Below are 57671 nucleotides of genomic sequence, written 5' to 3' on the forward strand. Positions count from 1 at the left end.
TTGGTTTGTTTCTGTTGAAACGATAAAAAAATCCAAAACTGATCAAGCTGATGAGGCCCAAAAACCAAGATAAGTTTTCTATAGCTAGCAATAATGTAGATAGGCCAATTGCCAAGCAGAGAAAACTAATAAAGTTAAATGGTTCCCCTCTCTTATGACTTTCATATCCGATGCCATCCACACCTAAAAATAGAGATAGGACTAAAAATGGAAGCAAAAATAAAAAAATACGACGCCAGTCAAATAACGAAAGCATCAAGCCACCATATGTTGGACCAATTGCGGGCGCTAAAGAAGTGGTCATCGTTGCAATCCCCATCATTAAGCCCCGTTTACTTTTTGGTGCGTAATTCAAAATGATATCAAACATTAGTGGCAGAGCTATCCCCGTTCCGACTCCTTGAATGATCCTTCCAAGCACAAGAACTAATAAACTTGGAGAAAGAAAATCCAGGAGTACGCCTAAAGCAAATAATAAATTGGCAGTGATAAATAGTGTTTTAATTGAAAAATTACGAACTAAAAAAGTTGAAAGTGGAATAACGATTGCTAGTGCTAACAAGTAGCTAGTCGTTACCCATTGAATTGTTGCACTAGTGGTGTTGAACTCAGCCATTAGAGTTGGAAAAGTAACATTCATGGATGTTTCAATCAAGACTCCTGCAAAGCTCATAATCGCTGTCGCAATGATTGCTGGTACGACTCGCCATCTTTTATGATTCATAATCGACTGCCTCCAAATTATTCAATGCAAATTTTTCTTTGCAAATTCATCATAACTTGGATATTTTGAAAATAGAAGTGGGCACTTTTTTGTTCGATAGTTTCCAAAAAGTAGCAACTAACCAAAAAGTGCGTCCTTTACGAGGCTGCTAATTTAAGTGGCTGCCCGCTACAATATTAACCAGCAATCTGTTTTTGGCCTTTTCAAGATTAACGGCCAAGAAACGTTTTGGCGTGAGACGCATTAGGTTAGCGAGCTTTCCATGAAACTTTATTTTAACGCCCTAGTCTTACGTACAAAAGCGACAAACTTAACACCAATGGCAAACAAAACGCGTCATCGCATCCCACAAAAAAAGTGTAAAAAAACAGGCCACCACAAAAATGTGATGACCTGTCCTCACCATTAGCCCAGCCTAAGCTGCAACCAATGATTGTTGACGTTGTGATTTAGCCACGACGACGTTCTGGGATACGAGCAGCCTTACCATGTAAGTTACGCAAGTAGTATAACTTGGCACGACGTACGCGACCTTGACGAACGACATCAATTGCGGCAACCCGTGGTGTGTGTAATGGGAATGTCCGTTCCACACCAACACCGTTACTGATCTTACGAACAGTATAGGTTTCGCTGATACCGGAACCATGGCGCTTGATAACAACACCTTCGAATAATTGGATCCGTTCGCGAGTACCTTCGACAACTCGTGCATGAACACGAACTGTATCACCGGCACGGAAATCAGGGATATCCGTACGAAGTTGTTCGCTGGTGATCTTTTCGATTAATTGATTTTGACGCATAATGTATTTCTTCCTTTCGCCGACATTCGTGACAACCTGGTCAGCGGAACATCGTTAATGGGCACAATAGCCAATAGATAGAATACCACATCCGCGACCGGACGTGCAAGTTTTTCTTAACTTTTTCATCGAACTGGTGTGCACACGCTATGCTTGTTCCGCGTCCGCTTTGATTTCAGCTAGCATCTGCCGCGCCTTGCCAGACAACGACAAACCCGCTAACATATCGGGCCGCCGTTCATAGGTGCGTTTAAGCGCCTGTTCTAAGCGCCAGTCATCGATTTTACCGTGATCCCCACTCAGTAAGATGTCAGGGACTTTCATACCCCGGAAATCAGCTGGGCGTGTGTATTGGGGATATTCCAACAAGCCACTCGAGAACGAATCCCCTGGTGCGGAGTCCTCATTCCCCAACACACCGGGCAACAAGCGAACAGTGGCGTCAATCATCACCATCGCACCAAGTTCGCCACCAGTTAGCACATAATCGCCTAATGAGACTTCATCCGTCACTAACGACCGAATCCGTTCATCATAGCCTTCATAATGGCCACAGATGAAGGTCAGGTGTTCTTCCTTAGCGAAGTCTTCAGCGACGTGTTGGTTGAACTGAACCCCAGCTGGATCAAGCAAAATCACGCGTCCAGGTTGCGGATGCTTCTCCTGAACACTCGCCAATGCATCAAAAATCGGTTGTGGCTGTAGCAACATGCCAGCACCACCGCCGTATGGATAGTCATCGACATGGTTATGTTTATCGGTCGTAAAATCACGGAAATTCGTCACATCCACGTTAATGACCTGCTTTTCGATGGCGTTGCCAATCATCGATTCGTGCAGCGGCCCAGCAAACATCTCTGGAAACAGGCTTAAAATATCGATTTGCATTAATCAATCAGCCCTTCCATTAATTCAACCGTCACGACCCCGGCATCCAAATCAACCTTTTTGATGACCTGCGGAATTTTTGGCAACAACACATCCGCTTGTCCGTGTGCTCGTTTAACGACCCAGACATCGTTGGCGCCTGGTGACAAGATTTCCTTAATCGTTCCCAGTGGCTCGTCATCAGTCGTCACGACGTCTAAACCGACGATTTGATGATAGTAATACTCACCAGCTGGTAATTGATGCAAGGCTTCAGCGGGCACTTTGATCGTCCATCCCTTATAACCTTCAACATCATTAATATTGTCCAAGCCCTCAAAAGTCAGAAAATATAGGCCCTTTTGTTCGCGTGCTTTTGCGACTGTGACGGTAATTCCACCAGCCGTTGCATCTGGCGACTTAAACAGGACCAGTTGTTGCCCGACTTTAAATCGTTCTTCAGGAAAATCAGTCACAACGACGACCTTCACTTCACCACGAATGCCGTGGGTATTAACTAGGGTTCCAACACGATAGTAATCCATGCGTTACCTGCCTCCTCATTTCATCTCAATGACTAAGTAAATTATTCTAACACATCTGATGCCAATCAAGCACCCACTCTGACCATCCGGCGACAAACCCTATTTAGACTATCCCGGTCTCGGACTAGCTTGGCAATTGCTCCGAGGATAATAAAAAACTCTTAAACAAAACATCACTGCTTCGCTCAAGAGTTTTTTTGTTGTCCGTCTTCGATCGTAAGCCGGACACGTTTTGGTCCTGAAACTCGGACACTATACACAATCGTCCGAATTGCGGAAGCAACCCGTCCCTGCCGGCCAATGACCCGACCAATATCTTCGGTGTTAACCGTCAAGTTGTATTCAAGGTACCGTGTGGTTTCCTTGAAATCGACTTGAATATCGTCCGGGTATTGAACTAACGGGGTAACAACTGTGATGATTAAAGCTTTAATATCTGCCATGATCTATTACCGCTTTATTATTTAGTGAACTTAGCTTCGTGGTACTTCTTCATGATACCGGCCTTGGATAAGATATTCTTAACCGTATCTGAAGGTTGGGCACCATTGTTCAACCAACCGAGGATATCTTCCTCTTCAAGCTTAACTTGGGCTGGTTCAGTAAGTGGGTTGTATGTGCCGACTTGGGCGATAAAACGACCATCACGTGGTGAACGTGAATCTGCGACAACAATCCGGTAAAATGGATTTTTCTTTGAACCCATCCGCTTTAGACGAATCTTGACTGACATTTAAACACCTCCCGAATTCTTTAACAGGTAATAATATACCAGTAAATCAATAGCTTGTAAAGGACTTTTTCTTGACAGGCTAAAAATTCTTACTGATTAGCGTTTGCGACGGCGCATGGCCTTGGCTAAACGCTTTTGTTTTTTCTTCTTCGTCTGACGAACCATGCGCTTCATCGCCATTTGCTGCATCTTACCACCGATGCCGCCACCGCCATTTGCGCCGCCCATGAGGCCTTCCATACCGGAGAAGTTCCCCTTGGACATTTGATTCATCATTTTCTTGGTCTGATTAAATTGTTTGATCATCCGGTTGACTTCATGAATCGGACGTCCAGAACCGGCCGCGATTCGCCGCCGACGAGACGGATTCAGTAGGTCTGGATCAGCCTTTTCAGCTTTGGTCATTGAATAGACGATCGCACGAATATGCGCAATATCCTTGGGATCCATGTTCAGGTTCTTCATGGCCGGGTTGTTGGCCATGCCGGGAATCATCTTCATGATGTCTTCCATGTTCCCCATCTTGTCGACTTGGTCCAATTGGTCAATGAAATCGTTGAAGTCAAAGGTATTCTCCTGAATCTTCAGGTTCATTTCTTCGGCTTGTTTTTCATCGTATTGCTGTTGCGCTTTTTCGATCAGCGTCAGCATATCACCCATACCAAGGATTCGGTCTGCCATCCGGTCTGGGTGGAAGACGTCCAAGTCGGTCATTTTTTCACCTTGACCAACGAACTTGATGGGTTTACCAGTCACGGCGCGAATTGATAAGGCCGCCCCACCACGGGTGTCACCATCTAACTTGGTCAAAACGACCCCGGTGACGTCGAGCTTATCGTTAAACCCTTCGGCAGTATTAACGGCGTTTTGCCCAGTCATCGCATCGATAACTAACAAAATTTCATCTGGATGAACTAAATCTTTGATGTTGGCCAATTCATTCATCAGCTGTTCATCGATTTGTAGCCGCCCAGCCGTATCGATGAAGACGTAATCGTTATGATTTTCTTGGGCTTGCGCCATCCCTTGACGAACGATTTCCACGGGATCGACATCGGTTCCTAATTGGAAGACTGGCACATCGATCTGCTGACCAACCTGTTGCAATTGTTCAATCGCAGCGGGCCGGTAAACGTCAGCCGCAATCATTAACGGCCGTGCGTTTTGTTCGTTCTTCAACTTCAGGGCTAATTTACCGACCGTCGTCGTTTTCCCGGCCCCTTGAAGCCCAGCCATCATGATAACGGTTGGAATTTTAGGTGATTTATTCAGTGGAACTGCTTTTTCACCCATCGTTTTCGTTAATTCTTCATCAACGATCTTCACAATTTGTTGTGCTGGATTTAACCCTTCCAGCACCTTTGCGCCGAGCGCGCGTTCGCGAACCGTTTTAACAAAATCCTTAACCACCGTAAAGTTAACGTCGGCTTCCAGTAAGGCTAACCGAATTTCACGCATCGTGGCTCGTAAATCGCTTTCCGAGATCTTCCCTTTGCGCCGTAAATTGGTCATTGCTTTTTGTAAACGTTCCGTTAGGCCTTCAAATGCCATTGGTGTCACCTAACCTTTATTTTTATTCTGAGTCAGCTTCTAAGTTGACTAGTTGTTGAATCATCTTAATTAACTGGGTATCCCCATGATAATGTTGCTTAATATAGTCAGAGATCGCGTCGACTTCATGATTACGTTCCACGAAGTCCTTGTAGAGGTGCAGCTTAGCTTCGTAACCTTCTAAGATCTTTTCCGTCCGTTTGATATTGTCATACACGGCCTGCCGTGAAACGGAGAATTCCGCTGCAATCTCGCCTAAGGAATAGTCGTCAGCGTAGTACAGTTGAATATATTCTTTTTGCTTGTTCGTTAACAAGGGCTCGTAGAACTCAAATAACGAATTGATTCGATAATTTTTTTCAATTTCCATGCGGGACTCCTCACGCTCATAATCACAGACTACACACTAAATAAGAGTACCGATTTTATCGGCATTCGTCAACTATCAGTCGCGATTTCAATTAAAAATAAATGGCAATCGTTCCCGACCGGAACAATTACCATTTATGGTCAGCTAGATACGCTTCAACAGCGATTAGCCAGTAATAATATCCTTGAACAAGCCATAAACAAAGTCGTTGGCATTAAACGGTCGTAAATCAGTGACCTTTTCGCCTAATCCCACGTACTTGACAGCGAGATGTAGCTCATTGCGAATTGCCAGCACGATCCCACCACGAGCCGTCCCATCGAGTTTCGTCAGGACGATTCCGCTGACATCCGTAGATTGTTTAAACAACTTGGCTTGATTGAGGGCATTTTGCCCGGTGGTTGCGTCTAAGACCAGTAACACCTCATGGGGCGCGTCCGGGATCTCACGGGTGATGACTCGTTTGATTTTTTCCAACTCATTCATCAAGTTGACTTTGTTTTGCAACCGACCGGCAGTATCGACGAATAGCACGTCGTAATCTTCGGCCTTAGCCTTTTTGACGGCATCGAAGCAGACCGAGGCTGGATCACTCTTCTCGGCCTTAGCGACGACGTCAACCCCATCGCGTTGCCCCCAGACTTGTAACTGCTGGATGGCCCCAGCTCTAAAGGTATCGCAAGCCGCCAACAAGACTTTCTTGCCCTGTTGCTTATACATATTGGCCATTTTACCGATGGTGGTCGTCTTACCGGCCCCGTTGACCCCAACGAATAAAATCACGGTTGGGCCACTGGCAGCCATGTGAATCGAATTATCTTCGCCTTCACCGGCTTCACCGTACATATCAACCAGCTTTTCAACGATGACGCTTGAAATTTCTTTCTTGCTCTTCGCATTCTTGAGTTTGACCTCATCGCGTAGTTCATCACTGATACGCATCGCCGTTTCGTAACCTACATCGGATTCGATCAAGGTATCTTCCAAGTCGTCAAAGAACGCTTCATCGACGTGCCGGAAGTTTGCTAAAAACGCATTGATGCGGTCCCCGAACGTCTTCCGTGACTTCTTCAAGCCGCGGTCATACCGTTCTGCTTCGGTCGGTTCGTCGTTGGCTTCAGCTTCTGTCGTCGCTGGCGTTTCAGATTCTGCCGACGTATCTTTGTTTTCAGCTGCTGGTGTGTTTTCAACCGTAGACTGCTGGTCAGTCACGGTCTCTTCCGATTGGGTCGCTGCTTGAGAGGCCACGGACTCAACTGGTGCCGACTGACTGGCTACCGAAGTGTCGTTGGAAACTGGTGCTTCACTGGTTTTGGCCGTTTCTGCTTGAGCGGCTGATTCACGTAAGGCCGCTAAAGACTGGGCCACCATCTCACTGGCCGTTAGTGGCGCAGCTGAAACAGTCGCATCCGTCACTTCACTGTCAGCGGTCGATTGCTCAGTTGATTCAACATTGACTTGAGATTGGACGTCTGGTTGTACCTCAACTGTTGCTTCACTAACATCGACTGGCGAGTGCTGGCTTTCAGCACTAGCACTGTCAGCGGCACTCGCATTGGCGCTACTTTCAGACGCAGTCGTCTCGTCGACCGCCGTCGTTGATTGTTGGGACGTCGTATCGCTAGCCGCAGAAGTAGGTGCCGACGCTTGACTCGCCGTTGCAGAAGCGGCACTAGCGGTCGAATTGGCCTGTGAGTCATCGGATTCAGGTAAGCTGAACGCCTTTTTTAACCGACTAAATAATCCCATCTGTAACACTTCCCTTTTATTTTAATTTTGATTATCTTTCAAGTCTGATAATGAGACCGAAACCATTTTAGAGACCCCAGATTCTTCCATCGTGACCCCATATAGCACGTCAGCGTGCATCATCGTCCCTTTACGGTGCGTGATAATCACGAATTGCGTACCCGTTTGGAAATCATTCAAGTACTGGCTGAAACGGTCGACATTGGCATCATCCAACGCTGCTTCGGCTTCATCCAAAATACTAAATGGCACGGGCCGAACTGCTAAAATGGCAAACAGTAACGTAATCGCCGTCAATGCCCGTTCACCACCAGAGAGCAGACTCAGTCGCTGGAACTTTTTACCAGGTGGCTGGGCCATGATGTCGACCCCACTGGTCAATAAGTGGTCCGGATCCGTTAAAATCAATTCAGCCTTCCCGCCGCCAAACATTTGCTCAAAAATCGTACTGAATTCGCTGGCGACTTGGTCAAAAGCGGTTTTGAAGCGAGTCGCCACCGTCGTATCCAAGTCAGTCATCGTTTGCAGCAGATGTTCCTTAGCTTCCTTCAAGTCATTGGCTTGATTGTTCAAGAAGTCAAAGCGTTCCTTGACCCGCTCAAACTCGTCAATGGCACCAAGGTTGACCGTTCCAATTTCATCCAGCCCCCGTTTGAGTAGTTTCAATTGCTCGCTAATGGCTGGTAATTCGAACGGACTGACGTCTTCTTGAGCCGCTGCAACTGTCAGTTGATACTTCTCGGCTAAATCTGCCGTCGCATGGTCGACTTCACCGGTCAGCTTCGTCTGACTAAGTTCTAAACGCCGATAGTCATCCGTCGCCGCGGCTGCTAATTGCTGCAGCCGCACTTGCTTAGTCGACAACGCTTCAACATCGTCATTGAGGGTTGCTAATTGATTTTCACAAGTAGCTTGTGCTTTTTGGACCTCCGTTTGTTGCGCTTTAGCCTTCTTTAAGACCGCATCACGCTCAGCCACGGACATCTGCTGACTGGCTAAGGTCGTTTGGATCGCAGCTAGGTCTTGTTCCGTTTGCTGCTTAGTCTGTTGTGCTTGAGCCAAATTAGTTTGACATTGCGTTAACTGTTGCTGTGTCTGCTTGACGTGCTCTTGCGCCGTAATCAGCGCTTCACGTTGCGCCTGCAGTTTAGCTGCCTGAGTCTGTTGATAGCTTTCATAGTCAGTTTGTTGTTGCTGAACGGTCGCCATCTTAGCTTGATAATCCGCTAGCTTAGCGGCGTTCTCCGCTTGGGCCTGTTGATTGCGCGCTACCAACTCATCGTAACTGTCATCGGCTTGTGCTTGCTGCTGTTCATAGGCCAAGGCCTTGACTTGCCGACTCAGCTGAGTCTGTTCGCTCTGTGCAGCCTGTAATTGTGCCTGCACTTGGCTGAGTTGGTCCTTAAGCTGGCTGAGTTGTTGACGTGAAGTTTCAACCTGAGCTGTCAGATCCTGGTTGGCTTTCTTTAAGTCGGCCAACCCTTGTTCGTAGGTCACGAGTTCGGATTGCATTTGCTGAACATTAGCTGCAATCTTTTCAGCAGATTGCTGTTGTTGTAACAGACCGTTATCGTCGTGACGCGTCGCCCCACCAGTAATCGCACCACTTGCCGCAATCGTTTCACCATCGACCGTGACCAGTTTGCACCGGAAACGGCGTGTTCGTGAAATCGCCATGGCATGATCCAGCGTATCCACAATGGCAGTTGTGCCTAATAAATAGCGCTTGATTGCCATCAGTCGCGGTTCACAATCGACTATCTCGCTGGCAACGCCTAAAACACCGGGCTGTTGTAACAGTTCGTGTTCCGTATTAACTGGCAATTGCCGTGCCGTGATTCGTTCAATCGGCAGAAACGTCGCCCGACCAGCATGATTTTGCTTTAAGAAATTAACGACCGCTTTAGCCGTTTGTTGCGTGTCACAGACCACGTTTTGCAACTGGCCACCTAACGCCACTTCGACAGCTTTCGTGTACTGCGCTGGCACGGTCAGTAATTCTGAGACCGCACCGGCGACCCCACTGAATTGCTGCCGGTGTTGTAAGACCATCCGCACACCCGCATAAAAATTGGTGTAGCGTTCCTGAACGGCTTGCAGGGCTTCTAACCGCGACTTTTCACGTTGCATCATCCCTGCCGCATCCAACCAGCGTTGTTGCTGAGTATCGATTTCTTCAGCGTTGTGCTTAACTTGCGCCTGTTGGGCCGTTAGTTTCGACTGTTGCTGATTGACTTGATTTTCTAAGTCCCGTTGGTCGCGATTATGCACGTCGACGGTTGTCTGGACCCGTTTCAAGTTCGCTTGCGCTTGAGCCAATCGTTCGGCTAATGCGCTACTCTGCGTTCCTGATTGTTGATGTTGCTTAGTTAAGTTTTTGGCTTCATTATTCAGTTCGGCCTGGATCTGCTTTTCATCAATATAAGCATTACGCAGCTTTTCCAGCTCATCCGCCAATTGTTGGCGTCCAGCAGCGCTAGTGGCCGTTGTCAGCTCAGCAACCGTCGCCTTTAAGGTTTTAACTTGGTTTTGTTGCTCAGCCAAGGTTTGCTGCAGCTGGCCTTGTTGCTCGGTCAGTTCAGCAATCTGCCGCTCAGTCGTCGTCAGCGTCGCATTCAAACGTTCCTGTTCAGATTGTTGATTTTGCCGCCGTTCTGCGTCGACTCCTTGCTGACCCTGTGTATTCTCAATGGTCTTGGTCAAATCGAGATTCTGAGCGGCTAACTCATCCTTATGCTTCAAGGTAGCCGTTTGTTGCGTTTTAAGCTCGGCCAATTTGGTCGCACCCGCATCCACATCTCGCTGGTACTTGGCAACCAGTGCCTTCGCATTAGTCAGTTTTTCGTTGACGCCTTGTAACTGGTCACGAGCAATCGTCAACTTTTTGACCAGCCGTGAGCGGTCTAGATAATCATATTTTTGCTTTTGATCCTGATAGTCGCGTGCCAAGCTGGCTTGTTCTTCTAGCGGGCCTTTTTGCTGATTTAATTCAGCGATAATATCATTCACGCGGTCTAAATAATCAGTCGTTTCGGCTAGCTTATTTTCCGTCGTGAGCTTATCTTTTTTATATTTCAATACCCCCGCGACATCTTCAATAATGCTACGGCGGTCTTCTGGTTTAGCATTAAACACGGCTTCGACTCGGCCTTGTGAAATCACTGAAAATGAATCTTTGCCCAGTCCAGTATCAATCATCAAATTAGTAATATCTTTTAAACGACAGGATTGATTATTAATTAAATAATCGCTATCCCCATTACGGAAGAGTTTCCGCGTGATACTGACCTCAGCATAGTCGAGGGGGAGAAAATGATCACTATTATCAAAAGTAATCGTGACTTTCGCCATATTTAACGGTTTGCGATTCGCCGAGCCGGCAAAAATCACATCGGTCATCTTGGTGCCACGCAGACTTTTGACCGCCTGCTCACCAAGCACCCAGCGAATAGCTTCAATAATGTTACTCTTACCACTACCGTTTGGGCCGACAATTCCCGTCATTCCGGCTTGAAAATCAATTTTGGTTTTATCAGCGAACGATTTGAATCCACTGATTTCTAATGATTTAAGTTGCATTCGACACAAACTTCCTGTAATTATTAGTCGTCTTGGGTTGGTTGACTATTTAATGGCACTGATCACCGCACACATTCGTTGCCTTAAACGAGCAGGCAACGGACGGCTCCGGGTTGCTTGACCGGTTGCTAGTTAGTCGCCCACGCACTGTCATAATCGCATCGCGAGTCACACGCAGACTAGGACCAGTACGTCTTCAACTGATGACAACCTGCAATTTTTGACCACTAAATGCCTACCCAATCGTTGATTTATTATTGTAACTGTGAATAGGCTTGCCGGGCAGCACTCTGCTCAGCTTCCTTCTTGGAATGGCCGCGACCTTCACCGATTTTTTGACCATCGGCAACGACGGCAACCTCATAAGAACGTTCGTTAGCTGGGCCTTCCTGTTCAATCAGCTGATATTCGATGGCCACATCACCGTCACGTTGGAGGTATTCCTGTAACGTGGTCTTATAATCGAACACGCCGTCAAAACGTCCTTCATCCAGCTTTGGAAAAATCACTTGGTGAACGAACTTCAAGACGGGTTCGCGACCTTGGTCTAGGTAGAGCGCACCGACAAAGGATTCAAAAATATCACATAACAGTGAATCACGTTCCCATGCGCGGGCCTTTTGTTCACCCTTACCTAGACGAATATATTGTGGAAAGTCACATTCACGAGCAAAGCTGGCGAAACTTTCTTCGCAGACCATTGCTGCCCGTAAACGAGTCAACTTGCCTTGGGGCATGTCTTTATAACGTTTGTATAAATATTCGGATACCACTAATTCCAAGACGGCATCCCCCAAAAATTCGACCCGTTCGTAATATTTTAATTGCTGATCCTGATGCTCGTTGACGTATGACGCCTGAGTAAAGGCCTCCGCTAGTAACGCAGGATCATTGAAGACGATGCCAAAGCGTTCTTTGAGCATCGCAGCTAATTCAGTTATCATTTGAAACTTCCTTTCAGATTTTGTTTGAATGCCTGTCAATCCCAGTTGTGCTGGGGGCATCAAAAATACGCTTGTCCATGGAGACACACCGGTCAAGCCATTGCGTATCATAACATTATACTATGATTTAGGGGTTAATAACAACGTTAGCGCCTAGGTGAGACGTGATTCAGGCCAATTAAAAACAGGTACGCTGCACATCGCATACCTGTTTTTAAGGCGGATCGTCTTATTTAGCTTGATGAGCAGCCACGTAATCGACCACTTCACCGACCGTTGATAGCTTTTCAGCATCTTCATCTGAAATCTCACTACCAAAGGTATCTTCTAATTCGAGTACAAACTCGACAAAATCAATGGAATCAGCATCCAAATCGGTTTGCAAGTTCATGCTGTTGGTAATCGTTGCCTTATCAACTTCGAACCGATCAGCAATGATATCCGCAATTTTATCGAAAATTTCTTCTTTCGTCATGTAAAAATCCCTCACTAACTTGAATTCACTAAAGTATTCTAATCGTTTTCAGCAGGATTGTCTACACTTGCTTGCTGATTAGCCTGTTGATTTGCAAAATATTCCGCGACACCCGGTACGATATCGGTGCTGACCATCTGCCGAATTTGCCGGATCGTATTAACGATCGTCGGCGCTTTACTAGAACCATGCGTCTTGACAACTGGCGCTTTCAAGCCCAGTAGCACGGCACCACCATATTGCGAGTAGTCCATTTGTGAGCGAATCTCGTTGAACCCGTTCTTGAGGAGTAAGCCACCCAGTTTACCACTAATCCCGGTATTGTAGACCGCATCCTTCACGAGGCCCAGCATTGAGCGCGCGGTCCCTTCGATACTTTTCAATACCGCGTTACCCGTGAACCCGTCAGTGACGACAACATCCGCCACCCCGTTCAATAAATCGCGGGATTCAACGTTACCGATAAAGTTGACCCCTTCCGTTTGCGAAAGCAGTTCAAAGGCCGCCTTGTGTACTTTATTCCCCTTGTCGTCCTCAGTCCCATTGTTTAACAGCGCGACCCGAGGATGTTTGGCCTGCATCATCCGCTCAGCGTAGTACGTCCCTAAGACACCGTATTGTTGAAGGTTCAAAGGCTTACTGTCCGCATTGGCACCGATATCCATCATGACAAAGTTAGACTGATTGGCGTTACGGACGACCGGCAAAACGGTCACGAGTCCCGGCCGGTCAATCCCTTTGATTCGTCCGACGATAAATAAGCCAGCCGCGAGCACCGCTCCCGAATTACCGGCGGAGAAGAAGGCGTCCGCTTGCCCATCTTTGACTGCTTGGGCCGCCATCACGATTGACGAGTGCTTTTTACGGCGAACCGCTCGAACTGGTTCATCTTCCATCGTAATCACTTCATCAGCGTTGATAATCTGAATCCGGTCCCGGTTTTTCAGTTGGGCGTTGATCACATCTCGTTGCCCATAGAGTAAAAAGACCGTGTCCTCAAATAAGTCCCGAGCCTGTTCAACCCCTTCAATCACTGCGTTAGGCGCGTAATCGCCACCCATAGCATCAATCGCAATTTTAATCATTGTGTCACCATTCCTCTCATCACGGTACGCGATTTGTTTGTTAATCGAGTGTTCCTACTGCTGCTAGCTTGGCGCTCAAATACGTCGCTAGCGCATGGTTCTCAGGTTCATCCTGCCAGTTTGGTCGCTGAACGATGGCGTGGGCATCCTGCTGTGCCACCTGTAAGACGGTCAAATCCGCAATCGGGTCGCCGACTTTGAAGGCTGGCATCCCGGATTGTTTGACCCCCAAGACGTCACCGGCGCCCCGCAGTTCCAAGTCCTTTTGCGCAAGCACAAAACCATTAGTCGTCTTGGTCATGATTTCCATCCGTTCGATTCCCTGCTGATTTTTCGGGTCCGCTACTAAAATACAGTAAGACGCCTTGGTTCCTCGTCCGACCCGACCACGCAATTGGTGAAGCTGGGCCAAACCAAACCGGTCGGCATCATAAATCATCATGATCGTCGCATTTTTGACATCCACCCCAACTTCAATGACTGTCGTCGAAACGAGCAATTGAATCTCGTTAGCTTTAAACGCCGCCATCACCGCTTCTTTTTCTTCCGGTTTCATGCGACCGTGTAACAATCCGACCTTGACCTGCGAGCCAAAATACTCTTGCAAGTTTGCGGATAAAGCTTCGGCGTTCTTCACGTCTAACGTTTCCGATTCTTCAATCAGTGGGGTGACCACGTAAGCTTGCGAGCCATTGTCAATTTGCTGGTGAACGAAACTCAACGCGGAATTGGCCTGGTTGCTGCGAACCCACGTCGTTTGAATCGGTTGCCGGCCAGCAGGTAGCTCGTCGATTTCGGAAACGTCCATTTCGCCGTACGCAGTGATCGCCAGGGTCCGCGGAATTGGGGTCGCCGTCATCGCAAGCGTATCTGGCTGACCACCTTTTTGACGAAAGGCCGCCCGTTGATTGACCCCAAACCGATGTTGCTCATCAGTAATGACCAGTCCAAGATTGGCATACTCGACGCCATCTTGAATCAGCGCATGCGTTCCAATCAACAGGTTGATCTCGCCAGCTGCCAGTGCTGCCAAGAGTGTCTTTCTGGCAGCCGGTTTGGTTGCACCCGTCAACAAAGCGACGTTAACGTCCGTGTCGGCGAAAACTTTTGCTAAATTATTGGCATGTTGTTCTGCCAAGATTTCGGTCGGTGCCATCAGTGCTGCTTGATATCCCGCCGTAATTGCCGCGTACATGACGATGGCCGCCACGATCGTCTTCCCGGAACCAACGTCACCTTGTAACAGCCGGTTCATATGTTTCGGCGATTTTAGGTCTAAACAAATTTCGTTGACGACTCGTTTTTGGGCACGCGTCAATTCAAACGGTAGTGTCTTAATGAACGCTTTTAGTCGTGAATTGTCATAGGCAATTGCAATGCCATCCGTCGTCGCGTCAGACTGTTTCAACGCCTGCATCTGCATTTGAAACAGCAAAAATTCTTCGTAGGTCGCTGAACGCCGGGCCGCAGTCGAATCCGCTTGGCTGGCTGGAAAATGCATGTCATGAATCATCTGCCGCCGGGGTAACAAGCGATATTTTGCACGCAATGGCTCCGGTACGATATCCGTAATGACCGGCGCATAGCTGTCATACGCCTGTTTGATTAATTTTTGAATGGTGCCCTGCTTCACTGACTTACTAGCAGGATAAATTGAGCCAAACGCCGAATCCGCATTATTGGGATTGATAATTTTCATCCCAGTCAAACTACTGCGCGTCGCATCCCACTTGCCATAAACCGCTAAGTCTTGCCCCGTTTCAATCTGTTTCATCAGATAAGGTTGATTAAAAAAGGTGACCATGTACACATCGTGGTCAATCAGCAGGCGAAAATTCAAACGGTTCTTTTTGCGACCAAACCGCGCCAAGACCGGTTCAGAAGCCACCGTGCCTTTGAGTGTGACTTTCTCCTGATCTGCAATTTCATTGACGTCTTTGACTTGGAGATCTTCATAGCGAAACGGATAATAAGTCAACAAGTCCGCAATCGTATTAATGCCGAGGGCTGCCAAGGCCTTTTGACGGGTCGGACCGACACCGCTTAACGTCGCGACTGCATCACTCAATTGTTGGGCCACGCTTGACCACCTGCCTTTCTATCAAACTCAAAATCTACTGTCATTGCAGAGACCGCTACATACATTAGTCATATTTACGTGACTGCCGCGAACTGCGGCTTACACATAGACACGACCAAGCGCGTACCTCGAATAACAGTCAATCATCATTATTATACCAAAAATTCAGTTTTACGCTCACCGCAACGGCTGACTGAACAAAAACAGGCCCCAGCATCGCTGCCAAGCCCTATTTTTGCGAAATCTTGTTATTCAACTGATACGAGGAATGGATAAACTGGCTGATCACCCTCATGAATTTCAATTTCTAATTCATCATCCAAGTCTTGGACTTTGGCCGCCAATTTATCAGCATCCGCCTTAGTCGCATCCTGGCCATAAATGATCGTGACAAGTTCGCTATCCTCATCCAACATGGCTTTAACCATGTCTAATGCCGCCGTATCGCGGTCAGGGTTCGTAATGACGATTTTGCCATCAACTAAGCCCATGTAATCATCTTTCTTGATTGCCAAACCATCGATGGTCGTGTCACGCACCGCATGAGTCACTTGACCGCTGACTACCGTGCTCAAAGTCTCTTCCATCGCCGCTTGGTTATCATCAAGACTGGCTTCCGCATTGAAGGCCAACATCGCGGTCATCCCTTGTGAAATGGTCTGACTGTGGATGATCTTAACCGGGACGTCAGCAACTTCTGCTGCCTGTTCAGCAGCTAAGAAAATATTTTTATTGTTTGGCAAAACTAATGCCTGCTTGGCACCACTGTCATTGACAGCCTTGACGATATCCGCCGTACTTGGGTTCATCGTCTGACCACCAGCGATAATGTCAGTGACCCCGAGGCCCTTGAACAGCTTGCCAATCCCGTCACCGGATGAAACTGAAATAATGGCGTAACCGTGCATGTCAACTTGTGGTTGCGATGGCATGGCTGGTTCTGCAGTTGCTTGGGCTTCACTTTCTTTATCGTGTTCCATGATAGTTTCTTGTTGAAGCCGCATGTTGTCCACTTTAACCTTGATGAGGGCACCAAAACGTTGGCCCCAAGTCATAACATCACCAGGATGTTCCGTGTGGACGTGGACCTTAACGATTTCATCGTCGTTAATGACTAATAATGAGTCACCGAGTTGGGCTAAGTAATTGTAAAAGGTATCGTAGTCAAACTTATGATCAACTAACTTACCATCACCAATTCGAACCATGATTTCAGTACAGTAACCGTACTTGATGTCGTTCGGATCTAATTGGCCCTGGACACTCTGATGATGAGCAGCGTCGATCATTGAGTCCATTTCAGCATCGTCTGGTACGTAGTCTTGCGATTCATCGACCTTACCACTCAGCGAGTCACTGAAGGCTTCTAGGACAAAGGTCAACCCTTGACCACCAGAATCAACGACACCGACCTGTTTTAAGACAGGCAAAAGGTCTGGCGTTGATTTTAATGCCGCCTCCGCAGCAGTAACCACAGCATCCATCACTTCACAAATATCATCGGTCGTTTTAACGGCCTCTTTACCAGCACCAGCGGCTTTGCGAATTACTGTTAGGATCGTTCCTTCAGTGGGCTTCATAACAGCCTTATAGGCGGTCTGAGCCCCTGCAGCGAGTGCATCCGACAAATCTGTCGCCGTTAAGACGTCTTTATCAGCAACCGCCTTTGAAAAGCCGCGAAAAATTTGCGATAAAATAACCCCAGAGTTGCCGCGAGCACCCATTAAGAGTCCCTTGGCTAACGCTGACGCTAAATCGCCGACTTTGGTGCTAGTTTCTTCACGTTCATACTTGGCACCGCTGGCCATTGATAAGCTCATATTAGTCCCGGTATCACCATCTGGTACCGGAAAGACGTTCAAAGAATTAATAAATTCAGCACGTTGGCTCAGCTTTTGTGACGCCGCTTGCACCATTTTGCCAAATTCAAGATTAGTAATCGTGGTGATTTTCAATTTCAAAATTCCTCCTTGGCTTCCACCAACTTCAATTTAGTCGTTCATTACCCGGACACCTTGGACAATGACGTTGACCGAATTGGCCGTAACGCCAAGCATGTTTTGTAAGTTATATTTGACCTTGGCTTGGACATTGCGTGAGACTTCTGAAATTTTGGTCCCATAACTGACGATAATGTTGACATCGATTGCCACCCCATTATCCTCTTGGCGAACAACCACACCGCGCGCATAGTTTTCGCGGCGTAAAATTTCATTAACGTTATCACGGATCTGGTTGCGACTTGCCATACCGACAACACCGTAGTTATCCGTTGCAGCGCCCCCAACGACCGTCGCGATAACATCATTATCAATATCAATGGTTCCAAATTGGGTTTTGATTTTGACAGCCATGAAAATAGCCTCCTTGTTTTAACGCGTTCATTTACGATAGTTTATCATAGCACAACCACTCTTGAAAGAAAAATTAAGCGACTGCTTATCGGAAGCCCGGAAACTGGGAATTTAGCAGTAAAGTAAAATTACTTGATAGAAATGTATTGCAACCTTCATTAATCTATGATAAATTATTCTAGTGAATGATAAGACGACCTTTTATCAATGATTACCGAAGGAGGCAGATCAACATGGCAAAAGACTACGTTACAGGCAAGCGGACGCACTTTGGTAACACGCGTTCCCACGCTTTAAACCACAGCCGCCGCAGCTGGAAAGCTAACTTGCAAAAAGTTCGCATTTTAGTTGATGGTAAACCAAAGAAGGTTTGGGTTTCAGCTCGGACTTTGAAATCAGGTAAAGTTACGCGCGTTTAGCGCAGCAAATCGCCACCACAATTTTTTTGTGACTGGCGTTTTTTGTTACCTAAAATCAGGTTTTCACGATCATTTTTTTATAAAGTTTATAATTTCAGTTTCTCAAAAAGGACCAGGTTAGTCGTTGTTGTACAACGGTCAACTCGGTCCTTTTTTCATGCTAATTTGATTATTTTTTCAGTAACACTACTTAAGTTTTCTGAAAGGCTTGATCAATTCAATTAAGAAAACGTCAGGATAGCCCAGCTCAAGACTTCCAAGCAGTGCCTAATCGCTCACCTGGTCATCTTTACTTTGAATCACCGCTAAAACACCCGCATCAAAGCTGAAATGGCCAGTATCACCACTAAACTCGTTGCTGGCCCATGAGATTGGGTAGTCATTATTGGCCGCTTTCAGCTGGTATTTTTCATCCGACAACGTCAGGTGCATCGGCATCATCGGCACGAACGCCAGATATTTTTTATCCGCTTCCTTTTGGATCTCATACTCACCCGGCAAAAAGAATTGCACGCTATTCTGCTTATCAATCAATTTGATTTGGGGTGCCCACTGCCGAAAGACGGGGTCTAAAACCAGCCACAAATTGGCTAAAAGATGGTCTAAACGGCCACCCGTAGCCCCATAAATGTGCACGGCGGTCGGGTTTAACTGTTCAAAGATCGACTTAACTGCTAACTGGGTATCGGTGTGATCCTGGTCGGGTTTGACGATAATCGTCCCTGCCAGTGCCTGCTTGACCGTCTGTAATTCGGCTTCATCGATCGAATCAAAATCACCAACGACCATCACTGGCTGAATGCCACGTTTGACCAGTCGTAGTGCGCCCCGGTCCGCGCCAACCCAGTCCCCAGGAATCGCCGTCAAATCGACCGGATAATTGGCAGTCGGCCCACCCACTAATAAATTAATGATGGTCGCCATTAATTGGTCGCCACCTTCAAATCTTGGATCCGTTGCGCCGGATCCGTGCTATTGTAAACGTATGAACCGGCCACAGCGACCGTTGCACCCGCCTCATAGCAAGCTTTGACTGTATGATCATTGATGCCACCATCGACTTCGATATCGAATTGATAGCCCTGTTGTTGCTTGATTTCGTTAAGTGCCGCAATCTTAGCAACCATCCGGTCCAGAAAATGTTGGCCACCAAAACCAGGGTTGACGGTCATAATCAAAACTTGGTCAACTAATGGCAGTAAGTCAGTAATCATATTAAGTGGTGTGCCAGGATTGACAACCACTTCGGCTTTGACGCCCGCATCCTTGATCAATTGTAAGGCATGGTAAATGTGGCGCGTACTTTCAACATGCACGCCAATCAAGTCCGCACCGGCTTTGGCAAACTGACCGACAAACCGTTCCGGTTCCATAATCATCAAATGACAATCTAACATCAATGACGTGACGGGCCGTAAGTCCGCAACCGTCCCCATGCCAAAAGATAAGTTCGGCACGAATTGGCCATCCATAACGTCGATATGCAAGGCATCCGCACCAGCGTTCTCGGCCATCTTAACATCACGTTGTAGGTTTGCAAAATCTGCACTCAAAATTGAAGGGGCAACTTTAATCATTAATCTCACTCACTTTTTTTATTTTTTCTTGTTATAAACAACTTTTTTATTTTTGATAGTTTCGTAAAACTGCAAATAATTCTCATAACGACTGGCTAAAATCTCACCGGCATCCAATGCTTGTTTGACGGCACATTGGGGCTCGTTGATGTGCACACAGCCCCGATATTTACAATCCGCACTCAGGCGGACAAACTCTGGGAAGTAATGCGTCAATTCGTTGGCCGCAATATCAAAGACTTCATACGATGAAAATCCTGGCGTATCAGCAACTAGGCCACCTGCAATCGGAATCAAACTAACTTTACGCGTCGTGTGTTTCCCACGGTTGAGTGCCTGAGAAATTTCACCGGTCGCTAAATCTAAGCCCGGCTGTAAGTGATTCAGTAAGGTCGACTTACCGGCACCCGTCTGGCCCATCACGACCGCGACATGGTCCGTCAACGCCGCCTTAACCGCTGCTAACGCCGATTCTGAGAACGCCGTGCGTTCGCAAATCACTTGATAGCCAATTTTGCGATAGGCTTCCGCTAACGTTAGTCGGTCTTGATAGACGGTATCCGTCAACAAATCCGTTTTTGCGAAATACAATAACGGTTCAATGCCAGCGACGGCCAGCGCTACCAACTGCCGATCAAGCAAATTGGTTGAGAATTCCTGTTCCGTCGTGGCCGTCACCACGATACCTAAATCAACATTCGCTACCGGCGGCCGCACCAATTGGGTTTGCCGCTCACGAATTTTTAACACGTAACCTTCCTGAGGCGTTGGGGCATCAAACTCCACCACGTCACCCACGAGGGGTGTAATCTTACGTTTCCGGAAATTGCCCCGCGCCCGGGTCCGATACATTTGGCCATCCGCATACACGTCATAAAACCCGCTTAGCGATTGCCGAATTTGTCCAATTTTCAAATTAGCACCACCTTATTTTATATTTGGTACGGTCCACTTTTCTATATTGTACCAAAAAAGTCATGCGTTGCGCATGACTTTGACTTATTTTGTTGCATTTTCACTGGTAATATTGTTCTTTTCCATAATGGTGACCCCGTTGCGGACAATCCGGTAACGCCCCTTCGTGTCACCGGTCAGCTGAAACGGTAAACTGATTTTAGTCGACCGCATGATGGCAATATCGCGATAGACCGTCTCAATCATGTGAGTGTCATCATAAAGATAAATTTTCACATCATTTGCCGCAGAACTACTCGTGGACAACGCCTTGTACGGAATCGTCACTTTGACATAAAAATTCTTCGGTGGCGTTGTATGATCATCAGATCCGCGTGACATGGTCACCGTCACTGTCGACCCAGTACGGACGTTACCGCCGCCATCCGGGTCCTGATCAAATGAATAGCCTGATTTCTGCTCACTCGAATAACCTTGTTTGAAATTGATATTCAAGTCATTCGACCGCGCATAGTCCAAAATGTCACTGCGGCTCTCGCCCGTTAAATCTTTCAATTCGACATACCGGCTACCAGCGCTGACCGTAAACGTCACGGTCGTATCTGTCGGCATTACCCGACTACCCGCAACGACATCTTGACTGATGATTTGGCCAGCTGAGACTGATGACGTACTGTAGGTTTCCTTGACCTTAAAACCGGCCGAAGTCAACGTTTGGCGGACATCATGATAATTATCATTGACATAATTACCAAAACTCATCGGCTTTGCGCCGTTACTGACCACCAGGTTGATGCGCGAATGCGACTGCACCTTGGATGCTTTGGCTGGTGTCGACTTAATGACCTGATTTTTACGAACTTGATTACTCTTGGCATGTTGTACCTTACCAACAGTCAAGTTATGCTTTTTCAATACCTTGGTCGCAGCAGCTTGACTCATGCCCGCCACATTCGGCACCTTAGTCGTCTGTGGTCGGCTCAGTTCAAGGCCAACAATCACGGCAATAATCAATAGCAGAACGACGGTACCCCAGAAAATGATGCGGCGCCGTAACGGATGACGTTTAGACCATGACCGCGTTGGTAGTGGTGCATCATCATCGTCATCGTGAGTGGCTTGGTGAGCATCAGTATCATGAGGTGCTGATTTAGACTGCTGTGCGATTTTGTGTGCCACGACCTGCGTCTTACCATCCTGATTGGCGGCAATCGCTGCTTGAATATCCGCACTCGGCATGATTTTCGTCTCGTCATTGCCAATGTCTTGCGGCACAAAGCGTTTCTCTCCTGCCCGATCTGCCGACAAAACCGTCAATAAGTCGGCGGCCATATCTTCTACCGTGGCATACCGTTCACGGGGATCCTTCGTCGTTGCTTGGAGCACAACGTTTTCTAACGCTTGCGGAATATCAGCATCAAATTCTCGGACCGATGGCATCGCGTTCTGAAAGTGCTTGAGCGCGATTGAGACCGCCGTCTCCCCTTTGAAAGGTACCGAACCGGTCAACATTTCGTATAAAATAATTCCTAGTGAATAAACATCTGACTGCTTAGTTGCCATACTACCCCGCGCCTGTTCCGGCGACAAGTAGTGTACGGACCCCAGAATCGTATTGGTTTGGGTCATCGTATGTTCAGACAAAGCGACGGCAATCCCAAAGTCCGTAATTTTAGCATTTCCCTGCTCATCAATCAAGATATTTTGTGGTTTTAAGTCCCGATGAATAATATTATGCGCGTGAGCCGTTGCCACGGCACTCAATATTTGCTCCATAATGTCGATAACTTGCTGCAATGGCAGTGGAAAGTTCTCTTTAATATAGTTCTTGAGATCCATTCCTTTAACGTATTCCATTACAAGGTACTGCATGCCATTCTCTTCACCGACATCGTACAAACTCACAATGTGGGGATGTACTAATTCAGTCGTTGCTAGCGCTTCACGTTGAAATCGTTTGATCGTTTTCGGATCATCCCGTAAGTCTAGCCGGAGCAATTTGACCGCAACATCACGGTCTAATATTAAGTCATGTGCCAAGTAAACATTGGCCATCCCACCTTCACCTAAGGACCGGACGATACGATACCGTCCGCTAAGGGTATAGTTGGGTGTCATTTACTGGCCACCTCACCATCAAGTGCCATAATCAGGGCAGTAATATTATCCTTACCGCCAGCTGCGTTCGCTAACTTAATCAAAGTCTCACACTTCTGCGTCGCAGTTTGCTGCGTTGCTAACACTGTGGCGAGTTGGTCGTCAGTCACCATATTAGTTAAACCATCTGAACATAGCAATAACTGATCGCCGGCCTGCATCTGGTACAGATTAGTATCAATATCCGCGTCTGGCGAAATTCCGAGTGTCCGCGTAATAATATTCTTTTGTGGATGTTCGCGCGCTTGTTCGGCGGAAATTTCACCACGTTTGACAAGTTCGTTGACTAACGAATGGTCTTCCGTGAGCTGGTGTAATTTGCCGTCACGAAAGAGGTACCCGCGACTATCACCGATATTAGCCATCAAGAATTTCTGATCAAACAGGAGTGCTGCAACCATCGTCGTGCCCATCCCATTTAAGTCCGAAAACTCGCGCGCTTTTTCGATAATGTGTTGATTTTCGTCCTGAACCTCGCTGGCGAGCCATTTGACAGCATCGTTGGGTTCTTGAAACGTCGTATTTTCAAACCGAAAACCCATGTGCGACACGGCCATCTCAGAAGCCACGTCGCCCCCTTGATGACCGCCAATACCATCCGCTACGATTGCAAAGTTGATCCCTGCTTTGTTTTGGAAGAAGCCGACATAGTCCTCGTTTTCATCACGCTTTTGGCCAATATCCGACCGGTATGCAAAATCCATTGTTTACCACTCCACTATTATTTTTTTCGTAAACAAGCAATGAAAAAGCCGTCAGATAAATAGTCGTCTGGATAAATCGATAACGTTTTATCCGTCCGGTCAGCTTTTAAATCTTGCTCGGTTGGCGTTGTTTGCAACTCAAATTCGGGATGGTCAGCTAAGAATTTCGCAATCACATCCTGATTTTCCTGTTGCAAAATCGTGCACGTACTATACGTCATGATACCACCTTTTTTCAAGGTTGGGGCGACCGCCGCCAAAATCGCAAGCTGAATCTTTTGCAAGTTCAGACTGTCTTGTAACTGTTTTTCGTAGCGAATTTCTGGTTTACGCCGCATTAATCCTAACCCTGAACATGGTGCATCAACTAAAATGCGGTCAAAGCTTTCGTCATCGAATTGGGTTTGAACCTTACGAGCGTCCAGTTCAGTTGCGGCCACACGGTCAGCAACGTGCATCCGTGCCGCATTTTGGCCAATCAGGCGCACTTTATTGGCGTGAATATCCAGTGCGACCACTTCGCCACCAGCATCCGCATCCAATTCAGCTGCAATCTGCGTCGTTTTCCCACCAGGCGCAGCACAGGCATCTAAGACTTGGTCACCAGGCTGCACATTCAAGGCTGGTACCACCAGTTGGGCACTTTCATCTTGAACCGTGAACATGCCGTAACGCATTGCTTCGGTATTGATGGCCTGTCCATCCGTGACCACTAACCCGAGTGATGAAATCTTGCTTGGTTCCACTGTTAACCCATCGTTGGTTAAAGCGGTCGTCACGTCTGAAACCGTTGATAAGGCCGTATTGACCCGCAACGACTGCTTGGCCGGTTGGTTCAACGAAGCAATAATCGCTTCCATCTTAGTCGCGCCCAACTGCTGCCGCAATTCTTGAATCAGCCAAACTGGCATACTATAAGTGACACTCAACCGCTCATCGGGGTCTTCAATCGTGTCGAATGCAGGCAGGCCACTCCGATCCATTTGATGCAAAACACCGGTCACAAAACGCCGAATCCCAGGATGGCCCTTCACTTTGGCAATTTCAATCGTTTCATTGAAAACGGCCCGTTGTGGAATTTTGTCCAAGTATTGCCATTGGTACAAGGCGCTCAATAACAATTCGCGTACCCACGGATCGACTTGATGCGGATGGCGAACAAAGGGTTTTAACCAAAACTCTAAGGTCAACCGATGTTGAATGACGCCGTAAACCATGTTGGTCAATAAATTGATATCACGCCGATCCATGCGGTGTTCATTGATCAATTGATTCAATTGTAAATTTGAATAAGCCCCATTTTTGATTTTTGCTAATGCCGCTACCGCTAACCAGCGGGGGGTGTTGTCAACTGTGCTCATTTACGAATAACCTGCTCTCCGGTAGCAAATTTATCTGCTGCCCCATTTAAAAAGTCTGTGATCGTCATCTTCGGTTTGCCAGCAGGTTGCAACTGATTAATTGCCAGTGCGGTATGGTCAGCCGCCGCAATAACCAGTTCATGCTTGGTCTTTCGTACCACCTGACCAGGTTCCTGGGTCACAGGCCCTTCGTCTAACGGCGTCACGTCCCAAAACTTCGTCCGTTTGCCATCCATCATGGCATAGGCGATCGGCGCAGGCCGCATCCCCCGAACTTGGTGATCGATTTCAGCAGCCGTCTTGGTAAAGAAATCCAAGACCTCCTGTTCTGGTTGGATATTAGGTGCAAACGTCACCTGGTCCTCATCCTGTGGCACGGCTTGAATCTCGCCTGCGATGAGTTTTGGCAAAGTTTCCAATAACAGATCACGGCCAACTAGGCTCAGCTTATCAAACATCGTGCCAGTATCATCACTCGCTTCGATTGGAATCGCACGTTGGGCCAGCATGTCACCGGCGTCCATTTTTTTAACCATATAAATAATGGTAATACCCGTCTCTGCTTCGCCGTTAATGATGGCATATTGCACGGGCGCACCACCCCGATACTTCGGTAATAACGAGCCGTGAACATTGACCGCGCCAATTTTGGCAGCTTTCAATAGTTTCGTTGGTAAAAATTGTCCAAAAGCGGCCGTCACAATTAAATCCGGCTGCAAGTCAATAATTTGCTGCATTTCAGGACTGCCGCCGATTTTTTCAGGTTGAAAGACCGGAATGTCATGCGCAACAGCCACTTCTTTGACTGGCGAGGCAGTTAAAACGTGTTTGCGACCCACGCGTCGGTCTGGTTGGGTGACCACACCCAAAATTTGATAATCTGCTTTAATTAAACTTTCGAGAATTGGTGCCGCAAATGCGGGCGTTCCCATAAAAACGATCGATGTCATTACACTTATTCCTCCTCGAATCGTTACATAAAATGCAGCGGTTCTACATCAATTCCAATCTGCAAGCCTTGACGCTGCTGCGCTTGGGTCTCATGTAACAGCGTTGTCAACGTTTTAGCGAGATTGGGTTCCTGTTTGTATTTAATCACAATTTGGTAATAATAGCGCCGGTTCACCCGCGCAATCGGTTTGGGCGTCGGACCTAATAAAATCGTGGATGGTGCCAAGCGTGGCCGTAGCCACTGTAATAATTGGTACATCCGTTTGGCCGCGACTGCTTCCTCCAAATCACTCGCTGTGATCTGGACGGTAAAGTAGTACGGTGGATAGCCACCGCGATGCCGCATCTGCATTTCATACTTGAAAAAGCCTTCATAGTCATGATGTTGTGCAAAGCGAATCGCATAGTGGTCTGGGTTAAACGTCTGAATATAGACGTGCCCGGTCTTTTCCGCCCGACCTGCCCGGCCACTCACTTGGGTTAACAGTTGGAAGGTCCGTTCACTCGCGCGAAAATCAGGCAGTCCCAAGGCCGTATCGGCATTCAAGACGCCAACCAGTGTGACGTTTGGAAAATCAAGGCCCTTGGCAATCATCTGGGTCCCAATCAAGATATCCGCTTCACCACTGCCAAACTTGGCTAGTAACTTCTCGTGGGCGCCCTTCTTACGCGTCGTGTCATTGTCCATTCGAATAATCGTTGCGTCTGGAAGCAAGTCCTGTAATTCTTCTTCGACTTTTTCCGTTCCCGTCCCGTAATAACGAATCTGACGGCTATGACAGTTGGGACACGTCCGCGGAATCGCTTCTTCATGGCCACAATAATGGCATTTCATGGTGTGGGTATCCATGTGTAACGTCAGTGAAATATCACAATTAGGGCATTTCAAGACAAATCCGCAATCACGGCAGAGCACAAACGAGGAGTACCCGCGTCGATTTAACATCAACACACTCTGTTCATGACGTTCAAGCCGATCCTGCAGTGCGACGAGTAACGGGGCCGAAAAATTACTCTCGGCATGTTGCTGCATCTCCTTTTTCATATCAATGATGGAAACTTTAGGCAACGGCCGTCGATTGACCCGGTCTGCTAGCAACAATCGCTGGTAAACCCCTTTTTCAGCCCGTGCACGCGTCTCTAATGAAGGGGTTGCGGATCCGAGAACGACTGGGCAATGATGATACTGACTCCGCCATAAGGCCACTTGGCGTGCATGATACCGCGGTACATCATCCTGTTTATAAGTACTTTCGTGTTCCTCATCCATGACGATCAACCCGATATTTTTCAGCGGTGCAAATACCGCAGAACGAGCGCCGACCACGACTTGGGCCTCGCCGCGTTGAATCCGACGCCACTCATCATATTTTTCACCACTGGAAAGGCCACTGTGAAGGACGGCCACGGCCTTCCCGAACCGCCCCTTCACGCGTTTGACCATCTGTGGCGTCAATGAGATTTCCGGCACGAGCATCAACGCGGTCTTCCCCTGAGCCAGGGCGGCCGCCATCGATTGCAGGTAGACTTCGGTCTTTCCGCTCCCCGTCACACCTTCTAGTAAGAAGGTCGTCGTCGCAGCCTGATCAACGGCTGCAGTAATCTGATCGACCGCAACCTGCTGCTCATCGTTCAACTTCAAAGCCTTAGTTGCCTTAATATCATGACTGGCATAGGGATCGCGATAAACTTCGACCGCGATTTTTTCGAGCCACCCCTTCTGCGCAGCGGTCCGAATGGCACTCTCATTGACCTTAAACCGCGTACAAAAGGCTTTTTGCACCATCGTTTCACCATTTAGCGTAATTAGGCCTTGTAAGATGGCCATTTGTTGCTTAGCGCCCGCCCGAACATTGGCCTTTTCGGCTTCAAGTTCTGGAATCGACAATCTTGCTTTCAGTGCCGTTTGGGTCTTACGCCGCGCTTGATTTTTCACTTGGTAATAAACATCGACCTGACCAGCTGCTTGCAGTTGCAAGAGCTGACTGACGATGGCCGGTGTCGTGGCGACCGTATCAAACAGGACCATTGATTGACCACCAAACAAGGTCTCGCGAATTTCGTCAGGCGTCGTCGCTGTTGTTCGCAGTTGTTTCTCATATTTAGCCCGCATGACGGCTGGTAACATGGTTTGAGCACAGGTGATTTGAAATGAAAAGGTACTCTCGGCAAGCCACTTGGTCATCGCTAAAGCTTCTGTGTTCAACACCGGTGCCAAATCGACCACCGCATCGATTGGTTTAAGTTCACCCTCAAAATTAGTGACATCATCACAAGCCAACACAAAGCCTTGAACCCGCCGTTTTCCACGACCAAATGGGACGACAACGCGCATGCCAGGTTGCACCTGGGATTGCCACGCAGCTGGAATCTGATAACTATACGGTCGATTTGTCTGCATAGTGGGCACATCGACTAAAACTTGGGCAATTTGTGCCACACAACTCTTCCTCTCTTTTAAATGCTTTGACTAATTCAGTGCACCGTCCGCAATTGCCGTCTCTAAAATGATTTTGGCAATCGCCGTCTTAGATGCTAACTCCGTAGTCACTGGTTGCTGATGCGGCCGCAATAACGTCACTTGGTTGGTATCACCATTAAAGCCAACGCCCGGTTGCGAAACGTCATTAGCAACTAACAAGTCCAACTTTTTATGAGTTAATTTACGATTGGCGTTTGCCAGCAAATCCTGCGTTTCGGCGGCAAAACCAACCACATACTGATGCTTCTTTTCGGCTGCCAACGTTTTGAGAATATCAGACGTTTCCGTTAATTGAAGCATCAAATCGCCATGATCAGAGGGTTTCTTAATCTTCTGTGTCGCTAACTCTGTCGGTCGATAATCCGAAACAGCCGCAGCCATGACTAAAATATCCGCGTCATCAAAAGCGGTACGAACAGCAGTTAATAGCGATGCTGCCGAGTCAACCGGAACGATGGTCACGCCCGTGGGTGCTGGGAGATGGGTCGTTGCACTGATCAAGGTGACGGTCGCACCCATTTCACGCGCAACTTGTGCCACCGCATAACCCATCTTGCCTGATGAACGGTTAGTAATAAACCGGACGGGGTCTAACGCTTCACGCGTCCCACCAGCCGTCACAACGACGTGGCGTCCCGCCAACGGTAAATCAGGTGTGAGCTGAATCAATTGGTCCGTCAGCCACGCCAGAATTGCCTCAGGCTCAGGTAAGCGCCCCTGACCGGCGTAGCCTTCCGCTAACATCCCAGTTGCTGGTGTCAGCACATGCAGTCCGTCAGCGGTAAGCTGTTCCAAATTGCGTTGTGTCGCTGGATTCGCATACATGTGAGAATTCATCGCTGGGACCAAAAACTTCGGCGCAGTTGTCGCCAAGACCGTGGTTGTGGCAGCATCATCCGCCAACCCATTTGCGACTTTGGCAATTAAATTAGCGGTGGCTGGAACGAGCACCATCACTTCCGTCCAATCTGCTAAGGCAACGTGGACGACGTGCTGCGGATCAGTCGTCGTAAATTCATCCAGAACGACTGGTTGCTGGGTTAACGTCTGAAAAGTTAGTGGCGTTACAAACTCGGCGGCGTGGGCAGTCATTGCCACTCGCACTACCGCACCCTGTTTCATTAAACTCCGAATCAACACTAGTGCCTTGTAACTCGCAATCCCACCACTAACCACGACGGTCACGTGGCGCTTTGTCCATACACTCACTTTTTCACGTCCTTCAAAAATCAACGCTGCAACCTGCAACGTCATTTTGTCACTTTAATGTTTCAATTGTATCAAGAATCCACGGTCACGTGAAGCTGAACGTCCGTTTGGGTGCAAAATAAAAAAAGCACCAAGCCCAAATTGGCTTAGCACCTTGTTTTATGACTAGTCTTCGTCGATTTCATCTGGATCGATCATTAAGTCACCAGCGGCAATTTCTTCCATTGCCCGACCGATCGTCTTAACTGACTTGTATTCACTAAGCATTGGTGGCGCACCGGCATCTAATTCGTGGGCCCGCTTGCTGGCTAACATAATCAGTGAATACCGTGAGTTAACTTGCTTTAATAAATCATCAACTGATGGATATAAAATCATGATTCCACATCTCCTAACATTTCTTCATACTCAGGCATCACCCGTTTGACACTAAACCGTTCACTACGAATAATTGCTTTGATTCGTTCAGCGGCTAACGGGACTTCGTCATTAATTACGGCGTAATCATAATTCCGCATCATTTTGATTTCATCAACGGCTTTAGCCATCCGTTTGTTGATCACACTCATATCATCCGTCCCACGACCGATGATTCGGTGCTTCAATTCCATTAAGTCCGGCGGTGTCAAAAAGATAAACACCCCATCAGGCATCTTTTCGCGAACTTGCATCGCACCGTTAACTTCAATTTCTAAGAAAACGTCTTTGCCAGCCGCTAATGACTGCTTAATATATTTTAAGGGCGTTCCATAGTAATTGTCAACATACTTGGCATATTCAAGCATCCCGCCACTCTTAATTTCATCCTCGAATTCTTCTTTGGACACAAAATAGTAGTCCTTGCCGTCTACTTCGCCCGGACGCATCTGCCGCGTCGTCATCGAGACTGAATATTGAAAATCGTTATCATCTGAGTCAAATATTTCCTTCCGAACAGTACCTTTACCGACACCAGAAGGACCTGATAAGACGATTAACATGCCTTGTTTCGCCATGATCACAAATTCCCCTTAATTAAAATATGTTTTAAAGTTTATTTTGCACTTTTTAGGCTTAGATTGCAAGTATTATCAAGGTTTCACCTGATTTTTCATTTTTTAAAAATAATTTTTCCCGATTTAGGGCTTGCTTTTTAGAACGCCTGTTCGTATAATGAAAACACAAACAAATGTTCGAGGTGGCTATTATGCAAAATCAACAATCAAATTTAAAATTAATTTCTAAGAACTTACACGCTTCCTATCGCCAATTTATGGATGACTTTACTGCTGCCCCGACCATCGTTGCACCATTATTACCAACGATGCCGGCCTTCCAGCGGGATTTGTTCTTAAAGCAGGCGCATGACCAGCAGTACCACGTGATGCTACAGATGCAGCCCCAGTTAACGGAGGCCCACCCTTATAACATTCATGGGGTCCTCAAATATCTGGCGAGTGGTCAACTCGTCTTAGTTAACCACCAATTGCATCTGACGCATTTGGTCAATCTAGCGGCCGTGCGTTATGTCAAACGCGTTTAATTCAAATCAATAATCCTTGCATCGAAAGATGAAATCACGTTAATACAACCTTGCATATTCGCGTGGTGTTTTCGATGCAAATCAAAAAGATTGATGTTACAGCTCCACGAACTTCCCTGAATGAGTGAGTCGGAGTACCTGTAAATCAATCTTTTTTAATTACATCTATTTTTGTGTTGGATCCGCCCGTTTTTCAATCCAGGCTAAGACCGTGTCCGAAATAATCGCCATTAAGGCCGTTGGTAACGCACCGGCGAGAATGATCGCCCCACCATCCGTGGCGTTAGTCCCACGAATAATGATATCTCCTAAACCACCAGCACCAACGAAGGTCCCAATCGCGGTAATCCCGATAGCTAAGACCAACGCATTTCGCAAACCAGCCATGATAACGGATAGCGAAAGTGGTAATTCAACCATCCGTAGCAATTGCCAGCGAGTCATCCCCATCCCTTTACCAGAATCGAGAATGCTGGCACTAACATTTTGCATCCCGGTATACGTATTTTTGATAATTGGCAGCAAGGCGTACAAGAAGACCGTCACAATCACTGTATTAACGCCTAAGCCAAGTCCAATCATGATAATCGATAGCATTGCTAATGATGGAATCGTTTGAATCACGTTCGCAATGGCAATTACCGTTCCACTCAGCCGGCTATGATGGGCAATAAAAATTCCAATCGGAATGCCGACGATGGCCGCAAAAAGCACACCATAAATTGAAATCAAGAAGTGACGACTAAATTGACTCAAGACGTACACACCATTTTGTTGGTAGTAATAAATCAACTGTTCCAGCAAGTTCATATTAGCCATTATTTGTCACTCCCTTCAAAATAATTGTGCTTTTCAAGGAACTGTTTAGCGACCACTTCAGGTTCCACTAAGTTGTTATCAACTTGATAATTCAACTTTTGCATCGTCTTCAAGCTAATTTTACCATTCAAACGATTCAGAATCGGCTTCAACTTAGGATGTTCCTTTAAAATTTGATTCGTGGCGACTGCACTAGCGTTATATGGTGGGAAGAAGTTCTTGTCGTCCTTCAAAATCTTCAAATCATAACTGCCGATCCGTCCATCGGTGGAATACCCTAAGATGGCATCCATCTTACCGGATTCCAGTGCATCGTAGACCAGCCCAATTTGCATTGGATAGGTCTTACCAAACTGGTAACCGTACAGTTTTTGAAAGGCATCGTAACCGTCACCCTTACGTTCCAGCCAAGTTTGGTCAAGTCCAACCGTTAACTTGGAAGCCACCTTTTTCATGTCGCTGACCGTACTCAAGTTATACTTCTTAGCCGTTTGCTTGGTGACCATGAATGCATACGTATCCGCGAACCCATAAGTTGGGAAGTAGTGCATATCGTACTTGGTATTGAATTGACGTTTAACCTTGGCATCCGTTGCTTTAACGTTGCTACGATCCGCTTTTTCACCTAGAATAGCCGTCAAATCAGTCCCAGTATAGCGAATCGCAGAAATGTCAGCCTGACCATTCTTCAAGGCATTAAAACTAACCGTCCCGGACCCTAAGTTGTTAATAATGGTCGTATTCAAGTTAGAATAGTGTTGAATCATGTCTTGAATCACATAGGCCATAATTTGTTGTTCCGTCGTATTTTGCGATGCGATTCGAATCGTATCAGAAGACGTCCCGGATAAGCCAGGAAAACCACAGCCGGCTAGTAAAATCCCACTAGCAACTGTTGCGACCGCACCTAATAACCACTTTTTAAATTTTTTCATCTCAGTTTTCCCCCTTACGCTTGTGTGGTTCTTGGGGTGACAACTGCTTCCAGCTTACCCAATAGCCAGTCAACGATGAGGGCCAAAATAATCACGGGAATCGAACCACCCAAAATCAAATCGGTACGGTACAAGTTCAACCCGTTAAAGATGAAGTCACCTAGACCACCGGCACCAATATAGGAAGCTAGCGCTGCCCAAGCAATCACATAGGTTGCTGATAAGCGAATACCGGCCATGATCACCGGCGCTGCCATTGGTAATTCGACCTTTACGATCGACTGCCAATTGGTCATCCCCATTCCTTTGGCGGCATCAATCAGGGCTGGATCAACATCTTCCATCCCGAGATACGTATTCCGTAGAATAGGTAACAGTGAGTAGATGAACAACGCAATGATGGCAGGAATCGCACCAATCCCAAAGAACGGAATCATCAGTGCTAACAACGCCATCGCTGGAATCGTCTGGAGCATACTAGCAATTGACATCACGACGTTGGCGATTGGCTTGACCCGTGTCAGTAAAATACCGATTGGCACCGCAACAATCACCCCTAGTAACAGTGAGAACGCCGAAATGTAGATATGCTGCCACGTTTTAACAATGAGTTGCATCCCATAAGTCTGTAGGAAAGTAATCATGCTTGGTCACCGCCTTCAGCGGGCGCGTCGTCCTCCCCATGATGAATATTGTTTTCAGCTTCATCTTCGTCTTCATCGCCCCAAAGTGCATCGTACACGATATCAACCAAGGTTGCCCGCGTCACGATACCGACGAGTCGATGCTGATCATCAACAACTGGGATATTCTTTAGACCGCGTTTCAAAATCCGTTCAACAGTATCCCGAATCAAAGAATTGGATTGCACGTAGAACAAGTCAGTCTTCATGATATCACCGACACTCGTGGCTGAATTAAAGTTGTAATCAACATCTTCAATGCCAGTCACACCCTTTAAAATACCCGCCTCATCAGTGACCAATAGCGAGTCGACACGCTTGTCATGCATTTGGCGTAAGGCGACCGTTAAGGACTTCCCAGGGGTCGTGGCAATCGGATCTTTTAACATCACTTGACCAACTGTCGTAATACTTGGCCGGGCTTGAATCAACCGATCCTTACCAATCAGGTTTTCAACGAATTCATTGGCTGGATGACGCAAGATGCCATCCGGAGTATCGATTTGCATAATTTTACCGCCGTCCATGATTACAATGCGCGTGGCTAACTTCAGCGCTTCATCCATATCATGGGTGACAAACACGAAGGTCTTACCTAAACGCTCCTGCAAGTCCTTGACTAAGTCTTGTAATGATTCCCGCGTAATTGGGTCCAAGGCCCCAAACGGTTCATCCATCAAGACTAAATCTTGGTCTGCAGCTAACGCCCGGACAACCCCGATCCGTTGTTGTTGACCACCAGAAAGTTCTGATGGATAACGGTCTAAGTAGTCTTCAGGCAATTCAACCAACTTGATCATCTTTTTGGCACGTTCGTTCATTTTTTCTTGGGGCCATTTTAATAGCCGTGGCACCAACGTAATGTTGTCACGAATCGTCATATGGGGCATCAAACCAATGTTTTGAATCACATAACCCACTTGACGGCGCAATTTAACCGGATCAATCTGGCTAATATCTTTCCCATTAAGTTTAATGGTTCCGGAAGTCTGACTTAACATCCGATTAATCATCCGCATAGTGGTCGTTTTACCTGAACCAGACGTCCCGATGAAACAAACAAATTCACCTTTTTCGATTTCTAAATTAAAATCTTCAACGGCGACCTTGCCACCAGGATACGTTTTATTCAAATGTTCCATTGTCAGAAACAACCTCATCACTCCAATCATTTACTCAGTTTATTTCGTTTCCTAATAAACTGTACTGTAATCAAGCATAACTTATAATGAAAGTAAAATGCAAATAACAAGACATATAAAATATTTATATCAACGTCAATAAGCTAGCATTCATACCGTTTGAGCCCTGGTCAATAAATTTAGACCCGTGATTTACTGGCTTCAACATCATAATCAATCACATTATAACGTATTCTGTTCGGACTGTAGACCATTGTCACTTAAGAATTACCGCGTCCAAAGCATCCTGTCACCTGGCGTAATATCTCGGGTTGTTCAGACTTTCACGGGCAACCAAAAAAGGCCCACCATCACTGGTCGGTCTGATTTGAATGCTTATTTGAATTAAGGCGTAACAGTACTCGCTTAATCGAGCCGTCAGTTAGTTTATACCTCTGATTACTTGCCAGCACGTCCACTGACACTGTATCGCCTGCTAATTTGGAATTAAATCCGTTATGAAAAAACATCATTCGTCCTTTTCTTCATCGGCCAGTTGCAATAGCTCCTCGGCATGTTCCAATGAAAGTTTAGTCACCTTCGTACCAGCCAGCATCCGGGCCAATTCTTTCACCCGGGCAGCGTTATCCAGTTTCGTGACACTCGTCTTGGTGCGTTTGCCGGTGATTTTTTTGGCAATGAAGTAATGATGATCACTCATTGCCGCTACTTGTGGCAGATGCGTGATACACAGCACTTGTGAAAAGTGTGCAATTCCATTGATTTTTTCAGCAATCGCTTGTGCGACCCGACCGCTGACCCCGGTATCCACTTCGTCGAAGATAATACTGGTGATTCCTTGTGATTCTGAGAAAATCGTCTTGAGTGCTAGCATCATCCGTGAGAGTTCCCCACCAGAGGCAATCTTAGCCAGTGGTCGCATTCGCTCACCTGGGTTGGTTTGAATGTAAAACTCGACACTATCTAAACCACTCCGATAGATTTGACCTTTAGTGGGCTTAAACCGAACTTCGAAAATGGCCTTGTCCATGTATAAATCTTTGAGCTCTTGATGAATCTGACGTTGTAGGACTTTGGCAGCCGTGCGCCGCTTATCTGACAAGGCCTCACCCGTCTTCAACAGTTTGTCTTTGGCATCGGTCACTCGTTGTGCGAGATCTTCACTATTTTCTTCTGAGTCAGTCATTTTGGCGAGCTCAGCGGCAATTTTTTGATAATAATCGAGAATTTGCTGTTCAGAATCACCGTACTTGCGTTTCAATTGGCTCAACACATCTAGGCGTTGCTCAATTTCATCTAGCCGCCCTTCATCGAATTCTTGTAAGTCTAACTGATTTGAGATTTGCCCAGCTGCATCCTGCAAGCCATAAAAGGCATTCTTGACATTGACGGTAATTTCGTTGAACGCCGAATCCAAATTGGCAATCGGCTCCAATGCATTCATCGCCGTCCCAACCATGTCGACAGCTCCAGTCGTTTCCTCGCCAGCAGCTAACAACGTATAGCTTTGTTGCAACGCCTGATTGATCATTTGATAGTTATCAAGCCGATCCCGTTCAGCAATCAGCGCCGCCTCTTCACCAACTTTAACTTGGGCAGCTGCGATTTCATCAACCTGAAAATTCAGCATGTCTAAACGTTGTGCCCACTCTTTTTCATTTGCATTTTTCTGTCGTAATTCGCGATTTAATTGCTGATAGTGATCATACTGCTGCTGATACTGCTGTTTTAACTTCCGAATCTTGGCCGCAGCAAATTCATCTAATAGCCCTAAATGCTTTTCTGGTTGCATCAATTCTTGATGTTCGTTTTGTCCATGAATATCAACAATCGTTTCACCAATTTGCTTCAAAGTCGTCGTATTCACCAGCATGCCATTGATTCGACAAGTGTTGCGGCCACTCTTCGTAATTTCGCGTTGCAAAATCACCGTATTGTCAGCGTGGTCAATTCCTGCTTCATCTAACAGTTGAGCCGTCACGCCGTCCGCCGGCAAAATAAACATCCCCTGTAAGACAGCTTTATCTGCGCCCGTCCGAATAAATTCTGACGAACCGCGGCCACCTGCTAACAGGCCGACCGCATCAATAATAATCGATTTACCAGCACCCGTCTCACCAGTCAAAACTGTCATCCCAGCTTCAAAGGCAATATCTAAATGTTCAATAATTGCAAAATTCGTAATCGATAGTTCTTGTAACACCCGCAAGCCCTCCTTAAAAGCATTTGCGTGACCCAAAAGTTTTTGAAAAAAAGCGACCTGACACGCACGTGAACAGGTCGAAGATGGCTTACCAGCCTAATTATCGCTAAGTAAGCGTTGAATTTTTTGTTGCAACTCGAGTGTCATCGCGAGCGATTTGCAGATAATCAAGACGTTGGCATCATCACCAAGCGTCCCAAAAATTTCTTCATAATGCATCGCTTCTATTAACGTTGCTAGCGCCGGCCCATTACCTGGCAACACCTTGATGAGCACGAACTTATCCTGGGTCGCATAAGACACATAGGCATCTTTCAGCGTTCGCTTCAGCTTCTTCTCGGTATCCATCTGTTTCTGCACCGGCATACTATAATGGTAACCGCCCGTTGCCGAGGGAACCTTGACCAGCTGCATATCCTTAATATCGCGCGAAATCGTTGCCTGCGTCACGTCGATATTTTCGGCACGTAACAGCTTGACAAAGTCTTCTTGTCGTTCAATTTCGTTCGAACTCAATAATCGTTTAATGTAGCGTTGGCGCTCTTGCTTCTTCACCCGATCACCCCCGGTAGCTATTCATACTTATTTAAACACATCATAAGCCAAATTGCATAAATATGAAAGTCCGGATTTAAAAATTAGGCTTTGTTCAACTGTTCGTAAGCAGCAGTCTGTGTTTTTTCGATTGAAACGGATGGTGCAACCCGTGGCGTTTCATCCGTGGCTTGTAGGTGAACCAAGAATTCGATATTCCCTTCACCACCCTTGATTGGTGAGAAATCAAGGCCTAAGACGTTGTAGCCATTTTCCTGGGCAAATGAAATAATATCCGTCAAAACGGCTTTGTGGACGGCGGGATCACGCACAATGCCGTGCTTTCCAACGTTCTCACGACCTGCTTCAAACTGTGGCTTAATCAATGCCACCACGGACCCACCAGTTTCAATAATCGCGTGCAGTGGTGGTAAGATCAAATGCAGCGAAATAAACGACACATCAATTGAGGCAAAGTTAGGCTGACCTTCCTTGAAGTCCGCTAACTTACTATACCGGAAATTGGTATGTTCCATGACCACTACTCGGGGATCTTGGCGCAATTTCCAGACCAACTGATTGCTACCAACATCGAGTGCATAACTCATTTTGGCACCATTTTGAAGTACGACGTCAGTAAAGCCACCAGTTGAAGAGCCAATGTCCAACACGGTCTTACCAGTCACATCAATTTCAAAGCTCTTGAGGGCTTTTTCTAACTTTAAGCCACCCCGAGAAACATAGGGCATCGGTTTGCCCTTCAAATGTAAGGCGGTGGCTACTGGGATCTTCATCCCAGGTTTGTCCAAGCGTTCTTCATTTACGCCCAGAATTTCACCGGCCATCACTGCCCGCTTGGCCTTTTCACGGGTATCAAATAACCCCTGTTGTACTAATAATACGTCAACTCGTTCTTTTTCCATCTAAATTAGTCCTTAATCTGTAAAATACGTCAAGAAAGCTGCTAACAGTGTCATTTCACGCCCACTGATTGCTTGCACTTGTTCCAAGGCCGCTTCAGCAGCCGCTACCGCCTGTTTCAGCGCCTGTTGCGCGCCATCGAGGCCTAACAAGCCCGGATAGGTGTTTTTATGCTCATCCGCATCCTTGTGCGTCGCCTTACCAAGTTCTTCAGGGGTACTGGTGACATCCAAAATATCATCAAAAATTTGAAATGCCAACCCATACGCATCCGCATACGCTAATAAGGGGTCTTGAATTGCCGTTGGTACTTCAGCTTGAATTAGTCCGGCTTGAACAGCATAGTGGATCATTGCCCCAGTCTTTTCACGATGCAGCTGTTGCAAAGCTGGTAACGCCAGATGACGTCCCGCACCCAGCACATCCGCAACCTGACCAGCCACCATTCCTTTTGGACCAGTCGCTTGGGCTAAAGCGAGCGTTTGTTGCGCAATCATGGTTGCCGGCAAGCCACTATCTGCGATCCATTCAAACGTCAGCGGCTGCAACGCATCACCGGCCAAAATCGCGACATCTTCACCAAACTTGACGTGATTAGTTGGTTCCCCACGGCGCAAGCGGTCATTGTCCATTGCTGGCAAATCATCGTGAATCAGCGAATAAGTATGCATTAATTCTACCGCCGTACTGGCACGCAAATGTGCTGGTGTAATTGTAACCCCAAAGACATCAAGGACGGCTAGTGTTAGTAGCGGCCGCAAGCGTTTGCCGCCCGCTAGTACTGAATAACGCATTGACGCTGCCAACGTTGGCCGGTCTGAGCAAGCCTGTAACTGTTGGTCCAAATACTGATTGATTCGAGGTCGCCATTCGGCTTCAAAGGCTGCCAATTGTTGCTTATTCATTGGCGTCAGCTTGCTCAAACGGGACTTCGTCACCATTTTCATCCATCATCTTAGTCAGTGTCTTTTCGGCACCTTCAAGGGTTGCTTGTAACTGCTTGCTCAGCGCAACCCCCTTTTGAAATTGATCCAAGGCTTGTTCCAACGGCACGTCACCTTGTTCTAATTGGTTAACGATCGTTTCTAATTGTGATAAATTTTGTTCAAAAGTAGGTTGTTCAGCCATTATTTTCCTCCATCAATCTTAGTAACTTGAGCTTCAGCTTCACCATCAGTCATATGAATCGTCACAGTTTGTTGCGGTTGCAACTGCTTGACGCCATGAATGACCTGGTCCTCAGCAGTGACGAACGCATAGCCACGGGTCATGATCTTCAACGGACTCAATAAATCTAATGATTGAACCGTCTGCGTTAGCTGTTGGCGCTTTTGCCGAAGGACTAACTGAGTACTCCGATTTAAGCGCTGCTCTAAATTGGCTAGTTGCGTCTGCGCTTGGCGAACTTGGTGAATGGGTGTCTGTTGCCGTAACTGCTGAAAGACGCGTTGATATTGTTGATTGGCGACATTCAACTGGTTTTGGCCCGCTTGTTTTAGGCGCTCGTTCAAGAAATCCAGTTTCTGCAAGTAGCCTTCATATAAGCGATTAGGCTGTGTGAAGACATACGAGGCCGTCAGCTTATTTAGGCGTTGCCGGTCACGCTGGACCAAGTTTTGAAACGCATTCAGCACCCGCGTCTGATCCTGCTTCAATTGTAGCAAGACATCATTGTATACCGGAACCGCCAGTTCTGCCGCAGCAGTCGGCGTTGCGGCGCGGACGTCCGCAACTAAATCCGCAATCGTCGTATCGGTTTCATGTCCGACCGATGAGATCACGGGTAATTGACTTTGGGCAATTGCGCGCGCCACGACTTCTTCATTGAACGGCCACAAATCTTCAATCGAACCACCACCACGCCCGATGATCAGGGTGTCAAAATCACCCTGGGCATTGGCACGTTCAATCTGTCGACTAATTTCGGCAGCCGCCGCGTCTCCTTGGACCTGGGCTGGAAATAGGACGATCTGCGCAATCGGAAACCGTCGCCGGGCCGTTGTGATAATATCTCGAATCACGGCCCCACTGCGACTTGTCACCACGGCAATTCGTTTTGGAAAACGCGGAAGCGGCTTTTTGGGCGCACTAAACAAGCCCTCAGCCGCTAATTTCTTTTTTAATTGTTCATAGGCTTGGTACAGCGCACCAACCCCATCTGGTTCCATTCGTTCAACGTAGATCTGATAACTACCACTCGGCTCATATAGTCCGATGCGGCCAACGACCAGCACCTTCATTCCTTCTTCAGGTTGAAACTTCACCTTGGCAAAGGCCGATTTAAACATAATGGCTGAAATCTTCGCATGGTCGTCTTTCAGACTGAAATACTGATGCGTATTCGGACGCGGCCGGTAGTTTGAAACTTCACCCGTCAGATAGACTTTGCCTAAATACGGGTCGACTTCAAATTTACGCTTGATATACTGTGTTAAAGCTGAAACCGTCAAATATTGTTGACTCTCACTCACGTACATCACTCCATTTTGCAAGTTCGACTGTCGTCTGCATCAACGTAGCAATCGTCATCGGGCCGACCCCACCAGGAACTGGCGTGATCAAGCCGGCGACCCCTTGTGCAGATTCAAAGTCGACGTCACCCACTAGTTTACCATTTTCATCACGGTCCATGCCAACATCAATAACCGTTGCGCCCGGCTTGATATCATCACCCGTAATTAAATGGGCAATCCCAGTCGCAACCACTAAGATATCAGCCGTACGGGCGACTGCTTTTAAATTCGCTGTTTTACTGTGGGCAATCGTTACCGTGGCGTTGGCATTCGTCAACAGTGCCGCCATCGGTTTGCCGACGATCGTACTACGACCAATCACCACCGCCGTCTTACCAGCCGGATCAACGCCATATTCATGAAGCATCGTCATGATACCGCGCGGGGTATTGGCAACGGGATAATTCCCAGGAAAGTTGGTCAGTAACTTACCAACATTACTTGGATGGAACCCATCCACATCTTTTTTAGGATCAATCGCCATGGTGATCAGTGGCTCATTGATTTGGGCGGGCAATGGTGACTGCACCAAAATCCCATGAATACTTTCATCAGCATTGTAGTCAGCAATAATCGCTAACAACTCCGCTTGCGTCGTCGTTGCCGGTAATTGCCGAACGACGGAATGCATCCCCAATTTAGTGGCTTTGCGATTCTTATTTCGCACATAGATTTGACTGGCTGCATCGTCCCCAACGATAATGACAGCAATCCCCGGTTGAATTCCTTGCGCAACTAAATCCGCGACCGCCGTTGCTGTCTGTGCATTAACCTTCTTTGCTACTGCTTTACCATCAATAATCTTCGTCACAAGTGCCACACTCCTCTTTCTCTGTCTGGTCTTATTTTAGCATATTCATTGCCTTGATTTATGACAGGTTTTCTAATAACTTATTAAAAAAAGTCTGGCAAACAGCCAGACTTTTACGGTAGAGCATAAGATTGTTCGGTTTTAGACTAATTGGCTTGATTTTTGACCACTTTGCCCAAGACACCACTCACGAATTTCCGTGACCGGTCATCACTGAACGCCTTGGCCAATTCAATTGCTTCGTTGACAGCGACCTTGGTCGGCACGTCGTCAACAAATTGCAATTCAAAGAACGCCATTCGTAAGATAATCAAATCCGTCTTAGCGAGGCGATCCAAGGACCACTTCTGACTAAGATAAGGTTGAATTTGAGCGTCTAATTCCGCTTGATGTTCACGAACACCAGTTACCAACGTGCTTAAATAAGCTGGAATCTCGATATCATCCGCTTCTTCAGGGTTGAGTAACTGTTGGAATAACTGATTTTCATCAGCGTCCGGGTTCGCATTTAACGCAAACAGCGCTTGAAATGCCTTTTCCCGGATTTCATGACGCGTTAAACTCACGATTCTTCACCATCTTCATTTTCATCGGCAGTGGTGTCTTCATCACCAAACAAGTTGTTTGGATCGATCGCACTTTCAGTCTTTTCAGTCACGATACCCGTGATATGCACGTTTACTTCGCTCAGTGCTAGGTCAGTCATGAATAAAATCTGTTGCTTGACCTTATCCTGAATCGCCAACGCCACTTTCGGCACTGACACACCATAGTCTAAGTAAGCATAAACGTCCACACTAATTTGTGAATCGACGATTGTCAGCTTGACACCCTTACCAAGATTTTTCTTGCGACCGAACAACTCATTTACACTGGAAGAAATCGTTCCACGCATCCGGTTGACGCCATCAATTTGACTTACGGCGATGCCAACGATGATTTCAAGCACTTCTGGTGCAATTTGAATTTGTCCTAAGCTGGGTTCTTTGGTTTGTAACGTAATGTTGCTACTGTCAGCCATTTTGACATTCCTCCAATTCCATGTTTGCCGGTATTAGTTCGTTGAAATTAAGCCCGTGAAACGTAAGTGGAATCAACGGTGTTGACGATCAACTTGTCGCCCGCCTTAACGAAGAATGGCACTTGAATGATCGCACCAGTTTCCAACGTTGCTGGCTTTGAACCACCAGAAGCCGTGTCACCCTTGATACCAGGTTCAGTTTCGGCAACTTCCAAAGTAACTGTGTTTGGTAAATCAATCCCTAACACTTCACCCTTGTAAAGCGTCACTTGAACTTCCATGTTTTCCTTCAAGAACTTCAATTCGTTTTGAATGTGGTCGCCAGGAATTTCGATTTGTTCGTAAGTTTCAGTATTCATGAAGACATAACTGTCACCATCGGCGTAAAGGTACTGCATCGTACTCTTTTCGATTGGGGCTTGTTCCATCCGAGCACCGGCACGGAATGTCTTGTCTTGAACCGCACCCGTCCGTAAGTTCTTAAGCTTCGAACGAACAAAGGCGCCACCCTTACCAGGCTTAACGTGCTGGAATTCCACGATGCGCCAAATTGCGTTGTCTACTTCAATGGTCAAACCATTTTTAAAATCTGCTGTTGAAATCATTTTAAAAAATCCTCCTCAAAGATATCTTTATAACTATAACAAGACCAGGCCGTTGTGGCAACTGTCTTAACTATAAAATCAGTAAATCACGAGTGGCCTGTGTCAGCCGTTCATGTCCGGTCGCAGTCACGAGCACGTCATCCTCGATGCGCATGCCACCCAAATCAGGGAAATAAACGCCGGGTTCAACGGTTACCACACTATTGGGCACTAGGACCCCGGTCGTGTTTTTAGAGATCAGTGGTCCTTCATGAATTGCTAAACCAATCCCGTGGCCCATCCCATGGTTGAATGCGGGACCGTAGCCAGCATCCGTCAAAAGTTGACGACCAACTGCATCTAGCTCAGCCGTCGCTGCACCAGCCTTCACCTGATCCACCACTGCCTGTTGCGCCGCTTGAACCGCTTGGTAAGCCGTTGCCAGTTTGGCATCCGGCGTTCCAAGCGCAAAGGTCCGGGTCATATCAGAAGTATAGCCATTTAGAAAATAGCCAAAGTCCAATGTAACCAGCTGCCCCGCCTTAAGCAGCGCATCCGAGGCCGTCCCGTGTGGCAACGCCGCTCGTGCGCCACCAAGCACGATGGTGGTGAAAGATGGCCCACTAGCGCCGTGTGTGCGCATAAAGGCATCTAGCAAGTTGCTGACATCAATCTCACGCATGCCAGGACGAACGATGCTGGTCACGTACTCAAAACCGGCATCCGCCAACTTAGCGCTAGCACGGAGCTTGGTCAGCTCATCAGGTTCCTTAGTGATGCGCAAATCGTCGACAACGTCTGGCAGTGCCACCAAGTCACTGACCAAGTTCTCATCCAAATAGCTGTAGGCTGAATATGGAATCTCCGCTTCAAATCCCATGACACCAGTGTGCGTCCGTTCAATAATATCACAAACGGCCCCCAGATAATCACGGGTAATGACTAAGTGCTGGTCATCATAACGGGTAGCAAATGCAGTCTGGTAACGGGCATCCGTCACCAGATAAGCGTCATTCGCCAACACTAGCAAGTAACCGTCACCGGCCATGTCTGCCATTCCAGTCAAATATTGCAGGTTCGCACCGCTAGAAACCAAGAATGCATCGATTTTCAGTGGATCAAACTGATTTTGTAACCGCTCAACTCGAGTTTTCATACTGTCACTCCCATCATAACCTCACGCTTCATTATACCAAACTTTCCAAAACCTGAAGCTAATGATTTCAATGGCGCATCCAGTCAACGGTAAAATTAGCACCGTCGCCACGTGAGCTTATGCGCTGGCGTCACAAAAAAAGAGCCTCCATGCAGAGGCTCTTCAAAAATTATTTTGCTGGGTAAACAGAAACTTGGCGTTTGTCGCGACCTTTGCGTTCAAAACGAACGACACCGTCAGCCATTGCAAATAATGTATCGTCGCCACCACGGCCAACGTTTACACCTGGGTAAATATGGGTTCCGCGTTGACGATAAAGAATGTTCCCATTCTTAACAGTTTGGCCGTCAGCCCGCTTGGCACCTAAACGCCGACCAGCTGAATCCCGACCGTTGGCAGTTGAACCGCCACCTTTATGGTGAGAGAAGAATTGCAAGTTCATTAACATAGTAAAGTCCACCTCCGAATGTGGTTATCGTGTTTGTTCGCGAACTTGGATGTAATCACCGTAGTTCGCGGCCACATCGTTCAAACCAAGTGTGAAACTCGCCAGTAACGTTTGTAATTGGGTATTCGCCAAGTCAAGCTTGGTAAAATCCACAATCAACAAACCACCATTGGTTTCATCACTTTGCACTGCGGGTTGTAAGTGGGCAACTTGTTCAATCCCATTGATCGTACTAATTGCTAACACCGAAACCGCCGCACAAACGATGTCTTGTCCATAAGCACCTGAATCAGCATGTCCCGTTAACTTAAAAGCGGTCACCTGACCGGTCGCATTACGGGAAATGGTTGCCTGAATCATAAAGGAATGCCTACTTTCTTAATTATGCATTAATTGTGTCGATCGTTACCTTAGTGTATGGTTGGCGATGACCCTTCTTAGTATGTTGGCCTTTCTTAGCCTTGTACTTGAAAGTAACCACTTTACGGCCACGGCCCTGCTTTTCAACAGTACCTTCAACCGTCGCACCATCAACAGTAGGTGTTCCAACCTTAGTTGTGTCGCCACCAACAAAGACAACTTGATCAAAAGTTACCTTGTCGCCAGCAGCAGCGTCAAGCTTTTCAACGTAAATTGCTTGGCCTGCTTCAACTTTATATTGTTTACCACCAGTTACAATAATTGCGTACACGTTTGTGCACCTCCTTAAATTATGAATCACTTAGACTCGCCGAATGTAAGTGCCATTGCTGAACTTAAGACTCAATCCGTGCGGTTGTAGCTGTAGAAGTCCACAAATACAACAGGAAAATATTATCAAATTTCCATTCAATAGTCAAGCAATGATTTTATTTGACAAAAAAATCAGTAAAACTGGTATTACTCATCGTCATTAAATGATGCATCTTTTTGATACACTTCGTCAAATAATGTGGCGTATAGATCATGTCATTTTCCAGCCAGTCCGTAATCAACCCGACTGTCGCAGAAACATAATAAGCGATTTGGATGCTGACCGGCACTTCCAAATCTGCAAATTGCGCTTCAAATTGATGATAAAATTTGTCCATCCAAGTCGTCATCTGCTGGTTGATGCGCTGGTTCACCGCTAACTGCCGTTGATGGAGCAAGAGGGTCTCGAAGGCTTCTGCATGCTGACTAATATAGCCCAATGCTTTCGATAGCGACAGCACCTGCACACGTTGCAACGGATCGATTGGATTAGTCATAATATCTCCGACCGACACCGTGACCATCGCCGTCTCAAACAGTTCCGTGACCAAATCATCGAGGGCCTGATCAACAAAGGCGGGTTTGTCCTTATAATGAAGGTAAAAAGTTCCGCGCGTCACTGACGCCGTACTGGTCAGCTTTTGCACAGAGATGTTCTCCACTGATTCTGTTTGTAACAAGGTAATTAATGCTTTTCTTAGTCGGCGCCGAGTTTTATCGACGCGCGGGTCAACTTCATGGCTCATGTTTACTTCCCTACTTTCATTTCATAACTAATATAACATTAATTACTAAGAGCGTCTAACAGTTACTGATTACCCGGACAAAAAGTTTAATTACGTCTAACATCAGACGGAATATCAAGGCAAGCGCCACTATCCTAGGGAAGGCAAGCTTGCCGACATAGCGGGCTTTGACCGTCCTCTACTGGTAACTTCTCACCCATTTCATCGCACCTTGATCCATAATCAGGCACCATAAGCATCGCTGTAAAGGATTTTATCTTGACAACCAGGTAAAATAACCGGTATACTAATAATGCAATTTTTAGGAAAAGTCTGGCTTTTCCTGTTAATTCGGTTGCAATGTACACTATTCTTGTTTAATATAGTCGTTATTGGACTAATCAAAGGAGGGACATCTCTTATGACTGTTGTTGCAAAACCATATAACACCTGGGCAGCACGTCGGCCAGTTGCAGGCAAGCAAAAGCGCGTTCGTCGCGAAAAAGAAATTGCTGCTATCCAACGTTGGGCTGCCGGCAAGACTGACACCATCGAAAAAGCACCAAAACTTAAGTAATTAAAAAAAGAACTGCTCATTACGATGAGCAGTTCTTTTTTTAATTTGATTGTATAATACCGATGTGCGTAAGAATCCCCGTTGACTAACGGTCATTACGGGAAGCAGTGAAATGCTTACTGCTTGCATTCTCTTTGGCAACAAAGTTTGAATAATATTGGACGCCACCAGCGATGGCGATGATACCGACAATTGCAACTACTGAACCCATAAGAATTCTCCTTCCTTGTTACATGATTATTATCGTTTTGTTACAGCAATATTTCAAGCGAAACAAATCGGTTTAATGCTTTTTTTGCATTTCTTTAACTTTTCTTAATGGTTGTTGGTTAATTTCCCTTTTTTAGTCTCGTTTTAGCTTGGATTTTTAAGTCATTTATTTTCGTGTAATCACCGACATTGTGACTGTCATTAAAGGGTTTATACCCGGGCGTTTTTCTGAAAATGATCTGTCTTAGCCGAAAAAAATTTAAGTCCTACGATCAACAGCGTTTTTATCGGCAAAATTCTCCACGTGATTCAATTGAGCTGATGTGCTTACTTTTTATTAACACAGTTCTGTTACAAATATTACAATTCAACAATATAAGTTTGGTGTATTCGCTAGAATCGAAACTATTTCTGAACGACTGATGCTAGCTCTTAATTCGTCCTGCGAACAGCATGCCTGCCGGAAGACAGTTTTCTGTCGTGTCAAAATTACGTCCACATCCCAAAATAGCCGTCAATATCAAATTGACCTAGTGACCATTGACCATATTTTGCTTGCAGTTGCCAGCAACGTCGATGACACAAATAATTTTCTTATCCTGCTGACCAGTCATTCTAAAAACAAAATAAGACGTCAATTTATGTGCACATTTTGTGCACGTTTTTTCAATAATTGCAGTTTTTAAAGACACACGAAAAATCAGGAACCCTGTTAAACATTGATTTAACGGGATTCCTGATTTTTTATTTTGCACCAATAGCTTCTAATATGTCACGAGTGAGACTTGAACTCACAACCCTCCGCTTAGAAGGCGGATGCTCTATCCAGTTGAGCTACCGTGACAACAACAAGATTAATTATAGTTAAGTTGTGGAAGTGTGTCAATTTATTATTTAAACATTGAAAAAAATCCAGCTACTGACAAATAACCAGGGTGAATTTTCCAGTTGAGGAAACTTTAATTAGGATGGAAATACACCAACCAAGGAGGAAACTTTTTTATGACACAAGACGAAAAAACTATCAACTTTATTGTAAGCTCTGCTACAGTGATATTCAGTGCGATAATTGGCAACGCTTATCCCGACGTCCCACAATGGGTGAGCTGCGCAATCGAGATTTGGATCCTCGCGTTCTTGTCTTTTGTCGTAAACCATCATCAAGTTGCCTTCGACCCAATTAAACAGCTAGATACGACCGTCTCGTGGACAATAGTACCATCATTGATCGCCATAGCTATTCTTATCGGAGACACGTCACTAGTTACTAATACACCAGTCCAACCTTTATTCAAAATCATGAGTTTGACGCTTTCTTCAATGCTAGTGGCGTATATGGGCGACATTGGAAGCAAGTAAACCTGAACTGACTCATCCCAACTAACATTCGCTGACCCAACAATCCAAGTGCATCGTGACCACCCCACCGACCAACGGGATTAAAATAGGCTTATTAATGGACCTCAGGGGGGCGTTCACCAATGTTAATCCGTCATGGCATCAGCAGCAACATCTATCTCAATGACACGCTCACGTTTATCCAACAAGGGCGCGCAACGTTTGAATTTCACAACAATTTACTGGTCGCACAACGACACTACCGACTGACGATACTAGCCTACCGCGCGTTTAACCAGTTTTATGCCGCGGAAAAGCAACGCGCGGAACAGTTGCTCGATTGATTCTACGATCAAATCAGCGCTCGCATCAGGGTCAAATAGTGCGTATAATATGACCTGAGGTGAACTGTATTGAAACTTGAAGCAATTGCCGGTAACGTGGCCCACGCCATCAAAGACCGTTCAACTGACACGCCGTTCGTACTAGCGGTGGAGTTTACGGACAAAGACTCTAAAGGAAAATCTGCGACTGGTTGCGTGATTGCGCGGATGCCTGATCACCAACACTATACCATTACCAGCAACGATTTCCGTTACATGGACGCCGGTAAAGACATTCTAGCCGAGGAATTAGGTGCGTTCTTTGAATGTGATGACGACCTTGACCAGCGACAAACATTGATTGACCGTGTCAACGAGCTGGTGGCCCAAGATCCAGATAACGACGCCGAATTGATTACGGCAGACTAAAAACAACCTAGTTACGTGAATGCTCGCGTAATTAGGTTGTTTTTTAATAGTGATCTGCTTGTCGTTGCTGATTAACTTGATTTTTAGCCGTAAACGCAGCCTGAATCTCGTCTTGCGCAAAGCCGAAGTCCACTAGCCCAATCTTCAAGAAAACGTGCCAAGCGTGCCGATAGCTCTCTTGACGATGATTGAAATAAGCATCATAGACCAAATGTTTAATGGCTAAGTATTGCTTATTCAAATCGGTGGCAGGCTTTGCTGCGATTTCCTGTAATTGCTCAGCGGTCAGTGGGATGAGATGGGTCCACTGCTGAATCGCTGAGACGAGGAAGAAGAAATCCATCGCGTCGACGTATTCGTTTAAGAGTGTCTCGCGATGCGTCTTATCCGGATCAGCTTTGCCACGGTGAATTTTCCACACCTTGAACCACTCCGATGTATTGGCCATTTCTGCCAATTCCACATCGAGTGAGACCATCGCATTTTGTAGCCGTTCTTCTGGCCGCCAATGAATTTGTTGTCGGGCCGTGATATCACGGTCGAGACGAATAGATTGCTGTAACAATGTCGTTAATTCTAGCATCAAAATCCCCCATGCTTAAGCAAATACTAATGGATCCGCTTTTATTTCAAGTGAATCGATATTATCTAGATACCAGTCGCGCATAAACCCAAAGTGTAAGAGCACGTCGAACCATGATACCGTTTGGTCAGGATCATGCACCGTCAATACCCACTTAGGGCTCGCACCGGCGTCAGCCGCATCAAAAATGTCGACTGTTAGCCCGGCCCGTAATTCGATCTGCGCGCCATGGCCCTGCTGTGAGTTCTGCAACATATAATCATTTTCAGCCGCACTCACAAACAGCTTGTCAACGATTGCTTGGTCCAGGTCTGCCGCCCGTAGTTCATACTTAGCTGCATTGGCGACATCGAGAATATTAAAGTCAACGTTGAAACCGAAATCATCCTGTAAACAGTGACCAAACTTAATCAGTGTCGACAAGACCGTATTGATCTGATCAATACCCGTCCCCTTCAACAATAATTTATTAATAAATAAATTGGTGAACGCCGTACTATTGAAACGCAATAAGCGCCGTTCTAGATTAATATAGAAGAGTTGTTCGCCGGTCGTTTGTTCCCGGTAGTAAGCGCCACCATTCCCCGTTGCGACAACTTGATACAAGAACGTATAGTCATCGGTCAAAGCGCTGTAGACGTGGTATAACGCTTCAGTATGGCGTTGTGAGTTGAGAACGGCCTGTTCATCACCGTGCATCCCCAGTAAACGACTCATAAAAATCAGGTAGTAATCCGCATTCTGATACTGATGCGGGAATGTCACGTAGGCCGTATCCAGCTTAAAATCAGCTAACGTTTGGGCAGCCGCCAACAAAGTTTCCCCATCGGTCGTGTCGATCAATTGGTCCATCAAAGCCGTGAACCGTTCCCCGTTTGCTAAACCTTTCTTGAGGCCTTCATTAAAGGTACTCAGCTTGCCATGGGTGCTTAATGTCGCTGTATCGATTTGTGTGTCTGTATTATTCGCCATCAGCCGCTACCTGCGCCTTCCCAATCAGCGTTGTCAAGTAGTCCACGTAAAGACTACGGTTGCGCTCATTAAAATTCTTGAAACTCTTAAAGGCGTTTTCAATCGCTTGCTTTTCGTAAGCCAAAATCGTATCTTCCTTGGATAACGTCAAAATTTTAGCTTCGTTATCTTTCATGGTTGCGTGCGCATTATTCGCCTGTTCATCTTCGTCCGCTAACTTAGTCAACTGGTCAATGATCTGTTGGCGTTCTTCCTTGATGCGGCCTGAATCAAAGAGCGAGTTGCGCTGACCATTTTCCTTTAATTGTTTGCGCAACTCATCTTTTTGGGCATCACGGTCAGACTGGGCATCAATTAGCTTTTGCAGTTGGTCGCTGCCGGCTGAGATTTGTTGAATCCGGTCCGTATTGAACCGTTTATGTGCCGGTGCCAGTTCAAAGGTCTTTTCAAGTTTGTTATATTCTTCGGAGCTGAATTCAAACGCAACTTTTAACACGTTCAGCTTACCGAAGCGACGCCGATCCCACCAATTCCCAAAGTAGATCTGAAATTCCCCAAGTTGGGTCTCTTCATAGTAGAAAAATGGGTACTCGTGTGCTAGATAATCAATTAACTTGGTGCTCAAATAGTGACTGATTGCCGGATAAACGTCCGTAATTAAATCGACTTGGGCGTTACGGGTTGGATCCGGTTCCTCGTTAAGTAAGGCTTGGTGATAATGGTCACCATCGATCAATTCATAGATCAACCGGTCGTCACCAGCCGTTATTGCTTGGCGCACCGTGGTTACATAGTCTAACTTTTGTTGAAGTCGCTTCGTAAGCGCGCGCGTTGGTTGATCTTGTTTTTCAAGATCAGGCTGATTTTGTTTTTCCATAATAATCTCCTTGCAATCAATAATAATTGGATACTTGCTGAATTGCACTGCTATTCTTAATGTTACCGAAAATTAACCGATTAATAAAGGTCAACCCGACTAATTTACTAATTTTATAACAAAAACGGCTAGTTCGCCATTGAAGGTGCCCTAACCGTCTCATTTTAATCTAAATTAATCGCTTAGTACAATTCCATGTACTGATCGCGTTCCCATTCGCTAACTTGTTGACGATATGATGCCCATTCAAGTCGTTTAGCTTCCAAGAAACTCTGATAGATGTGTGGTCCTAACGCCTTCTTCATCGTTGGGTCCGTCTGGAATTCCTTCAGCGCGTTGTGTAAGGTCGATGGTAAATCGGCGATGCCGGCAGCGGCACGTTCATCCTCATCCATCACATAAATGTTACGGTCAACACTCTTTGGTGGTTCGATGCCATTCTTGATACCATCCAAGCCAGCTTCCAATACGGCTGCAAAGGCCAAGTATGGGTTGGTTGAGGCATCAACACTCCGTAATTCCAAACGAGTGGATAAGCCACGCGCACTAGGAATCCGAATCATTGGTGACCGGTTTGAAGCGGACCAAGCCACGTAAACGGGTGCTTCATAACCTGGCACTAACCGTTTGTATGAGTTGACCGTTGGGTTGGTAACCGCCGTATAAGAACGGGCATGCTTCATTAAACCGCCTAAGAAGTGGTAAGCGTCAGATGACAATTCTAAGCCACTCTTATCGCTAGCATCATAGAAAGCATTGCCTTGGTCATGGAATAAGGACATGTTGACGTGCATCCCAGAGCCGTTAACACCATTCAATGGTTTCGGCATGAAGGTTGCCCAGAGGTTATATTTACGGGCAATCGTCTTCACGACCAGTTTGAAGGTCTGAATATGATCCGCCGCTGACAACGCATCCGCATACTTGAAATCAATTTCATGTTGGCCCGGCGCCACTTCATGATGACTGGCTTCCACATTGAAGCCGAGACGTTCGAGTTCAAGCGCGATATCACGCCGGCAATTTTCACCTAAGTCCATTGGTGATAAGTCGAAGTAACTCCCCTTATCATTCAATTCAGTCGTTGGTTCACCCTTTTCATTCATCTTGAAAAGGAAGAATTCTGGCTCAGTCCCACAATTAAACGACGTATAACCCGCTTCACGCATGTCGTTCAAGACCCGAATCAAGTTGTTCCGCGGATCGCCTTCAAACGGTTTGCGGTCAGCTGTATAAACTTCACAGATAATCCGTGCAATTTTACCATGTTCCGTGTTCCAAGGCATGATCAACCAAGTTGATAAGTCTGGATAGAGGTACATGTCACTTTCTTCAATACGAACAAACCCGTCAATGGATGAACCGTCAAACATCAACTTGTTATCCAAGAGTTTGTCGAGTTGTGAAACTGGAACTTCAACGTTCTTGATCGTGCCGAATAAATCGGTAAACATCAACCGCAAGAAATTAACGTTCTCTTCTTTGACGATGCGGCGAATATCGTCTTTCGTGTAGGACTGTTTTGCCATGAAAATCGCTCCTTAAATTGATTGACTAACGGATGCAAATACCTTTAGTGTGCCGGGTAATTTGGGCCCTTATCGGACTGCAATCGACCGAGATTCAGGAATTCGTCTTGAAGGATCCGGCGAACGTCGCGATCCGTTAGTGGTTTCGCCAAGTCAGCTTGCTTTTGTTCAGCACGCTGCTGTTGGAGCGCATAGAGTTCCTTAATACCTGCCATGTTAATGCCATCTGCTAAATAATCCTTGATTTCAAGTAAGCGATCAACATCATTTAACGAAAACATCCGTCGGTTACCGGCGTTGCGTTCTGGCGTAATCAAATCTTGTTCCTCGTAATAGCGAATTTGGCGTGCAGATAAATTGGTCAACTTCATAACCGTACCAATCGGCAAGACAGCTAACGAGCGACGCAGTTCCTTTTCCTTCATAACGACCCTCCTCTTTAATACAGACTTAATAATATCAATGTTATTATTGAATGTCAATCAATCATGTTAGAAAATATCACATGTTTTTATCTTAGGTATACCAATTTATAATTAGCTTAACCAACTAGCCAGCCGTTGGTCGATTGACGCCCGTAATTCGGGGTGTTCCAATAAGTCGACCCAATCGACGGTCATCTTGTTGCGGAACCAGGTCAATTGGCGTTTAGCGTACCGCCGCGAATCTTGTTTGATGGCCGCAATGGTCGCGTCACGTGATTGCGTGCCGGCAAAATATGGGAACCACTCGTGGTAGCCGATGCCCTTACCCGCTGGCAAGTCCCCACCCCCCTGGTCGTACAGCCAACGCGCTTCCGCTTCTAGACCAACATTCAGCATTAAATCGACTCGCTGATTGATTCGGTCATAGAGCAGCGATCGTTCCGCCGTCAGACAGAGTGTGTATGCGTCGAGCGTTTCAGTAGCGGTGTCAGCTTGAGCCGAAAACAGTTGGCCGGTCGTATGCAGATACTCCAGCGCCCGCACGACCCGAACCAGATTAGCAGGTGCAATCGCTGCCGCCGCTTGGGGGTCCCGTTGATTCAAGGCATCCCAGACCGCCTGATTGCCGGCATTGGCTGCACGGTCAAACCATTGCTGGCGATACGCCATATCGGGCGCATTGTCGTTGGGTCCGAACTGATACCCTGCCAAGAGTGACTGTAAGTAAAAACCGGTACCGCCAACGATGATTGGCAGTTTTCCCCGGGCAGTGATGTCATTGATCAGTGCCGTGGCGCGGCTCACGAACTCGGCGACCGTAAAGCGTTGATCAACCGTTTTAATATCGATCAAGTAGTGCGGAATGCCCGCACGTTCGTCAGGCATGATTTTGGCCGTCCCAATGTCCAGATGCCGATAAACTTGCATCGAGTCACCGGAGATAATTTCGCCATTCAATTGCTTTGCGAGCGCCAGTGAAAGCGCCGTTTTGCCGACCGCGGTCGGTCCAGCGATCAAAAGAACTTTATGTTTAGGTATTGTGGCCACGTCTCTAACCTCCTTGAACTTGTTGCCGAATTTGGCGTGCCAACCCAGGATAATCCGTAATCAGGCCGGCAAAGCGATGGCGGTAACAAAAACGCATATCACGAGCCGTATTGACCGTCCATGGTCGTAATTGGACTTTGGGTAACAGAAACCAATGAAAGCGAACCCAGCGCATATCCGGATGATAACCCAAGACAATGTGCTGCGCGTGCAATCGTTTGGCCGTTTGAACTTTAGCCTTGAAGAGACTGTCGGATTCTACTTCTGGTTGCAAGATGTGCAGGCGCTCGATCGACTTACCATAAAAGCTTGAATAAACCAAAGTAAATGGGACGGAATGGTGTTTGAAATAATCTGCGACTAAATCTTCAATGCCGTCATAATGGATCTTATTTGTTTTGATCTCGAGATTAAAAATACCGGTAAACTGGCGCTCAATCAGGAGCTGAACGACTTCATCCAAGGTTGGAATCCGTGTTCCGACATAGGCCAGATCGTATTTGACACCAGCATCGAGTTGTTTTAATTCCGCCAGTGTCAAGTCTTTGATATACCCGATCCCAGTGGTCGTACGGTCGACTTGTTCATCGTGCATAATGATGAGATGCCCGTCTCGCGACAAGTGCACGTCCGTTTCGATACCATCCGCACCATCTTCCAGCGCCGCAATAAACGCTGGTAGCGTATTTTCAGGACGGGTCCCCTTACTCCCACGATGGGCAATAATCTTAGTCAGCATCTTTTTTCACCCCACATTTATAAAATTTAGTTTGAATTGATTGCTATCTTCACGCAAAACAAGCATAATAAAACTAACAATTGCTAGGAGGTTTAACTAATGAAATCATTTACTCGTGGCTTCTTATTCGGAGTTGTTGCAACTGCCGGCGCTGTGATTGGTTCTGTCTTATCATTTAAGAAACAAGTGGTAGACCCAATCGAAGACCAAGAAAACAAATTCGAAGAAAACCGTAAAAAGGCTTTGCGCAAGAGTCGCTCTGCTCACAACGGTTAATTAACTAAAAAATGGTGGCTGAACAAGTTGTTGTTCTAGCCGCCATTTTTTAATACTTCGCTTTTTTCGTCTTGCCTTCCCAACGTGCATATCCGGGTTTTAAAATGTATAGCTGTGAATAACCATTTTTAGCTAAAGTTACCACCGCCCGTGTGCTTAACGTGTGGGTCTGGTCATAAACGTAGATTGGCATGTCCTTACGAAGCTCGCCCATCCGGACCTTCAAACTATTGAACGGAATGTTACGTGCCCCCAAGATATGACCAGCGTCAAAATCTTTCTTTTCACGCAAATCAATGACTTGGGCCTTCCGCATCCCAGCTTGAAATTCAGCTTCGTCCAGCATCGTTGAAACTTGCCGGCGCCGAATATAACTATATAACTCATAAATAAAGTAGGCTGCAATTATGATAACTAACACAATGTTAACATAAGTCAGACCGCTTACTGCACCTAAAACCACGTTATCCCTCCTAATTTCCACTTACCTATTTTACACAAAACCGCTTACTTTTACTAGGGGTAAGCGGGAAATGCGTTGATTAAACCGTTACCAATCATTTCGTATAGTGCTTTGTTCTACTGGTAGGCACAACAGTCCTCTGGTCGGAACGATTAAACTGACTACGCATTGTGCTAGTTAATTTGTCATGATTCATGGTTAGATCATGCCAAATTGGCGTCCGGTTCGTCAGCCGGCCCCTCCAGTCGGGAAGCCACTCGAATGGCGGATGAACGGCCACCTATCTTGGTACAATTGACCGCTGAACGTTAAGTGGCTGGTCCTTTAGGCAAATTTTAATCGGTATCGATGATGCTTAATGGCATTTAAGTACTGCGAGGGTTACCTGAATATTTTTCAAAAATCCCAATGGACACTAGTCTTGAATTTAGTCCCCGAATTTAGTCAATAAACTCACCTGTGCATACAATTCTGGGACTTTGCTATCTCAGGCGACTAGAGAAAAAATCTCACATTTTCAGTGAGGACGCGTGTTCGGAGCATTAAATCATGGGTCAGGAAGCTTGGTTATTGTTAGAACTAGTCTGACAGTTGAATGTCAAAATGGCCTTGTACCGTGAAAACAACGACTAATCAAAAAAAGGTTGGGTTCACACATGTCTGCCTTTCGAATAGGGTCCCGGCTGGAAGGTATTCTGGGCAAGGCCAAGTGGTGAAATTTCACTTAGCAAGCGTTTTTGGCTTGGTTAGTGAAAGACCAGTATTTAAGACGTGGGTTGTCGGCTTAAATCTGTGTCCACCACGTTCCGGCCATTGCCCAGAATGCCTGGAGGCCGGCCTAGGACGTCTCCACAACAGCAAGTTTACGCTAAGTCGCACTTTTTCCAGCGGGTCTTAGCTGGCAGTTCTTGAACTTATAAAATGGCATGATCTAACCATCTTTAGGGCTAAAGAATAACTAACACAACGCGTAACTGACTACTGCGATATTACGAATTACGCCATGGGTTTCTGCGTGAATTCAAATCGATGTTCGGCTATGTTCCGGCTATTGTCAGCCAGCCCCAGAATTCGGACTAAGGCGCGCACCGGCTGACAAACAGTGAACCAAACAATTGGTATGATTTAATCATCGCGCCACTAAAAAAACAACTAGCACAACGCGTTACGCATTGGCTACTTTTGGCCTTAATAACTAGCGCGTTGGGGTTATCTTTATTGCTCAACGGTCAGCAGTCGAACTCATTGCGCTGCCGGCTGAATGAGCTGGACTTCTGTACCACGAATCCGCAATCCCTGATCATTCGTCAACCGCGTCACGTGCGACCCAGTCTGCCGTTCCCAGTCCGTAATTAAACTTGGTAAATTAGGATTAAGTTGACAATGAGCGTCATAATGCGGGTAAATGCGAATTGGGGTCGCATTGATGGCCGGCGCGTGCGTCAGCTGTTCCGTATTATCTTCTGGATACAGTTACGTATACAAGTCCAGATCCGG

General features: G+C 46.6%; 63 protein-coding genes, 1 tRNA gene and 1 other annotated feature (2 of these 65 cut by a window edge). Of the genes, 7 read left to right on the forward strand and 57 right to left on the reverse strand.

Features of this window, described 5'->3' with window-relative positions; all coding sequences use genetic code 11:
* The 16 genes from KGF65_RS06550 to KGF65_RS06625 form a co-directional block, all read right to left on the reverse strand.
* Window positions 1-724 carry the 5' portion of an MFS transporter gene (locus tag KGF65_RS06550; RefSeq protein WP_050338755.1) on the reverse strand. The gene continues 596 nt to the left of window position 1, outside the view, so 724 of the gene's 1320 nt are visible here — the first part of the coding sequence; it begins with the start codon at window positions 722-724; its stop codon lies beyond the left edge, outside the window.
* Between the two features lie 449 nt (window positions 725-1173).
* Window positions 1174-1530: a 50S ribosomal protein L19 gene (gene rplS / locus KGF65_RS06555; RefSeq protein WP_003638637.1), complete on the reverse strand. Its 357-nt coding sequence runs from the start codon at window positions 1528-1530 to the stop codon at window positions 1174-1176.
* A gap of 147 nt (window positions 1531-1677) precedes the next feature.
* Window positions 1678-2418, reverse strand: a complete 741-nt coding sequence (trmD, locus tag KGF65_RS06560) for a tRNA (guanosine(37)-N1)-methyltransferase TrmD (protein ID WP_088769601.1) — start codon at window positions 2416-2418, stop codon at window positions 1678-1680.
* On the reverse strand, window positions 2418-2942 hold the full coding sequence (gene rimM / locus KGF65_RS06565; protein ID WP_088769602.1) for a ribosome maturation factor RimM: 525 nt from the start codon (window positions 2940-2942) through the stop codon (window positions 2418-2420). Before rimM ends, trmD begins: the two co-directional genes overlap by 1 nt.
* A 185-nt stretch (window positions 2943-3127) precedes the next feature.
* Window positions 3128-3385: a KH domain-containing protein gene (locus KGF65_RS06570; RefSeq protein WP_105923904.1), complete on the reverse strand. Its 258-nt coding sequence runs from the start codon at window positions 3383-3385 to the stop codon at window positions 3128-3130.
* Window positions 3386-3402: 17 nt separating this feature from the next.
* The gene (gene rpsP / locus KGF65_RS06575) at window positions 3403-3675 is read right to left on the reverse strand and encodes a 30S ribosomal protein S16 (protein WP_003638633.1); all 273 of its coding nucleotides are present in this window, start codon (window positions 3673-3675) and stop codon (window positions 3403-3405) included.
* A gap of 96 nt (window positions 3676-3771) precedes the next feature.
* The gene (ffh, locus tag KGF65_RS06580) at window positions 3772-5226 is read right to left on the reverse strand and encodes a signal recognition particle protein (RefSeq protein WP_101873584.1); all 1455 of its coding nucleotides are present in this window, start codon (window positions 5224-5226) and stop codon (window positions 3772-3774) included.
* A 22-nt stretch (window positions 5227-5248) separates the two neighbouring features.
* Window positions 5249-5596 carry a putative DNA-binding protein gene (locus tag KGF65_RS06585; RefSeq protein ID WP_003638631.1) on the reverse strand — a complete coding sequence of 116 codons (348 nt, stop codon included), beginning with the start codon at window positions 5594-5596 and terminating at the stop codon, window positions 5249-5251.
* Window positions 5597-5761: 165 nt separating this feature from the next.
* Window positions 5762-7345, reverse strand: a complete 1584-nt coding sequence (gene ftsY / locus KGF65_RS06590; RefSeq protein ID WP_213472390.1) for a signal recognition particle-docking protein FtsY — start codon at window positions 7343-7345, stop codon at window positions 5762-5764.
* 21 nt (window positions 7346-7366) lie between these two features.
* The gene (gene smc / locus KGF65_RS06595; RefSeq protein WP_216748046.1) at window positions 7367-10924 is read right to left on the reverse strand and encodes a chromosome segregation protein SMC; all 3558 of its coding nucleotides are present in this window, start codon (window positions 10922-10924) and stop codon (window positions 7367-7369) included.
* A gap of 254 nt (window positions 10925-11178) precedes the next feature.
* A complete protein-coding gene (gene rnc / locus KGF65_RS06600; protein WP_003638628.1) occupies window positions 11179-11868 on the reverse strand; it encodes a ribonuclease III in 690 nt (229 codons plus the stop codon).
* 229 nt (window positions 11869-12097) lie between these two features.
* Window positions 12098-12343, reverse strand: a complete 246-nt coding sequence (gene acpP, locus KGF65_RS06605; RefSeq protein ID WP_003638627.1) for an acyl carrier protein — start codon at window positions 12341-12343, stop codon at window positions 12098-12100.
* Window positions 12344-12381: 38 nt separating this feature from the next.
* Window positions 12382-13428 carry a phosphate acyltransferase PlsX gene (gene plsX / locus KGF65_RS06610; protein WP_083202660.1) on the reverse strand — a complete coding sequence of 349 codons (1047 nt, stop codon included), beginning with the start codon at window positions 13426-13428 and terminating at the stop codon, window positions 12382-12384.
* A gap of 40 nt (window positions 13429-13468) precedes the next feature.
* Complete coding sequence (gene recG, locus KGF65_RS06615) at window positions 13469-15508, reverse strand: ATP-dependent DNA helicase RecG (protein WP_216748795.1); 2040 nt, start codon at window positions 15506-15508, stop codon at window positions 13469-13471.
* A gap of 248 nt (window positions 15509-15756) precedes the next feature.
* Window positions 15757-17463, reverse strand: a complete 1707-nt coding sequence (locus KGF65_RS06620) for a DAK2 domain-containing protein (protein WP_050338763.1) — start codon at window positions 17461-17463, stop codon at window positions 15757-15759.
* A 36-nt stretch (window positions 17464-17499) separates the two neighbouring features.
* The gene (locus KGF65_RS06625) at window positions 17500-17862 is read right to left on the reverse strand and encodes an Asp23/Gls24 family envelope stress response protein (protein WP_003638623.1); all 363 of its coding nucleotides are present in this window, start codon (window positions 17860-17862) and stop codon (window positions 17500-17502) included.
* 233 nt (window positions 17863-18095) lie between these two features.
* On the opposite strand from KGF65_RS06625, the gene rpmB reads away from it, so the two are divergent.
* Entirely contained in the window at window positions 18096-18281 is a 186-nt protein-coding gene (gene rpmB / locus KGF65_RS06630) for a 50S ribosomal protein L28 (RefSeq protein WP_003638622.1), read from the forward strand.
* 267 nt (window positions 18282-18548) lie between these two features.
* Here rpmB and KGF65_RS06635 read toward each other — a convergent pair whose 3' ends face one another.
* The 11 genes from KGF65_RS06635 to gmk all read right to left on the reverse strand — a co-directional run bounded on the left by KGF65_RS06635 (window position 18549) and on the right by gmk (window position 30632).
* Window positions 18549-19205, reverse strand: a complete 657-nt coding sequence (locus KGF65_RS06635) for a thiamine diphosphokinase (RefSeq protein WP_105923908.1) — start codon at window positions 19203-19205, stop codon at window positions 18549-18551.
* Window positions 19205-19858 carry a ribulose-phosphate 3-epimerase gene (rpe, locus tag KGF65_RS06640; RefSeq protein WP_105923909.1) on the reverse strand — a complete coding sequence of 218 codons (654 nt, stop codon included), beginning with the start codon at window positions 19856-19858 and terminating at the stop codon, window positions 19205-19207. Before rpe ends, KGF65_RS06635 begins: the two co-directional genes overlap by 1 nt.
* A gap of 18 nt (window positions 19859-19876) precedes the next feature.
* A complete protein-coding gene (gene rsgA / locus KGF65_RS06645; RefSeq protein ID WP_088769607.1) occupies window positions 19877-20773 on the reverse strand; it encodes a ribosome small subunit-dependent GTPase A in 897 nt (298 codons plus the stop codon).
* An 84-nt stretch (window positions 20774-20857) separates the two neighbouring features.
* On the reverse strand, window positions 20858-22891 hold the full coding sequence (pknB, locus tag KGF65_RS06650) for a Stk1 family PASTA domain-containing Ser/Thr kinase (RefSeq protein WP_216748794.1): 2034 nt from the start codon (window positions 22889-22891) through the stop codon (window positions 20858-20860).
* Window positions 22888-23634: a Stp1/IreP family PP2C-type Ser/Thr phosphatase gene (locus tag KGF65_RS06655; RefSeq protein ID WP_003638617.1), complete on the reverse strand. Its 747-nt coding sequence runs from the start codon at window positions 23632-23634 to the stop codon at window positions 22888-22890. Before KGF65_RS06655 ends, pknB begins: the two co-directional genes overlap by 4 nt.
* 17 nt (window positions 23635-23651) lie before the next feature.
* Complete coding sequence (gene rsmB / locus KGF65_RS06660; protein WP_216748049.1) at window positions 23652-24995, reverse strand: 16S rRNA (cytosine(967)-C(5))-methyltransferase RsmB; 1344 nt, start codon at window positions 24993-24995, stop codon at window positions 23652-23654.
* Window positions 24992-25945 (reverse strand): methionyl-tRNA formyltransferase, encoded by a 954-nt coding sequence (fmt, locus tag KGF65_RS06665; protein WP_105923912.1) that lies wholly within the window; start codon window positions 25943-25945, stop codon window positions 24992-24994. The genes rsmB and fmt overlap by 4 nt, the downstream gene beginning before the upstream one ends.
* A gap of 23 nt (window positions 25946-25968) precedes the next feature.
* The gene (gene priA / locus KGF65_RS06670) at window positions 25969-28386 is read right to left on the reverse strand and encodes a primosomal protein N' (RefSeq protein ID WP_216748050.1); all 2418 of its coding nucleotides are present in this window, start codon (window positions 28384-28386) and stop codon (window positions 25969-25971) included.
* Window positions 28387-28416: 30 nt separating this feature from the next.
* Window positions 28417-29637 carry a bifunctional phosphopantothenoylcysteine decarboxylase/phosphopantothenate--cysteine ligase CoaBC gene (coaBC, locus tag KGF65_RS06675; protein ID WP_216748051.1) on the reverse strand — a complete coding sequence of 407 codons (1221 nt, stop codon included), beginning with the start codon at window positions 29635-29637 and terminating at the stop codon, window positions 28417-28419.
* 165 nt (window positions 29638-29802) lie between these two features.
* Window positions 29803-30015, reverse strand: a complete 213-nt coding sequence (gene rpoZ / locus KGF65_RS06680) for a DNA-directed RNA polymerase subunit omega (RefSeq protein WP_003638612.1) — start codon at window positions 30013-30015, stop codon at window positions 29803-29805.
* Window positions 30012-30632 carry a guanylate kinase gene (gene gmk / locus KGF65_RS06685; RefSeq protein ID WP_003638611.1) on the reverse strand — a complete coding sequence of 207 codons (621 nt, stop codon included), beginning with the start codon at window positions 30630-30632 and terminating at the stop codon, window positions 30012-30014. The genes rpoZ and gmk overlap by 4 nt, the downstream gene beginning before the upstream one ends.
* A gap of 191 nt (window positions 30633-30823) precedes the next feature.
* On the opposite strand from gmk, the gene KGF65_RS06690 reads away from it, so the two are divergent.
* Window positions 30824-31159 carry a hypothetical protein gene (locus tag KGF65_RS06690; protein ID WP_082230244.1) on the forward strand — a complete coding sequence of 112 codons (336 nt, stop codon included), beginning with the start codon at window positions 30824-30826 and terminating at the stop codon, window positions 31157-31159.
* A 165-nt stretch (window positions 31160-31324) separates the two neighbouring features.
* Here KGF65_RS06690 and KGF65_RS06695 read toward each other — a convergent pair whose 3' ends face one another.
* The 19 genes from KGF65_RS06695 to KGF65_RS06785 form a co-directional block, all read right to left on the reverse strand.
* Complete coding sequence (locus KGF65_RS06695; protein WP_003638609.1) at window positions 31325-31978, reverse strand: ABC transporter permease; 654 nt, start codon at window positions 31976-31978, stop codon at window positions 31325-31327.
* A complete protein-coding gene (locus KGF65_RS06700; protein WP_216748052.1) occupies window positions 31978-32913 on the reverse strand; it encodes an osmoprotectant ABC transporter substrate-binding protein in 936 nt (311 codons plus the stop codon). The genes KGF65_RS06695 and KGF65_RS06700 overlap by 1 nt, the downstream gene beginning before the upstream one ends.
* 14 nt (window positions 32914-32927) lie before the next feature.
* Window positions 32928-33557 (reverse strand): ABC transporter permease, encoded by a 630-nt coding sequence (locus KGF65_RS06705; RefSeq protein ID WP_050338774.1) that lies wholly within the window; start codon window positions 33555-33557, stop codon window positions 32928-32930.
* The gene (locus tag KGF65_RS06710) at window positions 33554-34738 is read right to left on the reverse strand and encodes a betaine/proline/choline family ABC transporter ATP-binding protein (RefSeq protein WP_253954361.1); all 1185 of its coding nucleotides are present in this window, start codon (window positions 34736-34738) and stop codon (window positions 33554-33556) included. Before KGF65_RS06710 ends, KGF65_RS06705 begins: the two co-directional genes overlap by 4 nt.
* Before the next feature lie 508 nt (window positions 34739-35246).
* Window positions 35247-36941 carry a DNA repair protein RecN gene (gene recN, locus KGF65_RS06715; protein ID WP_050338776.1) on the reverse strand — a complete coding sequence of 565 codons (1695 nt, stop codon included), beginning with the start codon at window positions 36939-36941 and terminating at the stop codon, window positions 35247-35249.
* A 96-nt stretch (window positions 36942-37037) separates the two neighbouring features.
* Window positions 37038-37496, reverse strand: coding sequence for an arginine repressor (locus tag KGF65_RS06720; protein ID WP_021336444.1), 459 nt, complete (start codon window positions 37494-37496; stop codon window positions 37038-37040).
* 83 nt (window positions 37497-37579) lie between these two features.
* On the reverse strand, window positions 37580-38398 hold the full coding sequence (locus KGF65_RS06725) for a TlyA family RNA methyltransferase (RefSeq protein ID WP_050338777.1): 819 nt from the start codon (window positions 38396-38398) through the stop codon (window positions 37580-37582).
* A 12-nt stretch (window positions 38399-38410) separates the two neighbouring features.
* Window positions 38411-39301: a polyprenyl synthetase family protein gene (locus KGF65_RS06730; RefSeq protein ID WP_216748053.1), complete on the reverse strand. Its 891-nt coding sequence runs from the start codon at window positions 39299-39301 to the stop codon at window positions 38411-38413.
* Window positions 39294-39524, reverse strand: a complete 231-nt coding sequence (locus tag KGF65_RS06735; RefSeq protein WP_003638601.1) for an exodeoxyribonuclease VII small subunit — start codon at window positions 39522-39524, stop codon at window positions 39294-39296. The genes KGF65_RS06730 and KGF65_RS06735 overlap by 8 nt, the downstream gene beginning before the upstream one ends.
* Entirely contained in the window at window positions 39524-40867 is a 1344-nt protein-coding gene (xseA, locus tag KGF65_RS06740; protein WP_105920913.1) for an exodeoxyribonuclease VII large subunit, read from the reverse strand. Before xseA ends, KGF65_RS06735 begins: the two co-directional genes overlap by 1 nt.
* Entirely contained in the window at window positions 40860-41720 is an 861-nt protein-coding gene (locus KGF65_RS06745; RefSeq protein ID WP_050338780.1) for a bifunctional 5,10-methylenetetrahydrofolate dehydrogenase/5,10-methenyltetrahydrofolate cyclohydrolase, read from the reverse strand. Before KGF65_RS06745 ends, xseA begins: the two co-directional genes overlap by 8 nt.
* 146 nt (window positions 41721-41866) lie before the next feature.
* Window positions 41867-42286 (reverse strand): transcription antitermination factor NusB, encoded by a 420-nt coding sequence (gene nusB / locus KGF65_RS06750; RefSeq protein WP_003638598.1) that lies wholly within the window; start codon window positions 42284-42286, stop codon window positions 41867-41869.
* Window positions 42283-42741: an Asp23/Gls24 family envelope stress response protein gene (locus KGF65_RS06755; RefSeq protein WP_003638597.1), complete on the reverse strand. Its 459-nt coding sequence runs from the start codon at window positions 42739-42741 to the stop codon at window positions 42283-42285. Before KGF65_RS06755 ends, nusB begins: the two co-directional genes overlap by 4 nt.
* Window positions 42742-42788: 47 nt before the next feature.
* Entirely contained in the window at window positions 42789-43346 is a 558-nt protein-coding gene (gene efp, locus KGF65_RS06760; RefSeq protein WP_003638596.1) for an elongation factor P, read from the reverse strand.
* Between the two features lie 70 nt (window positions 43347-43416).
* A complete protein-coding gene (locus KGF65_RS06765; protein ID WP_105923919.1) occupies window positions 43417-44481 on the reverse strand; it encodes a Xaa-Pro peptidase family protein in 1065 nt (354 codons plus the stop codon).
* 169 nt (window positions 44482-44650) lie between these two features.
* On the reverse strand, window positions 44651-44929 hold the full coding sequence (gene rpmA / locus KGF65_RS06770) for a 50S ribosomal protein L27 (protein WP_003638594.1): 279 nt from the start codon (window positions 44927-44929) through the stop codon (window positions 44651-44653).
* A gap of 24 nt (window positions 44930-44953) precedes the next feature.
* Window positions 44954-45289, reverse strand: coding sequence for a ribosomal-processing cysteine protease Prp (locus KGF65_RS06775; protein ID WP_105923920.1), 336 nt, complete (start codon window positions 45287-45289; stop codon window positions 44954-44956).
* 22 nt (window positions 45290-45311) lie between these two features.
* The gene (gene rplU / locus KGF65_RS06780) at window positions 45312-45620 is read right to left on the reverse strand and encodes a 50S ribosomal protein L21 (RefSeq protein ID WP_003638592.1); all 309 of its coding nucleotides are present in this window, start codon (window positions 45618-45620) and stop codon (window positions 45312-45314) included.
* A 22-nt stretch (window positions 45621-45642) separates the two neighbouring features.
* Window positions 45643-45716: a sequence feature (ribosomal protein L21 leader region), on the reverse strand.
* A gap of 61 nt (window positions 45717-45777) precedes the next feature.
* Complete coding sequence (locus KGF65_RS06785; RefSeq protein ID WP_216748054.1) at window positions 45778-46407, reverse strand: TetR/AcrR family transcriptional regulator; 630 nt, start codon at window positions 46405-46407, stop codon at window positions 45778-45780.
* Between the two features lie 400 nt (window positions 46408-46807).
* On the opposite strand from KGF65_RS06785, the gene KGF65_RS06790 reads away from it, so the two are divergent.
* Window positions 46808-46963, forward strand: coding sequence for a hypothetical protein (locus KGF65_RS06790; RefSeq protein WP_003638590.1), 156 nt, complete (start codon window positions 46808-46810; stop codon window positions 46961-46963).
* An 85-nt stretch (window positions 46964-47048) separates the two neighbouring features.
* Here KGF65_RS06790 and KGF65_RS17265 read toward each other — a convergent pair whose 3' ends face one another.
* Window positions 47049-47174, reverse strand: coding sequence for a hypothetical protein (locus KGF65_RS17265; protein ID WP_021336442.1), 126 nt, complete (start codon window positions 47172-47174; stop codon window positions 47049-47051).
* Window positions 47175-47943: 769 nt separating this feature from the next.
* A tRNA-Arg gene (locus KGF65_RS06795) sits at window positions 47944-48017 on the reverse strand.
* Window positions 48018-48175: 158 nt separating this feature from the next.
* Here KGF65_RS06795 and KGF65_RS06800 point away from each other — a divergent pair.
* From KGF65_RS06800 to KGF65_RS06810, 3 genes are all read left to right on the forward strand, one after another.
* Window positions 48176-48532, forward strand: a complete 357-nt coding sequence (locus KGF65_RS06800) for a hypothetical protein (protein WP_050338783.1) — start codon at window positions 48176-48178, stop codon at window positions 48530-48532.
* 122 nt (window positions 48533-48654) lie between these two features.
* Entirely contained in the window at window positions 48655-48855 is a 201-nt protein-coding gene (locus KGF65_RS06805; protein WP_101873605.1) for a hypothetical protein, read from the forward strand.
* A 69-nt stretch (window positions 48856-48924) separates the two neighbouring features.
* Window positions 48925-49263: a hypothetical protein gene (locus tag KGF65_RS06810; protein ID WP_105923922.1), complete on the forward strand. Its 339-nt coding sequence runs from the start codon at window positions 48925-48927 to the stop codon at window positions 49261-49263.
* A 43-nt stretch (window positions 49264-49306) separates the two neighbouring features.
* Here KGF65_RS06810 and KGF65_RS06815 read toward each other — a convergent pair whose 3' ends face one another.
* The 7 genes from KGF65_RS06815 to KGF65_RS06845 all read right to left on the reverse strand — a co-directional run bounded on the left by KGF65_RS06815 (window position 49307) and on the right by KGF65_RS06845 (window position 55435).
* Window positions 49307-49846: a dUTP diphosphatase gene (locus KGF65_RS06815; RefSeq protein ID WP_105923923.1), complete on the reverse strand. Its 540-nt coding sequence runs from the start codon at window positions 49844-49846 to the stop codon at window positions 49307-49309.
* A 15-nt stretch (window positions 49847-49861) separates the two neighbouring features.
* Window positions 49862-50818 carry a hypothetical protein gene (locus KGF65_RS06820; RefSeq protein ID WP_105923924.1) on the reverse strand — a complete coding sequence of 319 codons (957 nt, stop codon included), beginning with the start codon at window positions 50816-50818 and terminating at the stop codon, window positions 49862-49864.
* Window positions 50808-51695 (reverse strand): exonuclease SbcC, encoded by an 888-nt coding sequence (locus KGF65_RS06825; RefSeq protein WP_216748055.1) that lies wholly within the window; start codon window positions 51693-51695, stop codon window positions 50808-50810. The genes KGF65_RS06820 and KGF65_RS06825 overlap by 11 nt, the downstream gene beginning before the upstream one ends.
* A 182-nt stretch (window positions 51696-51877) precedes the next feature.
* Window positions 51878-53224, reverse strand: a complete 1347-nt coding sequence (gene glnA / locus KGF65_RS06830; RefSeq protein ID WP_050338789.1) for a type I glutamate--ammonia ligase — start codon at window positions 53222-53224, stop codon at window positions 51878-51880.
* Window positions 53225-53268: 44 nt separating this feature from the next.
* Window positions 53269-53649, reverse strand: a complete 381-nt coding sequence (locus tag KGF65_RS06835) for a MerR family transcriptional regulator (protein WP_021336435.1) — start codon at window positions 53647-53649, stop codon at window positions 53269-53271.
* A gap of 111 nt (window positions 53650-53760) precedes the next feature.
* On the reverse strand, window positions 53761-54696 hold the full coding sequence (miaA, locus tag KGF65_RS06840; protein WP_216748056.1) for a tRNA (adenosine(37)-N6)-dimethylallyltransferase MiaA: 936 nt from the start codon (window positions 54694-54696) through the stop codon (window positions 53761-53763).
* Between the two features lie 4 nt (window positions 54697-54700).
* On the reverse strand, window positions 54701-55435 hold the full coding sequence (locus tag KGF65_RS06845) for a glycerophosphodiester phosphodiesterase (RefSeq protein ID WP_216748057.1): 735 nt from the start codon (window positions 55433-55435) through the stop codon (window positions 54701-54703).
* 99 nt (window positions 55436-55534) lie between these two features.
* Here KGF65_RS06845 and KGF65_RS06850 point away from each other — a divergent pair, with 99 nt between their 5' ends.
* Window positions 55535-55711 (forward strand): DUF3042 family protein, encoded by a 177-nt coding sequence (locus KGF65_RS06850; RefSeq protein WP_003638579.1) that lies wholly within the window; start codon window positions 55535-55537, stop codon window positions 55709-55711.
* A gap of 49 nt (window positions 55712-55760) precedes the next feature.
* Here the strand turns inward: KGF65_RS06850 and KGF65_RS06855 are convergent, their stop codons facing one another.
* Together KGF65_RS06855 and KGF65_RS17000 are read right to left on the reverse strand one after the other, a co-directional pair.
* Window positions 55761-56174, reverse strand: coding sequence for a rhodanese-like domain-containing protein (locus tag KGF65_RS06855; RefSeq protein ID WP_003638578.1), 414 nt, complete (start codon window positions 56172-56174; stop codon window positions 55761-55763).
* A gap of 1473 nt (window positions 56175-57647) precedes the next feature.
* Window positions 57648-57671 carry the end of a Type 1 glutamine amidotransferase-like domain-containing protein gene (locus tag KGF65_RS17000; protein ID WP_253954362.1) on the reverse strand. 372 nt of this gene lie beyond the right edge of the window, so only the last 24 of its 396 coding nucleotides appear in the window; the start codon falls outside the window, past its right edge; the stop codon is at window positions 57648-57650.

Source organism: Lactiplantibacillus sp. 30.2.29 (assembly GCF_018991255.1).
GTDB classification, from domain to species: Bacteria; Bacillota; Bacilli; order Lactobacillales; family Lactobacillaceae; genus Lactiplantibacillus; species Lactiplantibacillus pentosus.

What these genes read in the sequence shown, in the direction of transcription:
- rplS (WP_003638637.1), bottom strand. Translation starts at nt 1,530, where the DNA reads ATGCGTCAAAATCAATTAATCGAAAAGATCACCAGCGAACAACTTCGT.
- trmD (WP_088769601.1), bottom strand. Translation starts at nt 2,418, where the DNA reads ATGCAAATCGATATTTTAAGCCTGTTTCCAGAGATGTTTGCTGGGCCG.
- rimM (WP_088769602.1), bottom strand. Translation starts at nt 2,942, where the DNA reads ATGGATTACTATCGTGTTGGAACCCTAGTTAATACCCACGGCATTCGT.
- KGF65_RS06570 (WP_105923904.1), bottom strand. Translation starts at nt 3,385, where the DNA reads ATGGCAGATATTAAAGCTTTAATCATCACAGTTGTTACCCCGTTAGTT.
- rpsP (WP_003638633.1), bottom strand. Translation starts at nt 3,675, where the DNA reads ATGTCAGTCAAGATTCGTCTAAAGCGGATGGGTTCAAAGAAAAATCCA.
- ffh (WP_101873584.1), bottom strand. Translation starts at nt 5,226, where the DNA reads ATGGCATTTGAAGGCCTAACGGAACGTTTACAAAAAGCAATGACCAAT.
- KGF65_RS06585 (WP_003638631.1), bottom strand. Translation starts at nt 5,596, where the DNA reads ATGGAAATTGAAAAAAATTATCGAATCAATTCGTTATTTGAGTTCTAC.
- ftsY (WP_213472390.1), bottom strand. Translation starts at nt 7,345, where the DNA reads ATGGGATTATTTAGTCGGTTAAAAAAGGCGTTCAGCTTACCTGAATCC.
- smc (WP_216748046.1), bottom strand. Translation starts at nt 10,924, where the DNA reads ATGCAACTTAAATCATTAGAAATCAGTGGATTCAAATCGTTCGCTGAT.
- rnc (WP_003638628.1), bottom strand. Translation starts at nt 11,868, where the DNA reads ATGATAACTGAATTAGCTGCGATGCTCAAAGAACGCTTTGGCATCGTC.
- acpP (WP_003638627.1), bottom strand. Translation starts at nt 12,343, where the DNA reads ATGACGAAAGAAGAAATTTTCGATAAAATTGCGGATATCATTGCTGAT.
- plsX (WP_083202660.1), bottom strand. Translation starts at nt 13,428, where the DNA reads ATGATTAAAATTGCGATTGATGCTATGGGTGGCGATTACGCGCCTAAC.
- KGF65_RS06625 (WP_003638623.1), bottom strand. Translation starts at nt 17,862, where the DNA reads ATGGCTGTCAAAATCAAAACCCAATTTGGAACCATTGATATTGATAAT.
- rpmB (WP_003638622.1), top strand. Translation starts at nt 18,096, where the DNA reads ATGGCAAAAGACTACGTTACAGGCAAGCGGACGCACTTTGGTAACACG.
- KGF65_RS06635 (WP_105923908.1), bottom strand. Translation starts at nt 19,205, where the DNA reads ATGGCGACCATCATTAATTTATTAGTGGGTGGGCCGACTGCCAATTAT.
- rpe (WP_105923909.1), bottom strand. Translation starts at nt 19,858, where the DNA reads ATGATTAAAGTTGCCCCTTCAATTTTGAGTGCAGATTTTGCAAACCTA.
- pknB (WP_216748794.1), bottom strand. Translation starts at nt 22,891, where the DNA reads ATGACACCCAACTATACCCTTAGCGGACGGTATCGTATCGTCCGGTCC.
- KGF65_RS06655 (WP_003638617.1), bottom strand. Translation starts at nt 23,634, where the DNA reads ATGGATTTTGCATACCGGTCGGATATTGGCCAAAAGCGTGATGAAAAC.
- rsmB (WP_216748049.1), bottom strand. Translation starts at nt 24,995, where the DNA reads ATGAGCACAGTTGACAACACCCCCCGCTGGTTAGCGGTAGCGGCATTA.
- fmt (WP_105923912.1), bottom strand. Translation starts at nt 25,945, where the DNA reads ATGACATCGATCGTTTTTATGGGAACGCCCGCATTTGCGGCACCAATT.
- rpoZ (WP_003638612.1), bottom strand. Translation starts at nt 30,015, where the DNA reads ATGATTTTATATCCATCAGTTGATGATTTATTAAAGCAAGTTAACTCA.
- gmk (WP_003638611.1), bottom strand. Translation starts at nt 30,632, where the DNA reads ATGGCGAAACAAGGCATGTTAATCGTCTTATCAGGTCCTTCTGGTGTC.
- KGF65_RS06690 (WP_082230244.1), top strand. Translation starts at nt 30,824, where the DNA reads ATGCAAAATCAACAATCAAATTTAAAATTAATTTCTAAGAACTTACAC.
- KGF65_RS06695 (WP_003638609.1), bottom strand. Translation starts at nt 31,978, where the DNA reads ATGGCTAATATGAACTTGCTGGAACAGTTGATTTATTACTACCAACAA.
- KGF65_RS06700 (WP_216748052.1), bottom strand. Translation starts at nt 32,913, where the DNA reads ATGAAAAAATTTAAAAAGTGGTTATTAGGTGCGGTCGCAACAGTTGCT.
- KGF65_RS06705 (WP_050338774.1), bottom strand. Translation starts at nt 33,557, where the DNA reads ATGATTACTTTCCTACAGACTTATGGGATGCAACTCATTGTTAAAACG.
- KGF65_RS06710 (WP_253954361.1), bottom strand. Translation starts at nt 34,738, where the DNA reads ATGGAACATTTGAATAAAACGTATCCTGGTGGCAAGGTCGCCGTTGAA.
- KGF65_RS06725 (WP_050338777.1), bottom strand. Translation starts at nt 38,398, where the DNA reads ATGGAAAAAGAACGAGTTGACGTATTATTAGTACAACAGGGGTTATTT.
- KGF65_RS06730 (WP_216748053.1), bottom strand. Translation starts at nt 39,301, where the DNA reads ATGAATAAGCAACAATTGGCAGCCTTTGAAGCCGAATGGCGACCTCGA.
- KGF65_RS06735 (WP_003638601.1), bottom strand. Translation starts at nt 39,524, where the DNA reads ATGGCTGAACAACCTACTTTTGAACAAAATTTATCACAATTAGAAACG.
- KGF65_RS06755 (WP_003638597.1), bottom strand. Translation starts at nt 42,741, where the DNA reads ATGGCTGACAGTAGCAACATTACGTTACAAACCAAAGAACCCAGCTTA.
- efp (WP_003638596.1), bottom strand. Translation starts at nt 43,346, where the DNA reads ATGATTTCAACAGCAGATTTTAAAAATGGTTTGACCATTGAAGTAGAC.
- KGF65_RS06765 (WP_105923919.1), bottom strand. Translation starts at nt 44,481, where the DNA reads ATGAAAACTCGAGTTGAGCGGTTACAAAATCAGTTTGATCCACTGAAA.
- rpmA (WP_003638594.1), bottom strand. Translation starts at nt 44,929, where the DNA reads ATGTTAATGAACTTGCAATTCTTCTCTCACCATAAAGGTGGCGGTTCA.
- KGF65_RS06775 (WP_105923920.1), bottom strand. Translation starts at nt 45,289, where the DNA reads ATGATTCAGGCAACCATTTCCCGTAATGCGACCGGTCAGGTGACCGCT.
- KGF65_RS06785 (WP_216748054.1), bottom strand. Translation starts at nt 46,407, where the DNA reads ATGAGCCATGAAGTTGACCCGCGCGTCGATAAAACTCGGCGCCGACTA.
- KGF65_RS06790 (WP_003638590.1), top strand. Translation starts at nt 46,808, where the DNA reads ATGACTGTTGTTGCAAAACCATATAACACCTGGGCAGCACGTCGGCCA.
- KGF65_RS17265 (WP_021336442.1), bottom strand. Translation starts at nt 47,174, where the DNA reads ATGGGTTCAGTAGTTGCAATTGTCGGTATCATCGCCATCGCTGGTGGC.
- KGF65_RS06800 (WP_050338783.1), top strand. Translation starts at nt 48,176, where the DNA reads ATGACACAAGACGAAAAAACTATCAACTTTATTGTAAGCTCTGCTACA.
- KGF65_RS06805 (WP_101873605.1), top strand. Translation starts at nt 48,655, where the DNA reads ATGTTAATCCGTCATGGCATCAGCAGCAACATCTATCTCAATGACACG.
- KGF65_RS06815 (WP_105923923.1), bottom strand. Translation starts at nt 49,846, where the DNA reads ATGCTAGAATTAACGACATTGTTACAGCAATCTATTCGTCTCGACCGT.
- KGF65_RS06820 (WP_105923924.1), bottom strand. Translation starts at nt 50,818, where the DNA reads ATGGCGAATAATACAGACACACAAATCGATACAGCGACATTAAGCACC.
- KGF65_RS06825 (WP_216748055.1), bottom strand. Translation starts at nt 51,695, where the DNA reads ATGGAAAAACAAAATCAGCCTGATCTTGAAAAACAAGATCAACCAACG.
- glnA (WP_050338789.1), bottom strand. Translation starts at nt 53,224, where the DNA reads ATGGCAAAACAGTCCTACACGAAAGACGATATTCGCCGCATCGTCAAA.
- KGF65_RS06835 (WP_021336435.1), bottom strand. Translation starts at nt 53,649, where the DNA reads ATGAAGGAAAAGGAACTGCGTCGCTCGTTAGCTGTCTTGCCGATTGGT.
- KGF65_RS06845 (WP_216748057.1), bottom strand. Translation starts at nt 55,435, where the DNA reads ATGCTGACTAAGATTATTGCCCATCGTGGGAGTAAGGGGACCCGTCCT.
- KGF65_RS06850 (WP_003638579.1), top strand. Translation starts at nt 55,535, where the DNA reads ATGAAATCATTTACTCGTGGCTTCTTATTCGGAGTTGTTGCAACTGCC.